This window comes from uncultured Slackia sp. (assembly GCF_934630525.1).
Taxonomy (GTDB): Bacteria; Actinomycetota; Coriobacteriia; order Coriobacteriales; family Eggerthellaceae; genus Slackia.
Window position 1 is genome coordinate 57,672 of sequence record NZ_CAKTVX010000005.1, and the last position, 57,671, is coordinate 115,342.

The window sequence follows — 57,671 nt, forward strand, 5'->3', positions numbered from 1 at the left end:
GCCCTGCAGGACAAATTCGCCACCGGGGTGCTGTTTGCCATCGTGGCTGCGATTTGCGTGCTGCTGTTTTCTCTTATCGCATACATTTTGGTGAGCGGCGCGGGCAAGCTGTTCGACGTGAGCTTCCTCACGGGCAAGCCCGAGCAGTTCAAGGAAGGCGGCGGCATTGGCCCCGAGCTGTTCAACTCGTTCTATTTATTGGTGCTCACGCTGCTCATTTCGGTGCCTATCGCGCTTGGCGGCGCGATTTACCTTACCGAGTATGCCCCGAAGAACCGTCTGACGCATTTCGTGAAAACTGCTATCGAGGCGCTCTCGTCGTTGCCTTCCATTGTGGTTGGCCTGTTCGGATTCCTGTTCTTCGTGCTGCAAATGGGCTGGGGTTTCAGCATTCTGTCGGGCGCTTTGGCGCTCACGATGTTCAACCTGCCCATTTTGGTGCGCGTTATTCAGCAGGCGCTCGAGGCAATTCCCAACGACCAGCGCGAAGGCGGCTTGGCGCTCGGCGCGAGCCGTTGGGAGACCACCATTCACGTGCTGCTTCCCGCGGCGTTGCCTGCTATTATCACGGGCATCATTTTGTCGGCGGGGCGTGTGTTCGGCGAGGCTGCGGCGCTCATTTACACGGCGGGCCAGTCGGCGCCGATGCTCGATTTCACGAGCCTCGATTTCTCGAGCGCGTCGTGCCCGTGGAACGTGTTCCGCCCGGCAGAAACGCTCGCGGTTCATATTTGGAAGATCAACAGCGAAGGCGTGGTGCCCGACCTTGACGCGGTTTCGAGCGGTGCTGCCGCGGTGCTCATGGTGTGCATCCTGGCATTCAACCTGCTTGCCCGATTTTTCGGTCGCTTGGCCAGCAAGAACACGCGCTAGATTGCGAAAAAACGCACGAAGTGCGTACCCTATTCGGACATGGTGGTATGCAGCAAAAAAGCGTAACCTTTTGACCAGGCGTTTTGCAGCGGGCGCAAGAGATTGCGACATGCATGGGAGAAAAGGCTACGCACATCGTGCATTTTCTTGCGATCGCATTGGCATTGGGGCGTGAAAAGCGGCCGCCCGGGGTGTTGCGCTGATTTTTGGCTCCCGCGATTCATTTCTCCCTCTTTCTCGGTTAGCTGCTAAACTACCTACTTATAACTGCATGAGCTGGTGGCGTGCTGGCTGCCGCAAGAGAAAGGGTAGGGCGTGAAGCTTCTCGAAGATCGCATTCAACGTGACGGCGTGGTGAAGGCCGAGGGCGTTTTGAAGGTTGACGGTTTTTTGAACCATCGCATCGATATCGAGCTGCTTGATGCGATGGGTGCGGAATTCAAGCGCCTGTTCGCCGATGCCCCTGTCAATAAAATCCTTACCATCGAGGCTTCTGGTATCGGAATTGCCTGCATGGCTGCCCGTCATTTCGACAATGCCCCTGTGGTATTTGCGAAAAAGGCCCAGTCTATTAACCTTGATGGCGAAATGTATCGCACGCGCATCCAGAGCTTTACGCATGGCAAGGTGTTCGACGTTATCGTGTCCAAAAAGTTCATTGGTCCTGAAGACCATGTGCTTATCATCGATGACTTTTTGGCGAACGGCTGCGCGCTCAATGGCCTGCTCGAGATCGTCGAAGCGGCTGGCGCTACGGTTGAAGGCATCGGCATTGCGGTTGAGAAGGGTTTCCAGCCCGGCGGCGCGAGCTTGCGTGAGCGCGGCTACCACCTGGAGTCGCTCGCCATTGTCGACGCAATGGACCCCACCACGGGCCAGATCACGTTCCGCCAAGCTGGCGAGCCTGCGCCGAGCCACGAGCTGACCGTGGAAACCTGCGAAGCATAAATAATTTTGAAGAGATGGGCTCGCTGCCGCATGCGGCAGCGAGCCTTTTTTATTTGTCAGAAAACCGAACGCGAATAAAGGACGCCCCATGTCGAAAGTAGAAACCGCAGCTCAAGGTTTCAATCACACCGATCTGTACCGTCTCGATGGCAAAATCCCTTGGTTGCGCGCAATTCCTTATGGCGTGCAGCATATCTTGGCGATGTTCGTTGCCAACCTCGCGCCGATTCTTATTGTCGCGGGCGCTGCCGGTCTTGATTCCGCGACAACGGGCTCGCTCGTGCAAAGCGCCATGCTCATTGCAGGCATTGGCACGCTCGTGCAGCTGTTCCCCCTCGCGGGCCGTATTGGCTCGGGGTTGCCTATTGTTATGGGCATCAGCTTTACATTCGTCACGGTGCTGTGCGGCGTTGCGGCGACGTATGGCTTCAATGCGGCAATTGGCGCCATTATGGTGGGCGGCCTGATTGAGGGCGTGCTGGGCCTGTTCGCGAAGTATTGGCGCTGGCTCATTTCCCCCATCGTGGCGGCTGTGGTGGTAACGTCCATTGGTTTTTCGCTGCTTTCGGTTGGTGCCGCATCGTTTGGCGGCGGCTCGGGCTCGCCCGATTTCGGCTCGCCGCAAAATATCGCGCTCGGCAGCATCGCGCTTATCTCGTGCCTGGTGTTCCAGATTATGGCGAAGGGTAAAACCAAACAGCTTTCGGTTTTGTTTGGCCTGGTCATTGGCTATGTTGCGGCACTCTTCATGGGTATGGTCGATTTTTCGGGGTTCGCTTCCGCAAAGCCCGTTTCTATTCCCGAATTCATGCCTTTTGCCCCCGAGTTCCACCCCTCGGCCATTCTGGCGGTTACGCTCATCTTCTTGGTTTCCGCGACCGAAACCATCGGCGACACCTCAGCGCTTGCCATGGTCGGCCTGGGGCGCGACGTGCGCGAGAAGGAGCTTTCGGGCTCTATTGCGTGCGACGGCTTCGTAAGCTCGGTCTCCGCATGTTTTGGCTGCTTGCCTATCACGAGCTTCTCGCAAAACGTGGGCTTGGTCGCCATGACGAAGGTCGTGAATCGCCGCGCAATCGCCACGGGCGCCATCATTATGATTCTTGCGGCGTTTCTGCCGGTTATCAGCGTGGTGTTTTCCTCGTTGCCCGATGCTGTGCTTGGCGGCTGCACCATTATGATGTTCGGCAATATCATCGTGAGCGGTTTCCAGATGATCGCTCGCGCCGGTTTTACGCAACGCAACATTCTTATTGCGGCGCTGTCGCTTTCCATTGGCATTGGCTTCACTCAGGTGTCCGAGATTTTCGTTCTGCTGCCTGAAATGCTGCAGAACGTATTTGCCGATAACTGCGTGGCTGTGGTGTTCTTGGTGGCGGTTATCGCGAACCTCGTGTTGCCGAAAAACATTTCCGTCGATGGAGCCGAGGCCGAAGGTGCGGCCGAGCATTATAGGGAGGCTCAAGAGGAAAACGACGCACGCGCGGAATTCGATGCTGTGCGACTGGAAGAGACCAGGGCTGTCGCAGCGAAGTCATGACGGAATGCGTGAAGGCGAGGGAAAGCGATTCCCAAGCTGGATTCATTTAATCAAAACCGTGGCTTATGACCCATAGGCTAAAACCGCTGATGAAGAAAGAGGGAGGCGTGCTTGTGCAGCGCCTCCCTCTTCTTTTGATATTGCCGGGATGCTTGTTCTATGGGCCGGATGCTTTTTATTGCAACGTGCCCAGCGCATCTTTGCCAACGATGACGAAAATATCGAATTCATCCATCGATTCGCCCGCGGTGGCTTCGTCGAAAGTCTGCACGCTGCCAAGCCCCAGTGCGGAAACGACCTTTTCCGCTTCAGCTTTAACATCGGCGGCATCGTCGCCCGTGCCCTTTACGTATACGACGGTCGTGGGGGCGAGGCCTCCTGCGATCGCGTATGAATCGAGCGCGTAGGTGTGATTGTCTTCGGTGAGGCCCGCGGCTACGAGTTTCGCCTGAGCGGCGCCCGCAAGACCGTCTGCGCCGCCTCCGTTGCGAATGGCGATGGCGTAGGCGCCTTGATGTTTGGCGGCTTTCGCGGAATCGTCCTGCTTGGCTTTCTCGTCGGCGGTCTTGTCGACGTTGCCCTCTTCCGTCGAGGTCGGGGTGGCTTCTTTGCTCGTTTCGGTTGAAGCCGCGTTGGCGCTTTGCGTTTCGGTTTGGGCGGGCGGCGTGGCCTTCTCGGGCTCATGGCCGCATGAGCTCAAAAGGGAAGCGCCGCAGGCGAGAAGGAGAATCGCAAGGGCGAAACCCGTTGCGCGTGCGGCGGGGATGCGTGCTTGGTTGTGGGTGAATCCGTTGTTCACGGAGCCTCCTAAAATGCAAGAGGGGGTACAAAGTGCATCTATTGTAGCGCAGTCGTGCGACGTGTGTGGGCCTTGGCGGGTGAGGGGCGGCGTGAAAATCGCGACAAAAAACCGCCCCGGCGCCAGCAGGGGACGTCGGGGCGGAGTTGCGCGTGGCAAGGGGCTCTTGGTGGAGCCTCGCGCCTTGCGTGGGCTTTATTTGGCCAAGGACTCGAGGTCGATTTCCATCAGGCGCTTAATCGCCAGGATGTAGGTGCGCATGGCGCGGCGCAGCGTTTCCTCGGAAATGCCCTCATCGGCGCCGTGCATGGGACCGACCCACTCGGGGTATTCGTCGTGCGGGTCTTCGGGGCCGAAGCTCGCAGCGCACGGGAATTCGCGCGCGTAGGTACCGCCGCCGATGGTGAACGGGTCGCCATCGAGGCCGGTGGCGTCGTGGTACGAGGAAGCGAGCATTTGGATTGCGGGGCTCTGCGGGTCGACGAGGAACGGGACCAGGGTCAGCGTGTTTTCGCAGGTCGCATGGTAATCGGCAGCGACGGCGGCAATCTTCGCCTGCAGCTCGTCGTTCGTGATGGACGTGGGGTAGCGAATGTCGATGGTGAGCTCCAGGTGGGCATCGACCATGTGGATGGTGCCCGCGATACAGGTCAGCGGATCGAAGTAAGCGTCGGCCGTGTCGATTCCGATGGAGCTGCCGTCGGTGGAGTCCATGATCTTCACGGCGAGGCGCAGGAATTCGGCCTCGTCCTCGCTACAGAGGTCGTGCTCAAGCGCATAGCGCGCGAGCATGCCAATGGCGTTGATCGTGCCCTCGGGCAGCGATGCGTGGCCGCCCTTGCCCGTGGCGACGATCTTCGCGCAGCCGTCGCCGGCGTCGGTTACTTCGAAGCCGGCAGGCGCGGGCAGCTCAGCAGCGTTTGCCTTCACGACGAGGGTTGCCTGGCTGGGGACGGCATTGGTGGCCGCGTCGCCCGTGGTGAAGTCGACGATATTGCCGCCTTCGAACTTCTTCGACGTGATCAGGCCGTCGAAACCGCCCTTTTCGCCGTAGCATACCGAGAATTCGGCGTCGGACGTGAACAGGAACGCGGGAGCTTTGTGGTGGGCGAGGTAATAGCCCACGTCTTTCATGGTTCCGGTTTCCTCATTGGTGCCTACAAGCATGCGAATGGTGTAGGGGAGTTTCTTGCCTTCGGCTTCGCAGCGCTCGGCGAAGAACTTCATGGCGTACAGCGAAACGACAAGCGGGCCTTTGTCGTCGAGCACGCCGCGGCCGATAAGGAAGCCGTCGCGGCGCTGCATGGTCCACGGGTCGCTCGTCCAGCCGACGCCCGGCACCACAACGTCGGCGTGGCAAATCATGCCGAGCTGGGTTTCGCTTTCGCCCTCGAGGTCGGCCCAACCAATTTCGCCCGCCTCATCGGTAGTCGGAAAGCCCAGGCGAGAAGCCAAGTCGAGCGCCGCCGTCATGCCGGCGTGCGCGTCGGGGCCGCTGGGGTGCTCGGGCGTGGCGGCGTCGAAGTCGACGACGCTTGGAACGGCGACGAGATTGCCGATTTCTTCGACGATCTCTTCCCAATGGGCGTCGATCCAGCTGTCGGCTTCGGCAAGGAATGCCGCGTCTTTCATTTCTGCCATAATCCCCTCATCCTCTCTCTTGTTCGGGGTGGATGGCTTCATTTTACCGCTTGGCGATGCCCACGCTTGGGTTATGCGGCAATTTGGGCAAGCTGTTCGAAATAAAGAGGTGCTATCTGCTATTTCGCGGCTTGTCGCCGTGCTTGGCGCCGTTCGCGTGCCAATAGGGGATACTCTCGTTTTTTTAATTGACGATGGGGGAGGGGTCTCCTATTATACGGTTCATCAATTTGCGAGAGTCATCGTTGGCGTGTGTTGCAAGATTCGTCGTCGACGCATATGAGGGAGAAGTCGCGTTTGCCTTAGATACGGCGGAAGGCGCAACTTCGGTGAAGGAGGCGGTTCCATGGCGGGCCATGGCCGTACGAGCTGGGACGACGTTGCTGTAGTTACGGTATCCATCCTGCGTCTTGTCGCGCGTTACGAAAAGCAAAACGGCGAGCCGGCTTCGCTTTCGCGCAGGGAGCTGGCGAAGGTTGTTGGTGTGAGCGAGTATCGCGTTCATGCGGCGATTGGCCGACTTGTCAAGTCGGGGCTCGTAAGCAGTGAGGCGCGTTATCGGGACGATGGCGGCCGCCTTGCCAACGCCCTTTCTGTTACGCCGGCGGGGAAGGCGTTTTTGGTTGGTATCGAATAGAACACGCGCAATTTAAATTAGCCAAATGGGGCAGCGTTCGAAAAATACGCTGCCCCATTTTTAGCTGTCTTTCGTAGGGTATTTCATAAGCTCGTCAATCGTGACGAACTTCCAGCCGTCTTGCGCGAGTTTCGGCAGGGCGATGCGCAGGCCCTCGATGGTGTTCTCGCGATTTCCGCCGCCATCATGCATGAGCACGATGTCGCCGGGCGTGACCCTCATAAGCTCTGCTGCGATGCGGCTCGCCTCTGGTCGCTTCCAGTCGGTGGTGTCGACGTCCCAACCAATGTCGGCAACCACGAGGTCTTCCACGTTGCTCCAAACTTCGGTGGGGAAGTTGCCTCCGGGCGCGCGCATCACGAAACTTGGCTTTTGTCCGGTGGCGTCTTCGATTGCCTGAAAGCCCTTCGTGATTTCTTCGCGCTGCTGTTCGGCGCTCATATAAGAAAGGTTCACGCTTTGGCCGTCGCCCGCCGCATGATCCCATGTGTGGGTGGCGACTTGGTGCCCCTCGGCGACCTCGCGTTTCACGGTGTCGACCCCATTGCCCGAAATTCGATTGCCAACGGTGAAGAACGTGGCTTTCGCGCCATTGTCGCGCAGCACGTCGAGCAGCTCGTTGGTATCGTCCCATGGGCCGTCGTCGAAGGTGAGCGCCACGACTTTTTCGCCTTGCGTGTCGGGGTAGCAGCGCTTCATAACGGTATCGACGGGGTCGCTTGTTACCTCGACGACCTGCTGTTTTCCAGAAACCTGGCCGGTTTTGATCGTGCCTGAGCCATCTTGCCCTTTTTGGGCGACGATATGCAGCGGTCCATGTCCAACGTCTTGGACGCCGTGGGCGATAGGCTGGTTTTCGGCCGTGTTGGATGGCTCTTCGACATCGACGCCGTTTGCGAAATCAATGCTCGTGTGGCCATCGAGCGGCGTGTCGGCTGCGGTGGCGGGGTCGAGTTCCTGCCCGTCGAGCGTTGCCGTATACGCCGTGCCGCTGCCCTCTTGCAGCAGCTCGCCGTCAATATCGAGCATATTGCCCGCCGTTGCGGGTGAGCCTGCCGCCTCGAATGCATCGTTTACGGTTGCGGCGCGGGGCAGCTGCAGCTCTTGGCCGTTTACCATGACGTCGATGGGCTTGGTGTTTTGCCAGTGCACGACGCCGAACAGGGCGAGCGCGAGCACAACGCATACGCCCGCAATGGCGAATGCGGTTTTTGGGGGCTTCGACATTGACGCTCGGGAAACGGGCGCTTGGTTACGGGACGGGCGCGGCTCAGCGGGCACGTGAGCGCGGGACGGGCGCGGCTCGCCGGACGCCTGGACGCGCTGAGCGCGGGAGTCGGCGGGCTTTCTATTTGTCGGCATGTGCGGCTCGGTGGGCACGTGGGCACGCGGCGCACGTGAGTCGGTGAGCACGTGGGTGTGCGTCGCGCGCAAATCGGTGGGAATTTGGGTGCGCGGCGCGCGCGGCTCGGTCGAACGGCTGGGCGCTTCGACCGGGTATGCGCGCTCATCGGCGCGACGCGCGGGAATGCGCTGCCCCTCTTGCGCCGAAAGCGGCTTTTTGGCCGGGCGAGGGCGAGCATGCGTACGCGTGCGCAGTGCGTCGTGATTTTCGGGAAAGTCGTTATCGTGCGACACTCTCGCTCCTCGGTTGGTCAATAAAGAAACAGTCTGGTTTCAGGTTTGCTTGAACTCTAGTGTAGCGCGCCGCGCGCTGATAATGCTACGAGTCGACAATTAACGCTATGAGCCGACAATCTCGAGGGTTTCGGGCGAAACGGGCTCCGGGGAATTTCGGACGGTTTGTTTCGCTGTCACCTTGTGTTAAGGTATGGGGCTCTTGCGTGGTGTCTTTACAATTTTCCCCGCTTCAAGAGATAATGGCCCCATGAATAATAAAAACAAACACAAATATGGCGTCAGCAAAATGGGCTACAACCTTCCGGCTGGCGGCCAAAACCAAGTTGGATATAATAGCTATTCGCGTGATTCCTACGCGATTCCCAAGAAGCGGCGAAAGTGGCCGTTCGTTGTGCTCGCTGTTGTGCTGGTACTTCTTCTTGCGGCTGGCGGCGTGGCGTTTGCGGGCGTCGTGTACATGAATTCCCTGAATGACAAGCTGCAAAACAATATCGACGACGAGTTGAAAGCTACGCTTTCGTCCGAAGCGGTTCAGCCAGGCGACCCGTTTTACTGTCTCATCATGGGCACCGACTCTTCTGAAGAGCGCAGGGAATCGGGGGCTTACGGCGATACCTTCCGAAGCGATTCGATGATTCTTGCGCGAATCGATCCTCAACAGAAAACGGTTGCGCTTGTCTCGATCGAGCGCGACACGTATGTGAACATCGAAGGCTACGGACCGAATAAGCTCAACGCTTCCGCCGCGTTTGGCGGTGCTCCTCTTGTTGTGAGCACGGTATCGACGTTTGCCGGCGTGCCTATTTCCCACTATGCATCTATCGATTTCGATGGCTTCAAGGACGTTGTTGATGCCCTTGGCGGCATTGAAGTCGACGTTCCTATGGAAATCGACGACGCCGATGCCGGCGGTCACGTGGACGCTGGCCTTCAAACGCTCAATGGCGAGCAGGCGTTGATTCTTTGCCGAGCGCGCAACGCGTATGAAGAAGCCGGCTACAGCGGTGGCGACTTTTATCGTGCCGCGAACCAAAGAATGGTAATTGGCGCGATTGCCAAGAAGCTCATGGAGAGCGATCCTGCGACGATGGCTACGTCGATTGCGACGCTGTGCGATTACGTTACGACCGATATGAGCGTTACCGATATCGTGTCTGTTGCGAACAGCATGCGTGGCATCGATACTGAGAATAATATCTGGTCCGCGATGAATCCGACCATTTCCGCCTACGAAAACGGAATGTATATCGAATACAGCGACAACGAGGCGTGGCGAAAGATGATGACCCGCGTCGATGATGGCCTGCCTCCATATGAAGACGAAAAGCGCAATGTCAACGATGGCGGAACGCTTGATGGAACGGTAAGGGACAATAGCTAAAATCGTTCAATAAGGGAGGCTGCATGGTGTCTCGTCGACGAGATTCTTTAGACAATCGTTCGGGGAGCGAAAATGCTCGCTTCTCAAGCACTCCGCGCGTTCAGGGGTCGGGCCAAGAAGATGGCGCTTCTACGGTTCGTTCTTATTCCAGAAGGGCATACGGGTCTGGCGACTCTTCTCGCACTTCGGTTCCCTATTCTCGAGAGAGCGCGGGTTCGGAATACTCCCGAATGCGCTCGCGCAAAAAGCGGAAGAAGGTCATTGTCGGGGTTATTGCTGCAGTGGTGGCTCTTGCGGTCGTTGGCGTTGGCGCGGCTTTCGCGTATATGGGCGTTCTGAATGGCAAGCTGTCGAAGGGTATCGATGAAGATACGCAACTTGCCCTGACCGATAAATCGCTCGCCGAGCCATTCTATATGCTCCTTATGGGTACCGATAAATCCCAAGAGCGCGATGCAAGTGGCGAATATGGGGACAGTTATCGAAGCGACTCGACGATGCTGGCGCGCATTGACCCTGTTCAGAAGAAAGTGACGCTTGTTTCGATTGAGCGCGACACGCTTGTGAACATTGAAGGGTATGGCGTTGGAAAAATCAATTCGGCCTATACCTATGGCGGTCCGGCTCTTATGGTGAAAACCGTCTCACAATTTGCCGGCGTGCCTATTTCCCATTATGCCGAAATCAACTTCGATGGCTTCAAATCTGTGGTCGATGCGCTTGGCGGGGTCGATGTGAACGTTCCCATCACCATCGACGATGCCGATGCGGGCGGCCATGTTGATGCGGGTGAACAAACGATCAATGGCGATCAGGCGCTTATTTTGTGCCGCTCGCGCAATGCGTATGAAGCGGCCGGCTACGGTGGCGGCGACTACTACCGCGCGGCGAACCAGCGCATGGTGCTTGGCGCGATTGCGAAAAAACTGCTGGCCAGCGATCCGGCAACCATGGCGAATACGGTTACGGCGTTGTGCGACTATGTCACCACCGATATGTCGGTGACCGACATCGCCGCTGTTGCCAATTCGATGCGAGGCATGGACCCGTCTACCGATATCTATTCGACCATGAACCCGACCACTTCATCGTATGAAGACGGCGGTTGGTACGAATACAGCAATAACGAGGCTTGGGCAGCCATGATGAAGCGCATTGATCAGGGCCTTTCTCCTACGCCCGACGAGTCCGCTTCGATGAATAACGGCGGCGTGACCGACGGCAGCATCGGCGGAGAAGCGGTGGCTCAAGCCGTTTTGAACGGCGAGGAATCGAGCCTTTCCGACTACGGCCACGGTGAACAGGTCGAAGTTCAAAACGGAAGCGGCGTGTCGGGCGTTGCCGCCACGGCTGCAAGCACGCTTACGAATAAGGGCTACGACGTGACGAATACGCTCGATGCCGATTCGTACAACTACAGCAAGACGCTCGTCATTTACGACAAAGGAACCGACGAAAGCGTCGCGAAGAGCATCGCCAAGCTGCTTGGCTGTGGCACTCCTACGGTAAACGATGGCAGCTACACCTACGAGGGCTCCTATTTGATCATCGTGGGCAAAGACTACAAGGGCTAAGCCTTTCCCTGTGGCTGCTCTGTGCGCGGTGGGGCGCCGCGGTTGCTGAAACGGCCGCATTGTCTCTTTGCGGGTCATTTGCGCGGGGGCGTCACGGTTCCCAGCGTAACCGAGACGCTTTCTTTCGGCGACATTTCTAAAAGAACGAAAAAACGCGGCCGGGGCATGGTGCCTCGGCCGCGTTGCATATGCGGAGGTTTTCCGCGTGCGGCGTTTTGCCGCTATCCCAGATTGTCCCAGCGCTCATCGAATTCAACGCGCTCGTCCCAAGCGGCAACCCAGGTTCGAACAGTTTCGACGAACGCCTTCGCTGCCATGGATGCGCGATCCCATGAACGCATGGCGATTCCGAGTTCGCGGTGGGTGGGAATCTCCAGCTCGATGCGCGCAAGCTGGAAGGGCGCCTTGCGCAAAATGAGTTTTGGGAAAAGGCTGTAGCCGAGACCTTTATTCACCATGCCCATAACGGCGAAGTCGTTATCCATGACGAAACGCGTGCGCGGCACAACTTCATGTCGGTCGAATACGGCGTCGAATTCGGTGTAGCCTGGGTTTCGAATCTTGATGTACGGCTCGCTTGCAAGCGCCTCGCGGGGGAAGAAGTCTTCTTGGGCGAGGGGGTGGTGCGGAGCCAGCGCGACATAAATCGGGTCTTGGACCAGGGGTATGACGAAAAACTTTTCCTGAGGCGGCAAAACGATGAACCCGCAGTCGAGCTCTCCGTGCAGTACGCCTTCCTCGATCGTTCTTTGGTCTTCGAAACATGCGAATTCGAGTTCGACTTTTGGGTGGGCGTTCGTGAATTCATCCACGATGCCCGGCAGCCAGCGAATGGCGGTCGATGCGAACGCGGCGACGCGCACCGTGCCGCTTTCCAAATGCCTCACTTCGCCCAAACGCGCTTGAAGCGCTCGCTCGCTCGTGCACACGTCTTGAATCCAAGGTAAAAGGTTGCGGCCGTCCTCGGTAAGGCGAACGCCCGAATGGTCGCGCGTGAAAAGCGCCGTGCCCATTTCGGATTCGAGCGAGCTCATCATGTAGCTGATGCCCGCTTGGGTGTAGCCAAGCTGCTCGGCGGTGCTTTTGAAGCTTCCCGTCTCGGCCGCCAACACAAAGGCTTCATACTTCGACGTCATGAAAACCTGCCGTTTCTCCTGCGATTCCCTTCTTTACGTGTGAAATCAACGGGGTATAAGAAACTCTTTACCTATTACAAAATACTCTAGTTTTACTTTATTTCAACAACCTCGTAGTATACGCATCATCGGGAAGTCGAAATAGGCAATGGCGACCGCCGAAACGATGATGAAGCTCCCGTAAACACCCAAAACAAGCAAGTGGTTTCAAGGCTCTTCGATAAGGCCTTGGAGCTTCTTGCGCTTATTGAAGAAAGAGGACGGCTCAAAGTGACACAGGGTAAGAACATGGTATTTGCGGCATTCGTTGTGCTGCAGGCGATTTTCTACGGCGCAGACAACGTCGTTATGAAGGTTGCTTATGGCGAGATTTCTCCGCTGTGGTGCCAGACCCTTCGTTTTGGCCTTGCCTTCGCTTTGTTTATGGTTCTGTTTGGCAAACAGATTGTCAAAGGCCTGCGCGGCTCCCGCGTGAGCGCGTGGCTCCCTGTCGGCATCGTGTACGCGGTCGCGTTTGTCGCGAGCTCGCTGGCCGTCGATATGACGAGCGCCACCAACGCGGGCTTCTTCATTTCGCTGCCGATGCTGTTTACTCCGGTGATTGCGCTCGCGCTTATGCGCCGCACGTATCGCCTGAGCACGCTGGTTCTGCAAATCGCGGTACTCGCCGGTCTCTACCTTCTGTGCTGCAACGGCGGAGCGCTGTCATTCGGCATGGGTGAGTTCGTGGGCTTGGGCTCTTCCGCGTTGTTCGCGCTGGGCATCGTGCTTTCCGAGCGCGGCCTTTCCGAAATCGGCCCTGCCGCCATGTCGGCCGTGCAGACCGGCGGAGCTTTCTTGTTCTCTCTGGGCGGCGCGGTTGCGACCGAGCCCGCGCCTGTTTTCGGCGCCGTTTCGGTGGGCACGTGGGCTGCGGTGGCCTTCCTTGCCATCGCCGGCACGTGCTTGGCGTTCTGGCTGCAGAATAAGGCGCTCGCGCACATTCCCGCCGCGACCGTTTCTGTCATTCTGTGCTCCGAACCCGTTGTCACGGCAATCATTTCCTTCTTCGCGCTCGGCGAGGTGCTCTCGATGATGGGCGTTCTGGGCGCCGCGATTATCGTGGGCTGCACCGTTGCCGCCACGCTGCTCGATTCTCGCGCCGAAAAAGACCAGGTCGAAGAGCTTCCCGCATTCGACCCCGCCTTCGAGGTTGCGCAGGCTCGTACGAGCATGAATCACTCGCTGTAAGCATTCGCGCCGTCTTCTCTCTCCGAGGGCCGCGATCTTCCCCAAAGCGCGCCCTCAGGGTTGCGGATGTTTCTTGAAAGCCGTTCGAAAGAACGGCTTTTTTTCTTGCCCAATCCCGTCCTTGTGGGTCCCGCTTTTTGAATCCGCCACCTGCAAAATGCTCGTAGCGTTTAGCAGGTGGCGGGCGATTGATGGGGAAGCGGCGATAGCGAGGTTGTCAAACCTGCAAAATGCTCGTAGCTTTTAACAGGTACAAGACCTACTATCAAAGAGAAACCAAGTAACTAAAAGATTGTCGCATGCCGTTTTGCCTGTTCCAGCCCTTGAAGGAAATCTCTAAAACCAGAAACTCAACACAGTTCGTGAAAAAAAGTCTTGACTTAATTTCTCAATGTGTTTAAATTTTACGTTTGCGTAATTAGCCGTGAAAGTATGCCCAAAGGGCTGCCGAAACGGTAAGAATATCGTCTTTTTACCCCAAAGGAAGGAAGACCTGTGGCCAAGGCAGAAAAGACCGGCGCCGGCGTATACAGGGAGCGTCATTCGTTCGCGAAGATCCCTGGCATCGTCGATGTCCCCAACCTCATCGCCATCCAGACCGACAGTTTCAAGTGGTTCATGGAAGAAGGCATCACCGAAGCCTTCAACGACGTGTGCCCCATCGAGAACTCGACCAAAGATATGTGCGTCGAGCTCGGCGAGCATCACTTCGGCGAGCCGAAGTACACCGTCGACGAGTGCAAAGAGAAAGACGTCTCGTATCAGGCGCCCCTCTATGCCAAGATTCGCTTCATCAACCGTGAGACCGGCGAAATCAAAGATCAGAACGACCTGTTCATGGGCGATTTCCCGCTCATGACCCCTCGTGGCACGTTCATTATCAACGGCACCGAGCGCGTTGTGGTTTCCCAGCTCGTTCGCTCGCCCGGCATCTATTTCAGCGCCGAGCGCGACAAGACGTCCGACAAGACCATCTACGGCGCGAAGGTCATTCCTTCCCGCGGCGCATGGCTCGAGTTCGAGACCGACAAGCGCGACATTCTGTCGGTTCGCATCGACCGCAAGCGTAAGCAGCCGGCCACGCTGCTTCTGCGCGCCCTCGGCATCGCCGACACCCGCGAAGAAATCATCGATATCCTCGGCAGCTCCGAGATGGTGCTGCGCACGCTCGACCGCGACCCCGCGACCACCAAGGAAGAGGCGCTCATCGAGCTGTACAAGCGCTTCCGTCCGGGCGAGCCGCCTACGATCGATTCTGCGCGCACGCTGCTCGACGGCCTGTTCTTCAACCCGCAGCGTTATGACCTCGCCAAGGTCGGCCGCTACAAGGCGAACAAGAAGCTCGGCTTCGATCCCGAATTCGACGCTTCCACGCTCACCATTGAAGACATCGTCGCAACCATGCGCTACATCGTCGCTCTCCACGAGGGCGAAGAGGGCTACCAGGTCGACGACATCGACCATTTCGGCAACCGTCGTATCCGCACGGTCGGCGAGCTCATCCAGAACCAGTTCCGCATCGGCCTTTCGCGCATGGAGCGCGTTGTACGCGAGCGCATGAGCATGCAGGAGCCTGACGAAATCACTCCGCAGAGCCTCGTGAACATTCGCCCCATCGTGGCTGCCATCAAGGAATTCTTCGGCTCTTCGCAGCTGTCGCAGTTCATGGACCAGGCAAATCCCGCCGCAGGCATCACGCACAAGCGTCGTCTGTCTGCTCTGGGCCCTGGCGGTCTGTCGCGTGAGCGCGCAGGCTTCGAGGTTCGCGACGTTCACAATTCGCACTACGGCCGCATGTGCCCCATCGAGACGCCTGAAGGCCCGAACATCGGCCTTATCGGCTCGCTGGCGACCTTCGCCCGCGTGAACAGCTATGGCTTCATCGAGACCCCGTACCGTCGCGTTATCGACGGCAAGGTGACCGACGAGGTCGACTACCTCACCGCCGACGAGGAAGAGAACTACGCCATCGCTCAGGCAATGGAGAAGTTCGACCCCGAGACGCGCGTGTTCGGCGAGACCATCGATGGCGTGTTCGTGCCGTCTGAAAAGATTCTTTGCCGCACCCGTGACGCCGACGGCGTCTTCGGCGAGCCTGAGGAAGTCGCTCCCGAGCGCGTTGGTTACATGGACGTGTCTCCTCGCCAGATGACTTCTGTCGCTACCTCGCTCATTCCGTTCTTGGAGCACGACGACGCAAACCGCGCCCTCATGGGTTCGAACATGCAGCGTCAGGCTGTGCCTTTGCTGCAACCCCACGCGCCGTACGTCGGCACCGGCATCGAGCACCGCATCGCGGTTGACTCGGGCGAAGTGCTCGTTGCCCAGAACCCCGGCGTGGTCGACTACGTCGACGGCTCCACCATCATCATCAAGAACGATGAAGGCGAGTTCGACGAGTACCTGGTTCCGAAGTTCCAGCGTTCCAACCAGAGCGGCTGCATCAACAACAAGCCTATCGTGCGCAAGGGCGACGAAGTCCATGCGGGCGACGTTTTGGCCGACGGCCCCAGCTGCGACCACGCAGAGCTGGCGCTTGGTCAGAACCTCATGGTCGCTTACATGACCTGGGAAGGCTACAACTACGAGGACGCTATCATCGTGTCCGAGCGCGTTGTTGCTGAAGACCTGCTCACGTCTATCCATATTTCTGAATACGAAGTCGACGCTCGCGACACGAAGCTCGGCCCCGAGGAAATCACTCGCGAGATTCCGAACATCTCCGACGACATGATTGCCGACCTCGATGCCGACGGCATCATTCGCGTTGGCGCCGAGGTGTTCCCTGGCGACGTTCTGGTCGGCAAGGTCACCCCGAAGGGCGAAACCGAGCTCACCGCTGAGGAGCGCTTGCTGCGCGCCATCTTCGGCGACAAGGCTCGTGAGGTTCGCGACACGTCCCTCAAGGTTCCTCATGGCGCCGGTGGCCGCGTTGTGGGCATCTATCGCTTCAGCCGTGAAAACGGCGACGACATGGCTCCGGGCGTCAACGAGCTCGTGCGCGTGTACATCGCCCAGAAGCGTAAGGTGCAGCAGGGCGATAAGTTGTCCGGCCGCCACGGCAACAAGGGTGTTATCTCTCGCGTTCTGCCTGTTGAGGACATGCCTTACCTCGCCGACGGCACGCCGATCGACGTCATGCTGAACCCCCTGGGCGTTCCTTCCCGTATGAACGTCGGCCAGCTGCTCGAATGCCACCTTGGCTGGGCTGCTAAGTGGGGTTGGTCCGATGAGGCCGAAACCACCGAGGCCGTCGAAGGTCCGAAGTACGTCGCAACCCCCGTGTTCGACGGCGCGACCGAGGAAGAAATCGTCGACGTCATTGGCAAGGCGAACCGCAACCTCATCAACCTGAACCATGCGAAGTACGGCGATATGGCCCGCGACGAGTTCGTGCCGCAGCTCAACGAGTTCGGCAAAACGTGGCTCTACGACGGCCGCACGGGCGAGCGTTTCCGCGAACCCATCACGGTCGGCTTCCCGTACATCTTGAAGTTGGGCCACATGGTCGACGACAAGATCCACGCACGTTCGACCGGCCCTTACAGCCTCATCACCCAGCAGCCTCTCGGCGGCAAGGCCCAGTTCGGCGGCCAGCGCTTCGGCGAGATGGAAGTTTGGGCGCTGTATGCGTACGGCGCTTCCAACGTGCTGCAGGAGATTTTGACCATCAAGTCCGACGACACGTCGGGCCGCGTGAAGGCGTACGAGGCCATCGTCAAGGGCGAGAACATCCCGCCCGCGGAGGTGCCCGAGTCGTTCAAGGTTCTGTTGAAGGAAATCAAGTCCTTGGGCCTCAACGTCGAGATGATCGGCGAAGACCACAAGGCGATCGACTTCGACGCTGCCGAGCTCGAAGCCAAGGCGGCCATGGCGAGCCGTCATCACAACGAGGGCGACGACGACATGCTCTCGAACATGATGAACGACGCTTCCAAGACCGAGAAGGAACAGGCCGATGCCCTGAGCGACATCGCTGCCGACCTTCAGAGCATGATGAACGACGTGACCGACGCGAACCCCGATGTCGAGAGCCTGATCGGCTCCGATGAGCCGAAGTTCACCTTCGGCGAAGGAGAGGAAGAGTAAATGAGCGATTACGACGTGAGCAACTTCAGCGCCCTGCGCATCTCTCTCGCGAGCGCCGAGGATATTCGCAGCTGGTCGCATGGCGAGGTCAAGAAGGCCGAAACCATCAACTACCGCACGCTCAAGCCCGAAAAGGACGGCTTGTTCTGCGAGAAAATTTTTGGCCCTACCAAAGACTGGGAATGCGCCTGCGGCAAGTACAAGCGCGTTCGCTTCAAGGGCATCGTGTGCGAGCGCTGCGGCGTTGAAGTTACCCGCAGCAAGGTTCGTCGCGAGCGTATGGGCCACATCGAGCTCGCGGCTCCCGTGAGCCACATTTGGTACTTCAAGGGCTCCCCGAGCCGCTTGGGCTACCTGCTCGACATTGCCCCGAAAGAGCTCGAGAAGGTTCTGTACTTCGCCAGCTCCATTGTGACCTGGGTCGATACCGAGGCTCGCGATGAGGATGTCGAAGAGTTGCGCGACGAGCTCGCCGCCGACCTTGAAGAACTCGATGCCGAGCGCGATCGCCTGATTGAGGCCACCCGCCGCCTGTCCACGGAATACGTTCCGGAAGACGACGAGTTCGCCGACGAGATCGACGACGACGAGCGCATGGAGCCCGAAGAGGTCGAGGCTGAAATCGCCGACATCTATGACGAATACAACGAGCGCAAGGCTCTGCGCACCGAGGCGTTCGACGCGTTCTTGAAGATCGTGCCGAAGCAGCTCGTGCCCGACGAGGCCCTGTATCGCGAGATGCGCATGAACTACAGCGACTACTTCCATGGTGGAATGGGCGCCGAGGCCGTGCGCGACCTGCTCGACGACATGGACCTGGAAGCCGTTGCTGAAGAGCTCAAAGATACCATCGAGAATGGCAAGGGCCAGAAGCGCGCCAAGGCTATTAAGCGCCTGAAGGTCGTTGACGCTTTCATGAAGAGCGACAACAAGCCTTCCGACATGATTCTTGACGTCATTCCGGTTATCCCGCCCGATTTGCGCCCCATGGTGCAGCTCGACGGTGGCCGCTTCGCAACGAGCGACCTCAACGACCTGTATCGTCGCGTGATCAACCGCAACAACCGCTTGAAGCGCCTGCTCGACCTCGGTGCTCCCGAGATCATCGTGAACAACGAGAAGCGCATGCTTCAGGAAGCTGTCGACTCGCTGTTCGACAACGGCCGTCGTGGCCGCCCCGTCACGGGTCCGGGCAACCGTCCGCTGAAGTCGCTCTCTGACATGCTCAAGGGCAAGCAGGGCCGCTTCCGCCAGAACCTGCTCGGCAAGCGCGTCGACTACTCTGGCCGTTCGGTTATCGTCGTTGGTCCTCAGCTGAAGATTCACCAGTGCGGCCTGCCGCAGCAGATGGCTCTGGAGCTGTTCAAGCCCTTCGTTATGAAGCGCCTGGTCGAGCTCGAGTACGCCGCCAACATCAAGGCTGCTAAGCGCGCTGTCGACCGTGGCGCAAGCTACGTGTGGGATGTCCTCGAAGAGGTCATCGTCGACCACCCCGTGCTGCTGAACCGCGCACCTACCCTGCACCGTCTGGGCATTCAGGCCTTCGAGCCCGTGCTCGTCGAGGGTAAGGCCATCAAGCTGCACCCGCTGGTCTGCACCGCGTTCAACGCCGACTTCGACGGCGACCAGATGGCTGTGCACGTGCCGCTGGGCAACGAAGCCCAGGCTGAGGCTCGCGTGCTCATGCTGTCTGCCAACAACATCAAGTCGCCGGCTCATGGACGCCCGCTGACCATTCCTACTCAGGACATGATCATCGGTATGTACTTCCTCACCACGGTTCGCGATGGCTTCCCGGGCGAGGGCCGCGTCTTCGCGAGCGTCAAGGACGCTTTCGACGAGTTTGAGGCTGGTACGGGCGTTGACATTCAGGCTCGCATTTCGGTGCGCGCTACGCGCGACATGCAGATCGCGAAGTCGTTCAGCGATTTCGAGACCGTGAAGGCTGGCGAGCGTTTCGAAACGAGCATCGGCCGCATCATCTTCAACAATGTGCTGCCTGAGGACCATCAGTTCGTCAACTATGTTGTGAACAAGAAGGAAATCGGCCGCCTCATCGAAGAGTGCTCGAACCGCTACGACGTTTCCGATATGCCGGGCATTTTGGACGGCTTGAAGAACGCTGGCTACCACTACGCCACCAAGGCTGGCATCACGGTGTCCGTTTTCGATGCCACCATGCCGCCGAACAAGGCTGAGCTGCTCGCCGCCGCCGACGCCAAGGTCGACGCGATCGATGAAGACTACGAGATGGGCCTCATGAGCCCTGAAGAGCGCCATAAGCAGGTCGTTGACATTTGGAACGACACCACCGAGGAAATCGGCGAAGCCATGGCTGCCAACTTCGACCAGTACAACCCCATCTACATGATGGCCGACTCTGGTGCTCGTGGTAACATCAAGCAGATTCGCCAGCTGGCTGGTATGCGCGGCCTCATGGGCAACACCAAGGGTGGCACCATCGACCGCCCGGTTAAGTCGAACTTCCGCGAGGGCCTTTCGGTTCTGGAGTACTTCATCTCCACGCACGGTACTCGTAAGGGTATGACCGACACCGCTCTGCGTACGGCTGACTCGGGTTACCTGACTCGTCGTCTGGTCGACGTCGCGCAGGACGTTATCGTTCGCGAGATCGACTGCGGCACGCCTGAGGGCGTTCCCTACCCGCTGCACAACGAGAAGGGCGAGATCGACGAGAACCTCATCGGTCGCTGCCTGCTCGAGGACACGGGCGATCTGCTCGCTGGCGATTACATCACCAGCATGGATCAGCTCAAGGCGTTTGAGGCTGCCGGCATTGACACAGTCGTCATTCGCACGGTCATGACCTGCCACGCTGAGCATGGCGTATGCCAGAAGTGCTACGGTTGGGACTTGGCCACGGGCCGTCCGGTGAACATTGGCACTGCGGTCGGCATTATCGCCGCTCAGTCCATTGGCGAGCCGGGCACGCAGCTCACCATGCGTACGTTCCACGCCGGCGGCGTTGCTGGCGACGACATTACGCACGGTCTGCCTCGTGTTACCGAGCTTTTCGAGGCTCGCAAGCCTAAGGGCCAGGCTGTGCTCGCCGAAATCGCAGGTACCCTGCAGATTACCGGCGACAAGACCACCAAGACGCTCACCGTGCATGACACCGAGGGCAACTTCCGCGAGTACGTCGTTTCGGCGCGCGCGCAGATGCTGCCTGGCATCATCAACGGCTGCGCTGTGAAGGTTGGCCAGCAGCTCACCAAGGGTTCTGTGAACCCGCACGACTTGCTGCGTTTGACCGACCCGAACACCACGCTGCGCTACATCGTTGCTCAGGTCCAGGACGTGTACGTGTCCCAGGGCGTAGACATCAACGACAAGCACATCGAGGTCATCGCACGTCAGATGCTGCGCAAGGTCGTTGTCATGGAGGCTGGCGATTCCGAGCTTCTGCCCGGCCGCCAGGTGAACCGCCACGAGTTCGAGCGCGTTGCCAACGAACTCATTGCAGAAGGCAAGCAGCCTCCCGTGGGCCAGCCCCTGCTGCTCGGCATCACCAAGGCTTCGTTGGCCACCGACTCGTTCCTGTCGGCCGCGTCGTTCCAGGAGACCACCAAGGTTCTCACCGACGCCGCGATCGAGGGCAAGACCGACGTGCTCGCCGGTCTGAAGGAGAACGTCATCATCGGCAAGCCGATTCCTGCCGGTACGGGTCTTCCTCGCTACCACAAGGTCGGCCTCACCTACAAGGGTGCTCCCGTGCATCCCGAGGGCGAGGAGCAGCTGCCCGATTACGCGCCGCGTGAGCTTCGCGAGATCGAAGACCTGCTGCCTCAGCCTCAGGACTGGTCGCTCGACGAGAACTACATGGGTGGCTACGGCAACTACTTCGGCGGCGGCAGCTTCCGCGGTGGCCGCGCCAACCAGCTCTCCGACGAGGACGCGCGTCTGTACCTCTACGACGACCTGGGTGTTTCGCAGCGCTGGGCTAACAAGTTCAGCGAAGCGGGCATCGAGACCGTTGGCGACTTGGTCGGCTATACCGAAGATGAGCTTCTGCGCATCGAAGGCATTGGCGCCAAGGCCATCGAAGAGCTCAAGACCGGCCTTGCCGAGCATAGCCTGAGCTATCTCATCGAGGACGACCTGGCTGCGTCCAACGACGACATGAGCCAGCTGCTCGACATGGTCTTCAGCCCCGACGACACGGTGCTCATCGGCGGCGATTCGCCGGCGACGTTCAGCACCGAAGGCGAGGAAATGCTGGGCGAGGCTCTGCCGCCGCGCAGCTACCATCGCGACCTGAGCGAACTCGACGCCCTGCTGGGCGGCCTGGGCGACTTGGGCTTCGGCGAGACGAGCGAGAAGCACGAAGCCGAGTCTGACGAAGACGAAGAGTAACGTGCGATTCGCATAATCGATATTGAATGCCGCTCCGGGAAACTGGGGCGGCATTTTTGCGTTTGGAGGCGGGGCTTTCCGTGGAATCGCCCCATCGCTGGACGCTTTCTTTGTGCTGCCAGCTGGGTGGGCGGTTGCAAACTATGGCAAAGATACGAATCATGAGCGCAGCTCACGCCCTTGTGCCCGTTGCTGCAGCATGCTTGTGTTAGGGTTGAGCGAGAAATACGTGAAACGCCGGTATGGGCGAGGAAGGTACGCGAGATGTCAAGCGCCGGAAAAGCCAAGAAAAAGCAGTGTAACCAGGAATGTTGCAAAGTCAGCGAAGAAATCAAGCAGCGTGCGACAGGCATGGAGAAGGAAATCATCGCCGAGCGCCGTTATTTCCATAAGCATCCTGAGCTGTCGCTCAAAGAGACCGAGACGGCAAATGCTCTTTGCTGGCGTCTTGCCTCTATGGGCATTGAATACACCCGCGTTCCTGGAAATGGCATTATCGCGACCATCAAAGGCACGGCGTCCGATGCGTATGACGCAGAGGGAAATCCGCGCCATCGCATTGCGCTGCGAAGCGATATCGACGCGCTGCCCGTAACCGAGCTCACGGGCGCTCCCTATGCGTCGGAAAACGAAGGTGTCATGCATGCGTGCGGCCACGATTGCCACATGTCTATGCTGCTTGGCGCGGCGCGCATTCTTTTGGGCATGACCGATGAAATCCATGGGGAAGTGCGCTTGCTATTCCAGCCCGCCGAGGAATGTTCCGTTGGCTCCCGCATGATGATCAAAGCGGGGGCGCTCGATGGCGTCGACACCATTTTCGGCACGCATATTTGGAGCGAGGTTGATGCTGGAACCATTTCATGCGCGCCCGGCCAGCGCATGGCGAATACCGACTGGTTCCGCATCGACATCAAGGGCGTGAGCGCCCATGGCTCTATGCCCCACAAAGGCGTCGACGCCGTGGTGGTCGCGGCCGAAATCGTGGTGGCGCTGCAGGTTCTTGTGAGCCGCGACATTTCCCCATTCGAGCCTCTCGTGGTTACCGTGGGCGAAATCCACGGAGGCGAGGCTCGCAACATCATGGCTGGCTCGGCCTACCTTACGGGCACGATTCGTACGTGGAGCGATAAAACGCGCAAGGCCATGCCTGAGCGCCTGGAGCATCTTATCCAGCGTTCGGCGAAAGCATTCAATGCGAAGGCGAAGCTCACGTATCAAGAAGGCAATGCCGGCCTGTCGAACGATTCCGAGTGCGCCGAGCGTTGCCGCAAGTCTGTCGTGAAGCTGTTCGGCGAAGAGGCGGTAAGCGATTACGAGGGCACCCTCGCGGGCGAAGACTTCAGCGAATACCTCGATATCGTTCCCGGCGTGTTCGTCTTCCTTGGCTGCCGCAATCCCGATGTCGATGCGGTGTATCCTCAGCACAGCGGATACTATACGGTCGATGAAAGCGTTCTGAAAAATGGTGCGGCGCTTGCCGCCCAATACGCCATCGATTTTCTGGCAGAATAGCGCCGGGCGAACGCAGGCGCGAAACCCAACGAGTTACGACGATATTGATTGAGAGCCAAGGAGACCTCTATGAATGAGCAGCAGATGAACGAAGGCCTTTTATGCGACGCCGATCGCCAGCTCATCGCAAGCTCTGCTCGCTCGCAGAAATATGTTGAAGCCCCCGTTCCCGCAGAGCTTCTTAATGAGTTGTCGGACGATTTGCTGAATCTCGCTTTCATTCCGTATGCGTCGAGGTCGAAGCTTTCGAGCCTGTATGGGCCGGGCCTCGACTTCATGAGCCTTATCAGCGCCGACTGGCGCGAGGCCTTTTCCCAGGGCGCATTGCGCATGCACAACGCGAAAACGATCAGCTTCCCGACGCATATTGAGATGGCGAACGGCGAGGCTGTCGAGGTCTCTATCTCCGAGAATGCGCAGGAGGGCGGATCCGCGTGGTTTCTGTCGTACGTTCCCATCGTTGAGCATATGAAGCTGCGCCGCGACTGCATTGCCGAGGCGCAGGCCGAGTCGGAAAAGCCGCGACTTCCCAAAGAGCCGCTCCCTGCGCTTATGGAAGACGGCTTTGCGGGCATGCAGGAGTCTGAAGACTATCTCGTGAACCCCGTTCCCCTTGCCGTTTTGAACGAGCTCGATTCAATGGACGCCGTGTTTTCTTCGTTCGTTTGGGTGTCGCAGCGCCGCAACGAACAGATTGCCGAATACGAGCAGCGCGATATCGACGTGTTGGAACTGCTGAACCGCGATTGGGAGTATGCGCTGTCCCATCGCGTGCTTCGGTATTACGAAGGCAAGGTCATTTTCCCCGTGAGCATCGTGCGCGATGACGGGGAAACGCTCGTCGAGGTTTCCATCAAGCGCGATCGCGGGGCGGAAAGGCCGGGCGCGATGCCGTGGCATGTCTGCTTCGTGGATAACTTCGCGCGGCAAAAGGTGCGCGCTGGCCAGGCGCTTTTCGACTGGGCCTACCTGGGTAATTTCGACGATACGATCGAAAGCCTTGCCGAGATGGCGCTTGCTGAAAAGTGGGGATTCGAGGCCGATGACGAACCGAAGTCGAATTCGATTCTCAAAAGCTATCTCACGTATACCTTCTATAGGCTGCAGGCTGAGGGCAAAGTGCTCGAAAACCGCGAAAGGGGAATCGCCGCATTCAACACGGGCCTCGTCGACGCAACGTACGAGGCGATTTATGCGTGCTTTTCTCCGTCGAACATGGAACTGCCGTGGCGCTTCGAGGCGTTCTGCAAAGCGGGTTCGAGAATGTGGGGAAAGAAGCTGGTGGCTTCGTTTGAGCCCTTGCCGCAAAGGGCATCGTATTTTGAAAAGAAAGATGACCTGCTCTTCGACGGAAGCCGAACGCTCCAGCGCGATGTCGACCATATTCTTCTCGACAACATCGACCGATTGCCGAAGGCATTTCTTGCTGAAGAACTTCGTGGCGCAAACGATGCGATTGAGGCGCTCGATAAAACGATGCATGCCGAAGACGACACGTCGAGGCGCGCCGCATACGATGAGCTCCGCGAGGCCGTCGAGGACAACGTGAAAATTAAGCGCAGGCTTATCAACAGGCTCGATGACGCCATTGAGCTTGCCCAAAAGCGCGTCGAGTGGAATTTCAAAACGGCCGTTCCGGCGTTTTATCCCACGAAGAACACGATGAGCCTGCTCCTCCCGCTCGACCTCACCGAAAACGAGCAGCCCGATGTCGCGCTCGTCGTTGAGCTTATGGAATCGGGGGCCTACATCGGCCAAACGATTCTCACCATGAAGATGGCTTACAACAATGCGAGGCTCATTTGCCGGCCCGACAGCGATTGGCTCAACACATCGCTGCGCCTTTCCTAAAGAAATATGAAGAGCGTCCCGCTTCGCATATGGAGCGGGACGTTTTGGTTATGGAGCATGCGGTTCTTCGGTGCGCGGCAGCCATTTTGCATTGATTCGTATAGTTTTTGCCGCTTGCGCACTTTAGGCGGCGAAAGCGCACGCATACCGTTAGAATGGCTTTCGAAACATGGTGGAAACTTTTATGAAGGCACGCCACGGCCTCGTTTTCGCTGAACGAACAATCGATTTAGGAGCCCGCATGAACGCCGACCTCACGAGTCGTTATGGAACCATGGTCTTCTCCGATCACGTTATGAAGGAATATCTGCCCTCTGACGTGTACAAGAAGCTTTCTGAAACCGTGAAGGAGGGCAAGCCGCTCGATCTCGATGTGGCAAACGCCGTCGCCCACGGCATGAAGGAATGGGCCCTCAAGCATGGCGCCACGCATTTCGCGCATTGGTTCCAGCCCCTTACGGGCATCACGTCGGAAAAGCATGACGCGTTCCTCGATCCGGTGGGTGATGGCACGGCGATCGTGAAATTCTCGGGCAAAGAGCTCGTTCAGGGCGAGCCCGATGCATCGAGCTTCCCCAATGGCGGCTTGCGCGCAACGTTCGAGGCGCGCGGTTATTCCGCATGGGATCCCACGAGCCCCGCATTCATCAAAGACGAAGTGCTGTGCGTGCCCACGGCGTTTTGCTCTTATTCGGGCGAGGCGCTCGATAAGAAGACGCCGCTTCTGCGCTCTATGGCCACGCTCGACAAGCAGACGAAGCGCGTGCTTTCCCTGTTCGGCAAAAACCCTGCTCATGTCACGGTCAATGTGGGTACTGAGCAGGAATACTTCCTTATTTCTGAAAAAGATTACGAACGCCGCCAAGACCTTATCGTATGCGGCCGCACGCTGTTCGGCGCGCCTCCGTGCAAGGGCCAAGAGCTCGACGAGCATTATTTCGGCGCCATTCGCCCTACGGTGAATTCGTTCATGAAAGAGCTCGACGACGAGTTGTGGGGCTTTGCGGTTGCCGCGAAAACCAAGCACAACGAGGTCGCGCCTTGCCAGCATGAGCTCGCTCCGGTGTTCTGCAACGCGAACCGCGCGGTTGACGAGAACCTCCTCACCATGGAAATGATGAAGCTGCTTGCGAGCCACCATGGCCTCGTGTGCCTGCAGCATGAAAAGCCGTTTGAAGGCATTAACGGCTCGGGCAAGCATAACAACTGGAGCTTCGGCACCGAGGATGAGAACCTGCTCGACCCGGGCGACACGCCTGAGGCGAACCTGCAGTTCATCGTATTCCTCACCTGCGTTATCGAAGCGGTCGACAATTATCAAGATTTGCTGCGCATGAGCGTTGCGAGCTGCGGAAACGACCATCGCCTGGGCGCGCACGAGGCTCCGCCGGCCATTATCTCGATCTTCTTGGGCGATGAGCTTTCGAGCATCATCGATGCGCTTACTTCGGGCGAAACCGCCGCGCATACGCTGCGCGAGCAGCTCGACTTCGGCGTTGATGTGCTGCCGAACCTCGAGCGCGACACGACCGATCGTAACCGTACGAGCCCCTTCGCCTTCACGGGCAACAAGTTCGAATTCCGCATGCCGGGCTCCAGCGTGAACGTGTCCGACGCGAACACCGTGCTCGATACCGCCGTGGCGAAAACGCTCAAGGAATTCGCCGACGCCATGGAGGCGCGCGGCGACATGGAATTCGAGCATGCCGCGCTCGATTGGGTTCGCAAGAGCCTGCAGGCGCACAAGCGCATCCTGTTCTCGGGCGACGGCTATTCTGAGGAATGGCACGCCGAAGCCGAACGCCGCGGCCTGTGCAACTTCGCCACGACCGCCGATGCCCTGCCGTGCTTCGTCGCCGAGAAGAACCTCGAGCTGTTCTCCGAGATGGGCGTGCTTTCGCCCGTTGAAGCGCGCAGCCGCTACGAGGTGAAGCTCGAGAAGTACAACAAGCTCATGAACATCGAAGCGAACACCATGGAAGTCATGGCACGCCGCACGTATTTGCCCGTGATCAGCGCATATTCCACGAAGATCGCCAAGGGCATTACCACGGTGACTGCTGCGATGCCCGATGCGCCCATGTCGCATGAGCGCCGCGAGCTCAAGACGCTCACCGAAGGTGTGAATGCGATTTACGATGGCCTCGATGCGTTGCGCGATGCCCATGTCTCGGCCGAGGCGATTGCCGATTCCCAAGAGCAGGCCAACGCGTACGCCCATAAGGTGCGCCCTGCGATGGACGCCCTGCGCGCGGCCGTCGATGCCATGGAGCCCATTGTCGCAAGCGACTATTGGCCCGTCCCGACGTACGACGACATGCTGTTCTACTGCTAGCCTGGCCTTGCAGTCAGGCTCACGGGCCCGCACTCGCCGACGTTTATTCGGCCGACCTGTTAAATGCTCTGAGCGTTTAACAGGTCTGCGGGCGACGCATTGGCGCCAATGATAGAATGACACGAAGCGAAAGGGGCCGCATGCCCCTTTCTTGTTGTGGCGATATTCGCGAGGTGACATATATGGGAATTCGTGCGGCGGCTGCCGTGGCTTTGGGCAGGGCGGCCCGATGGGGCGGCGAGACGTTCATGCATCGCTCTGCGGGAAATATCCCGGGCGCTATGGCGCTTAAGGTTGATCCTACGGTTTTGGTTGACCTGGCGAAAAAGGTGAATCCCGTGGCCGTGATTTCGGGCACGAACGGCAAAACCACCACCACGAACCTCGTTGCCGACTGCTTGCAAACCGCAGGCGTGCCGCTGTATTGCAATCGCGAGGGAAACAATCTGCAATCGGGCATCGTGACGTCGCTCATGCTCGCGCCCGACACGTCGAAGGTCGTTGACGTGGCAAGCGCCGCGCAGGCGCCTGTGGGCTGCTTCGAATGCGACGAGATGTATACCAAGTATGTGCTGCCTCGCCTTCGTCCGCATTATTTCATGCTGCTGAACCTGTTCCGCGATCAGCTCGACCGCTTTGGCGAAATCGACCGCATTCAGGCCACCATCGCCGAAGCGCTCGCGAAAACGCCCGAAACCACGTTCGTGTTCAACGGCGACGATCCGCTGTGCGCGGCCATCGCCGACCGCATTCCAAACAAATCGCTCGCGTTCGGCATCGCAAGCGACATGGGCCTTTCCGCCGACCGCATTTCCGACAGCCGCTTCTGCCAAAAGTGCGGCGGGGCGTTGGAATACGACTACGTGCACTACGGCCAGCTCGGCGCCTATCGTTGCCCCGATTGCGGATGGGCGCGTCCCGAACTCGCTTTCGCGGCGACGAATGTGCGCCTTGAGGAAGACGGCTTCGTGTTCGATATCGATGGCCGCAGCGTGCACACGGGGCATACGGGCGCCTACATGGTGTACAACGTGCTTGCCGCCTATGCCATCTCGAAGCTGTCGAGCATCGTGCCTTTCGAAAACTACCAAGCCGCTGTGCGCGAATACCACCCGACGAACGGCCGCCTTCAAACGTTTGATTTGGGGGAACGCAAGGTTATGACGAACCTCGCGAAGAATCCCACGGGCTTCAACCAGAACATTCGCATCGTGCTCAACGAACGCGGCCGCGTGCTCGCGCTGTTCGTGAACGACAACGACGCCGACGGCCACGACGTGTCATGGTTTTGGGATATCGATTTCGAGCGCTGGTCGCAGATTGATGGCCTGCGCGCCTTTGTGGGCGGCACGCGCGCGAACGATATGCAGGTACGTTTGAAGTATGCGGGCATTCAGGCCGAAATCGTCGAGAACGTCACCGATGTGCTGGCTGCGACAAGCGCCGACGATGGCAAGGTGTACATTATCGCGAACTACACCGCGCTGCCGGCCGTTCGTCGCGAGCTCGAAGGCCTTGAAGCCGCCGCGAAGGGGGAGAAATAAATCATGGTCGATTCTTTGAAATGGGCCCACAGGCCCTCGGTGCGCGACGATGTGAAGTCCCTTACTATCGTGCATTTGTTCCCCGAGCTTTTGAACCTTTACGGCGATGGCGGCAACGTGATCGCCCTTACGCGCCGTTTGCAGTGGCGCGGTTTGCCCGTTGAGGTGCGCGAGATTGGCATGGGCGATGCCATGGATTTCTCGCAGGTCGATATCGTGTTCATCGGCGGCGGCGCCGATCGAGAGCAAATGATCGTGAAAGACGCCATGGTCGCGCGAAAAAGCGAGCTTTCCGCCTATGTCGCCGATGGTGGCGTGCTGCTCGCGGTATGCGGCGGCTACCAGTTCTTGGGCCATAGCTACGCCATGGACGACGTGGTGGTCGAAGGCCTTGGGGTCATCGATATGGAAACCGTGCGCGGCGAGGGGCGCCTCATCGGCAATGCCGTTATCCAAAGCGACATCTGCGACGCCCCAATCGTCGGTTTCGAAAACCATGGCGGGCGCACGACGCTCGGCCCCGACGCAAAGCCGCTCGGCCGCGTGCTCGGCAAAACGTTTGGCAACAATGGCGAAGACGGTTTTGAGGGCGTGCATCAGGGAAACCTCATTGGCACCTACTTGCATGGCCCCCTGTTGCCGAAAAACCCGCAGGTCGCCGATTATCTTATTGCGCAAGCCTACGAGCGCCGCGGCGACGTGCTGGAGCTGGCGCCGCTCGACGATGCCATCGAGCTTGAGGCAAATCGAGTGATGGTGAAACGTTTGGGCGTGTAGCGCAAGCGCTATTCGGCAAAACAACTGAAGAGAGAACGCTCGAAGCGCCCGAATTCGTTCGGGCGCTTATTCGTAGATTCGAGTTTTCTTCGTAACATTCCTTTAACAGCCGTATAAACACCCACGATGCTATTATTCCTGGTAACTGCGGCTCGCTTTTCGCCACAAGCGGGCTTTGCTCAAAACGGCCGTCAGGGGGCTTTCATGATTGATACGAAGCAATATGTCATCAAGCAAATCGAAGAGCGCAACATTCGCTTTCTGCGATTGTGGTTCACCGATATTTTCGGCAATTTGAAAAACGTCGCCATTACGCCCTCCGATATTGAAATCGCGTTTGAAGAAGGCATCGGCTTCGACGGCTCGTCCATCGACGGGCTTGCGAGCTTGCAAGATTCCGATATGCTCGTGCATCCTGACCCGTCGACCTTCCAGGTGCTGCCGTGGCGTCCGAGCGACGACGGCGTAGCGCGCATGTTCTGCGATTTGCGCACGCCAGACGGGGCGCCGGCTGCGGGCGATTCGCGCCATGTGCTCATGAATATGCTGAAGCGCGCAGGCGCGATGGGCTATTCGGTCAACATCGGCACGGCGGTCGAATATTTCTGCTTCAAGAGCGATTCTGCGCCTGAACCCATCGACAAGGGCGGCTATTTCGATTTGGCGCCGCTCGACAACGCATCCGACCTTCGCCGCGAAACCGTGCTCACGCTTGAAAAAATGGGCATTCCTGTTGAATATTCGCATCATGAAGCGGCTCCGGCGCAGCAGGAAATCGACTTGCGCTTCTGCGACGCGCTTTCTGCCGCAGATGCCGTGGTAACCGCGCGCCTTGTCATTAAGGAAACGGCCCATGCGCAGGGCGTGCATGCTTCATTCATGCCGAAGCCCATCGAGGGCCAACCAGGAAGCGCGATGCATGTGCACCAGTCGCTGTTCGACGAGCACGGCAATGCGTTCGCCGATGCGAACGACCCCGACGGCATGGGGCTTTCGTCGGTCGCCAAGAGCTATATCGCCGGCCTTTTGAAGTATGCGCCCGAATATATGCTGATCACCAACCAGTACGTGAATTCCTACAAGCGTTTGGTGCCGGGCTTCGACGCCCCCGTGCTCGTGTCGTGGGGAAGCCGAAACCGTTCGGCCATGGTGCGCGTGCCTCGATACAAGCCGGGCAAACCCTCATCGACGCGCATTGCAGTGCGCAGCGTCGATTCGGCGGCGAATCCGTATTTGGCGTATGCCGCCATGCTCGGCGCAGGCCTCAAGGGCATCGAGGAAGGCCTCGAGCTGTGCGCGCCGGTCGAGGAGAACTTGTTCAACCTTTCGCAGGCTGAAATCGCCGAACGCGGCTTGAAATACTTGCCGCGCGACCTTTCCCAGGCGGTTGACGAGTTCGAGAAATCGGAGCTCATGCACGAGATTCTTGGCGATGTGATCTGCGAGAACCTCATTTCGGCCAAGCGTGCCGAATGGGAAGAATATCGCGCGCACGTGAGCTCGTGGGAAATCGACCGTTATCTGGCAAGGCTGTAGGGAGGCGCGTTATGCATTCCAAGACGATTCTTGTTTCGTGCGGCCGCACCATCACGCTCGAGCGTGCGTCCGCGTTATTCTCTTCCATGGATGCCGACGTGCGCGCGCTGAAAGTGCCGCCCGCGCAGGCGCTTTCTTCCGGCCATGGCCTGGGCGTCGATTTGCTCGTGATTGACGACACCGATGGCGGGTGCGACATTTCGGCCATCGAGGCCGAGCTTGCCAGCGGCGGCGATTCCACGCTGTTTTTGATGCTCGACGAATCGCGCATGAAATCGGTGCGCCTGCCTGTGCGCGTGACGAGCGATTTCGCATGCAGCGGCGCGAGCGACGACGAGATCAAGCTTCGCTGCCGTCGCCTTTTGTGGCCGGGTGAAATGACGAGCGATGCCGACTTCATCCATATGGGCGCGCTCACGGTGAACCTGGCGACGTACCAGGTCAAGGTCAATGGCGAGCCTATCGACCTCACGTTCATGGAATATGCCCTGCTGTCGTTTTTGGTTACGCATCCGGGTCGAATTTATTCGCGCGAGGTGCTGCTCTCCCAGGTGTGGGGCTTCGACTATTACGGCGGCAGCCGTACGGTCGATGTGCATGTGCGTCGCCTGCGCGCCAAGCTCGGCCCCGAGGTTGCCCAACATATCGAAACTGTGCGCGGTGCTGGCTATTTGTGGCAGAGCTAGAGCATCAATCATGATAGTAAGCATGAAAGAGGGGCCTTCGGGCCCTTTTTTCATGGGGTTGTTTCTTGCTCGCAGCAAGCGCCTCGCGACTATTTATTTCGTCCTCATTACTTGAATATTTCCTGTTCGTAACGCCAGTTTCGCCTATGTTACGGCTTGGTTTTTCAGCCGTTAACTCACCTTTGCGCGCTCTTTGTGCGCGCCGAAGCTCCCCATAATGAAATGCGTCATATCCATGGGCGCACAAAACGCCGGGTGTGGAGAGGCCATTTTCGAATATTCGGTTTCGCGAGCCTTATTTCGGAAACACATGGGGAACGGCCGCTCCACAAACGGCAATCAATGCGCCCGCCGGAAGAAGGGAGCAATCATGTTTGATCCAGGCAGCACCGGATTCATGATTCTGGGCGCGATGTTGGTGTTCTTGATGACGCCGGCACTTGCATTTTTCTATGGCGGCCTTTCTCGCCGCAAAAACGTGTTGAACACCATGTTCATGTCAATCGCCGTAATCGGTTTCGTCGGCGTGTTGTGGATTGTGGCCGGCTGGTCGTTCGCCTACGGCGGCGACGGCAGCTGCCCGTTCTTCGGCGGCTTCGACCAGATTTTCTGCATGGGCCTGCTCGATAACATGCTGGGTGGCAGCGATTTGGCGCTTTCCCACGACACGTACCCCGTGCTCGTTGATGTCGCTTTCCAGGCTGCGTTCGCCATTATCACCATCGCCATCATCACAGGTTCCTTGGCTGGCCGCATGAAGTTTGGCGCGGTGCTCGCGTTCATCTCCATTTGGCTGCTGCTCGTGTATGCCCCCTTGGCCCACATGGTGTGGGGCGGCGACGGCTCGCTCATCGGCGACACCATTGGCGCGCTCGACTTCGCTGGTGGCGACGTCGTGCATATCTCTTCTGGTCTCACGGGTCTCATCCTGTGCGTGCTGCTCGGCAAGCGTCGCGGCTACGGCATGATGAGCTATCGTCCGCACAACATCCCCTTTGTTGCTCTGGGCGCTTCGCTTCTGTGGTTTGGCTGGTTCGGCTTCAACGGCGCTTCTGCATTCGCTGCCGATGGCGTTGCCGCGCTCGCGTTCCTCAACACCATGGTTGCTCCTGCGGCCGCTATGATTTCCTGGATGCTCGTTGAGCGTCTGCGCTCTGGCAAGGCGACGCTCGTTGGCGCATGCACGGGCATTGTCGCCGGCCTGGTCGTTATTACCCCGGCTGCCGGCTTCGTCGATGTATGGGCCGCGATTGTCATGGGCCTCATCGTTTCCCCGATCTGCTACTCGGCCATGGCGTTCCTCAAGCCGAAGCTCGGCTACGACGATGCCCTTGACGCATTCGGCTGCCACGGCATCGGCGGTATGGTGGGCGGCGTGCTCACCGGCATCTTCTGCGTGCCCGACCTCTCCTGGACCGACTTCGGCGGCCTGCTGTACACGGGCGACCCCACGTTGCTCATCGCTCAGATCGAGGGCATCCTTATCACCATCGCCTTCGTTGCCGTGATGTCGGTCATCATCGGCCTTGTGGTGAAGGTTCTGTTCAAGGGCAGCCTGCGCGTGTCCGCCGAGGAAGAGGCTGAAGGCCTTGACGCTCGCGAGCACGGCGAGAGCGCATACCCCGCGTTCAATGGCCTGGACTAACTGGTAGCTCGGAATTTCGAAAGGAGCCATCGATGAAAAAGATTGAAGCCATCGTTCGTCCGGCGAAGCTTGAAGCGCTCAAGGATGCGTTTCTCGAAGCCGGCATCAAGGGCATGACTATTTCCCAGGTGCAGGGTTGCGGAAATCAGCATGGCTGGAAAGAGTACTACCGCGGCAGCGAGGTCATCGTGAACATGCTGCCGAAGATCATGCTCACCGTGGTCGTCGAAGACGACAAAGTCGATTCCACCGTCGAACTTATTTGCAATACCGCCCGTACCGGCGAGGTGGGCGACGGCAAGATTTTCGTCTCGCCTGTCGAGCAGGTAGTTCGCATTCGTACTGGCGAAAGCGGAGAAGGAGCGGTGTAGGGTTGCCGTTCTGACGAACGACGCTTGTCGCCGACGTTGCATGGCAATCTGGCGGAGCGCTTCGAGTTCAAGCTGCGGCTTGCGTACCGAAGCGGCCCTCCGCCAAGTAAGGTGAAGTAGATAAGAACATCGATGTTCGCGTGATGTGCGGCCGTCCGATTCGATCGGGCGGCCGTTTTCTTGTGCGTCATGTTCGAGCGCACTGCATAAAAGTGTGCAAACAATGAACCGAATTTGTGTGTGGCGTGAGTTAAATATGGAGGGGTTTTCGCACCCCCTTGCGCGCTAGCCCCGCGCGTGCGTGTGGTAATATGGCACGGTTGTTTGCACGAATGGAAAGGTCGTCCCGTGTTTGGTATCGGTGGAACTGAGCTCTTCCTCATTCTCCTGTTCGGCTTTTTGATTTTCGGTCCCGACAAATTGCCCGCCATCGCGAAAACCGTTGGCAAGGCGATTTCGAAGTTCCGCAGCGCCCAGGATGAAATGAACAAGGTCGTTAAGACTGAAATCTACGACCCCTTGACCGATGACTCCGTCAAAAACCCGATGGAGCAAATCGACAAAGAGAACAAGCAGAAAATCGAGAAGAAGGAATCGTTCGCTTCTCGTAAGGCGAAATACGACAAAGAGCGCGCCGACAAGGTGAAGCGCGAGGCTGCGATGGAGGCCGCCAAGGAAGTGCGCGCCGAAGCCGCCGCTGAAGCCGAAGCCGCCGCTGCCGCCGCTGTGCAGGCAAAGCCCGGCGAGGCTGGTGCGGGCATCGCGGCCGCGACTGCTGCGAATGCCGCCTTGAACGCCGAGGCCGCCAAGGCCCTGAGCGGCGATGCCGCCAAGGCAAAGGCGAAGGCCGAAGAGCTTGCCGCCGCGACCAAGCCCGCCACGGTGCACGAGAAGGTCATGGCCGCCCGTATGGAGGCAACTGAGAAGGCCCAGGCCGAAGTCAACGCCGAGCGCGCCGCCGAATCCGAACTCGCGAGCGAGATCCTCGGCACGGCCAAGCCTGCCAAAAAGAAGAAGCGTCCCGCAGCGGCCGACGCTGCCAACGAGTCCGCCGCGACCCAGAAGGAGGAGTAGCCCATGCCTATCGGTCCGGCGCGAATGCCGCTTTTTGATCATTTGGGCGAGCTGCGCATGCGTTTGGTTCGCATCGTGGTTTCCCTGTTTATCGCCATGTGCGTGTTCTACCTGGCAACGCCTACCATCATCCAGTTCATGTGCCTGCCCGTGGCCGACTATCTGCCCAAGGGCGACGACGGCATGGTAGTTTTGAACGTGCTCGACGTGTTCGGCTCGTTCACCATTCGCTTCAAGGTCGCGCTGTGGGCATCGGTCGTGGCGTGCATGCCCATTATCCTGTGGCAGATCCTCGCGTTCTTCCTGCCCGCTTTGAAGCCCAACGAGCGCAAGTGGTTCATTCCCACGTTTGCCGTGGGCGTGTTCCTGTTCATGTTCGGCACGGTGTTCTGCTACCTGTTCATTCTGAACCCCGCCGTGCAGTGGCTCACCGACCAGGCTGGCGGTTTCGCGCAAATCCTGCCCGACGCCAAGGCGTGGGTCGATGTCATCATCAACTTCGAGCTGTGCTTCGGTGTCGCGTTCGAGTTGCCGCTCGTTGTGTTCTACCTGGTCATTTTCGACATCGTGCCCTATAAGAAGCTCCGCAGCTCTTGGCGTACGGTTTACATCGTGCTCATGGTCATTTCCGCTATGGCCACGCCCGACGCTTCGCCTGTCACCATGCTGCTCATGTTCGGCGCCATGATCGTGCTGTATGAGCTCAGCTTGCTGGTTGCGCGCATCGTTCTGGGCAACCGTTTGAAGAAGCGCCAGGAAGAAGAGGCTCGCGAAGCGGCCGAAGACGCCGAGATTGCCGCCGAATGGGACGAAACCAAGAAGAAGGCCAAGAAGAAGTTCAAAGAACACATGGACCTGGACGACTAACCGAAAGCGCCATCTGCGAAGGTGGTGCTTTTGGTATTCTTACTTGATAGGAAAAGTCAGCGAAAAGCTGTCCGGTGCGGCAGGTTGGCCTGAAGGCAAGCCGCCGCGTAGCAGCGCTACGCAAGGTGAAGTCTGAGGGCCAAGATGCCGTGCTGGGCAGCTTTGTAGCGTCAATTCGTTCCGCCGTTCGGCAGAACGGCGGAAAGGGTAATCATGCACGAGCTTGGAATGGTGACGGGCGTCGTTGAGAGCGTGCGCCAGGCGGCCGAGGCGAACCATGCCGACAAGGTATTGAAGGTGTCGCTTTCTGTGGGCGAGATGACCGAGGCCATCGAGGACGCCCTCACGTTCGCGTACGAAGCTATTACCGACGGCGATCCGCTGTTCTCGGGCTCGAAGCTCGACATCACCATGGTGCCGCCGAAGAGCCGCTGCGTGGAGTGTGGGCACGAATTCACGCACGATCGCTTCCATGTGATGTGTCCCGAATGCGGCGGCTTTGCCGACCTTATCGAAGGCAAGGAACTGCGAATCGATTCAATCGAAGTCGATATTCCCGACGAAAACGAAGAATAAAAAGAAACCGCCCCGAGTCTTCCTCGGGGCGGTTTTGTATGGGGCGCATGAATGGCGGCCATGATGGAAGCGAAAGAACTACCAGCTCAAAAGCTCGTATCCGGTTTCGGTGATCAAAACCTGAACTTCCCATTGGGCCGTGTCGCTGCCATCGGCGGTGCGCACGGTCCAGCCGTTCGGATCGCTCGAATCAATGTCGGGCGCGCCCGCGTTCACCATGGGCTCGATGGTGAACGTCATGCCCGGCACGAGCACCATGCCTTCGCCCGGCTCGCTCACGAAGCTCACGAATGGGTCTTCATGGAATTCGAACCCGCAGCCGTGTCCGCCGTATTCGCGCACGACCGAATAGCCCTGTGCTTTGGCGTATTCGTGCACGGCGGCGCCCACGTCGCCCAGTAGTCCCCAAGGCTTAATGGCGGCGAGGCCCGCTTCCACGGCCTTTTTGGTTTCTTCGACCAGGCGCCGGCGTTCGGGCGAGACTTCGCCAATGCAGAACATGCGCGACGAATCGCTGTAATAGCCGTCAAGAATGGTGGAGCAGTCGATGTTGACGATGTCTCCCTCTTTCAGCACGTCCTCTTTGCAGGGAATGCCATGGCAAATAACGTCGTTGATGGACGTGCACACGCTCTTCGGGAATCCGCCGTAACCCAAATCGGCCGGCGTGCCGCCGTGCTCGATGGTGTAATCGTAAATCCACTGGTCGATTTCCTCGGTGGACACGCCCGGCGCAATGCGCTCGGCCACCATGTCGAGCACGCCCACGTTGATGGCGGCGCTCGCTTTGATGGCCTCGATATCGGCGGGGCCCTTCAGAATGTCGCGCGTGGGAACCTCGTAGCCCTTGTCGTAGAGCTCCTGCAGGCGCTCATCGGTCTGCCAATGGCACTTCTTGTACTTTTTGCCGCTGCCGCACCAGCATTCGTCGTTGCGTCCCGGCTGGCCTTCGCCGTCGTACATTGCGATCCTCGTTTCGCTCGGGCGGCCGCGATCGGCCGCAAAATTGGTTTGCGATATTGTAGCGCTCATTTCAGGCATGGTCATCGCAGAAAGAAAGCCAAGGGAAACACTCGACGAATCATTCATCTCGCCTTCAATGCCGCTTCCGCGCGATACGTGCCATTGGTGTGCTGCGGCGCTTCCGTGCGTCGCATCGTGCGTGAAATGCACTACACTGGGCGCAGCGTAAGAAGAGGAGGAATCCCATGCAAATAGATATGAAGCAACCCATTCTCGACAAGAACGACCGCCTTGCGCAGGAGAACCGCGCACTGTTCGCCGAGAAGCGCGTGTTCGTGCTCGATCTGCTCGCAAGCCCCGGTTCGGGCAAAACGTCCACCATTCTGGCCACCATTGAAGCGCTACGCGACGAGTTCAACATCGCCGTTATCGAAGGCGACATCGCGAGCGACGTCGACGCGAAGCGCATTGGCGCCCAGGGCATTGCTGCGGTGCAAATCAACACGGGTGGCGCGTGCCATCTTGAAAGCGACATGATTCGTCGTGCGGTCGATGCGCTCGATTTGGACAACCTCGACCTCATCATCGTCGAAAACGTGGGCAATCTTGTGTGCCCCACCGATTTCGACTTGGGCGAAGGCGCTAAGGTCATGATTCTGTCTGTGCCCGAAGGCGACGACAAGCCGCTGAAGTACCCGGGCGTTTTCCAGGCGAGCGAGGCCATCATCCTGAATAAGGTCGACACCATGAGCGTGTTCAATTTCGACGAAAAGGCTTTCCGCGACGAAGTCACCCAGCTCAACCCGAAGGCGCCCATTTTCCCCATCGCGGCGACGAAGGGCGAGGGCGTTGACGCCTGGGCCAATTGGCTGCGCGACCGCATTCATGCGCTCCAGCAGGCTTAAGCCTGTCATGTGGGAATCATTCGGGACGAGGCTCGGTTAGAGCGGTTCTTTCCGAATCGCGCGAAGCGTCTCTTGCGGCATTTGAGGGACTGCCATTGACCTCTCGATCTTGAGCGGCTGCGCAAAGGTGCGCGGCCGCTTTTTCTTTATTTTTGTTGCCAGGCGTTGTTCGAAATACCTCCGAAACAGCCTTGGGCTAGACTTTCAGAAACGTGAAAGGAAGTGCGTGCTATGAACGCTGAACAGCAATACGCGGCCTGCGTTGCGGGCCTGAAGGAATTCGTAGAGGGCATCGGGGGCCACGGCGTTGTTCTTGGCCTTTCGGGCGGAATCGATTCGAGCCTGGTCGCATGCATGTGTGTGGATGCATTCGGTGCCGAAAACGTGCACGGCTACATGCTGCCCGGCCCCTATTCCACCGAACATTCCTTGGTTGACGCCCAGGAGCTTGCCCGCAACCTGGGCATTCGCGCCGAGCGTGTGAGCATCGCGGAGGCATACCGGGTGTTCGAGGGCCAGCTGTCGAACCTGTGCCCGAGTTTCGACCGTTCTACGGCAGGGGAAAACACCCAGGCCCGATGCCGTATGATCGTGCTCATGGCGCTTGCGAACTTCTACGGGTGGACCATGGTGAATACCGGCAACAAGAGCGAGGCCATGATGGGCTATTCCACGCTCTACGGCGATACGGCCGGCGCATATGCCCCTATTGGCGGCTTGTATAAAACCGACGTGTATGCGGTTTCGCGCTGGGTGAATGCTCGCGCTGAAGCGGCGGGGCAGGTGGCTCCCATTCCCGAACACGTGCTCGTGAAGCCGCCGAGCGCCGAGCTCGCTCCCGGCCAGCAAGACGAGGCCTCGCTCGGCACTACCTATGCCGAGCTCGACAAGCTGCTCATCGATTACAAAGAACGCGGCAAAAGCGTCGAGCAGCTCATCGCCGACGGCTATGATGCGGCAGAGGTTGAACGCGTTACCAAGCGTGTGGAATCGTATGCGTTCAAGCGCGCCCTTGAGCCGCAGTTTCCCGTTATTCCGTACGCGGAATAACGACGCGCGCGGGCATGGTGACGCCCGCCTTCAAAATCGCGCCGTCCGCGGCGGTGTCACTGCCGTTTCTGTGAAAGCGCCTTGAAGCCGTGCGGCATCGGCTAAACTTGGTTGGTCATGCGCGAAGAGGCTAACGAGCCGATTGCTGCGATGACGTTCACAAACCGTATCTTCACAAGGAGGAACGAAATGCCCGAAATCACCCGTGATCAGGTGAAGGTTCCCGCCGACGTGAGCGCCGACGCTCGCGAGACTTACATTGACAATTACATGGCCGCTACGCGCGGTACCGGCCGTCTGATGCTGTTCGCATGCGACCAGAAGGTCGAGCACCTCAACGGCGACTTCTATGGCGAAGGCATCGACCCCGCCGACCTCGACCCCGAGCATCTGTTCAAAATCGCCAGCGAAGGCGTGTGCGGCGTGTGCGCCGGCCAGCGTGGCCTCGTTGCCCGCTATGCCGCCGATTATCCCGAGGTCAACTACCTGGTCAAGATGAATTCGAAGACCAACCTCGTGAAAACCGCTCAGGACGATCCCTATAGCCCGCAGCTGCACGACCTCGAGGCCGTGCTCGACATGCGCGCGAACGGTGTGAACGTGGTGGGCTTGGGCTACACCATCTACCTGGGCTCTGAATACGAAAGCACCATGCTCGCCGAGGCTGGCCAGCTCATCGCTGAGGCCCACGCCGCCGGCCTGCTCGTGGTTCTGTGGATTTACCCTCGCGGCAAGGCTGTTGCCGACGAAAAGGCTCCCGCCCTCATCGCTGGCGCCGCTGGCGTCGCGCTGTGCCTGGGCGCCGACTTCGTGAAGGTGAACCCGCCGAAGGCCACCGACGAAGCCACCTCCGCCGAGAGCCTCGCGATCGCTTCCGCTGCCGCTGGCCGTACGGGCCTTGTGTGCGCTGGCGGTTCCACCGTCGACGCCGAAACCTTCCTCACGCAGCTGCATGACCAGATCCATATTGGCCATGCCTGCGGCAACGCGACCGGCCGCAACATCCACCAGCGCTCACTCGACGAGGCGGTTCGTCTGACCAAGGCGATTTCCGCCATCACCCTCGCTGATTACAGCGTTGTCGACGCTCTTGCCGTCTTCAAGGGCGAGAAGGACTTCACGCTGTAAGTCGAATTCGCGTACAATCGAAGAGCTTGTTCGGAAGGTCCCGGCAACGGGACCTTCTTTTTATTGCCTGACGCCTCGATTCCGACGCTCGGGATAGTATTCAGAAAGGGGCTCGTATGCCATTCGAAAGCCATAGCGTTGAAGAGACCCAGCAACTTGCTCGCGCGATTTCCGATCGCGTGCAGCCAGGCGACGTGATTTTGCTCGTGGGCGATTTGGGCGCGGGCAAAACCCACTTCACACAGGGCTTCGCCGCGGGGCTCGGCATTGCTGAAGTCCCCACAAGCCCTACGTTCAATTTGGTGTGCGAATACCACGATGGCCGCTTGCCGCTGTATCACTTCGATTTGTATCGCTTGGAAGAGTCCGAAGAACTCGAAGATATCGATTATTACGGCATCACCGAAGGCGACGGCGTGTCGCTTGTGGAATGGGGCGATAAATTCGAAGAGGCCGCGCCCGACGATTGCCTCGTGCTCGATTTCAAGGTGTCCGAAGACGGCACGCGCACCATTGATGCATGTGCCACGGGCGAACGTGCGCGCGAGCTTTCCGACGGTCTGTTTTAGCTCTTTGCAGTAGCAAATATCCTAAATATTTTATGGCAGCTAAGTAATAAAAAGACGCCAGATGAAGAATAGTGGCCTAGTACCATAAAACTACTAGGTCACTAAAAGAAACCACTATTCATGAACAGGTGATACGGGTATTTCAAGTCGGCTCACGTATTCGCTTTGAGCATTCCAGCGATTCTGCGCCTGCCTTCATTGGATTAAGGGTTGCGCCTGCAATCGCGGTGTAGAGCGAAGCGGGCAAGGGCCAAAAATAAATGCCCTCTTATGGCGCAGAGGGCATTAAATGAAACGAAGTAATTGTGCTAGAAAAATACGAGCATATAGAAAGAGAGAAGAGTATAAAGAAATACCTGGTATTGAAAAGATACTAAGATATCTAAAAGAAACGGGAGCCTCAGGGGCTCCCGTTGTTCGCGCTGAACTAGTCCTGCTTCACGACAAGAACGTCGCAGCGCAAATTGCGGATGAGGTACGTTGAAACGCTGCCGACGAACACATATTTGATGTTGCTCAGGCCGCGCTCGCCGCAAATGACCAAATCGGGATCGAACGGCTGGATGAGCTCCTCGTTCAGGGTTTCGGTAATGCGGCCGGCTTTCACGACGACGCCAACGGAGGGGATGTCGGGGTTGTTGCGAGCGGCTTCCAAAATATCGCCGAGCGACTCTTCGAGCTTTTCCTTCATGTCCATTGCCAGTGCGGCGAAATCGGTGCCGGCTGCCTCGTAGGGCACGGAGTCGACCACGTGGCCAAATACCAAATCGGCGTGCTCGCTGGCAGCGAGCTCAATTGCGCGTTCAGCGACTATTTCCTGAGTTTTCGCACCATCGAGAGCAGCGAAAATACGCTTGTATTGCATTGACATAAACGGCTCCAATCCCTTGAGTTTGCCGTGCATTGGTATGCGCGCCTTCGATGGTTCTATTGTAACACTGGGGTATTGGGCGAGGCTTTTAAAGTCCTTCAACGCCCCCGCGCGTCTCCGTTTCGGTCTCATGGCAACCATTCCAAAAAGGGGATAGGTTCCTTTAGGAAACTAACATCCAAAACCGTATGCAGTTCCTTAAAATAAAGTTTCACAAAAAGACGAAAAACGCAGGTGAACGTTCTAAGGAGACGGAAAAAACGTGGTAATATGCACGACGTGCGACGCGAAGGCGCCATGGGTTGTGGTGTCCTCGTGAAAGCTTGCTCAATATACGCGCGATTCTGCCTTACCTCTGGTAAAGTATTCGGTCGCTGCGTTTGCAGTGCGCACAGCGTAATCGACAGAATTTGGGAAGAGGAAGATTCTTGGCTAAAGAAGACGTCATCGAACTTGAGGGCACCGTTCTGGAGGCTCTCCCGAACGCAATGTTCAAAGTCGAGCTCGAGAACGGCCATGAGATTCTCGCTCATATCTCTGGCAAGATGCGCATGCATTACATCAAGATTCTGCCCGGCGACAAAGTCACGGTCGAGCTTTCGATCTACGACCTGAGCCGCGGCCGTATCACCTATCGCTTTAAATAAGCGGTATGCTGCACCCGCCATATCGCGTAACGTGAGCCGGCAGGGTGCTTTAGTGCGCTCTCGAGCGCATGCCCTTCGGGGCGCAAGAAGTGAAAACATCGCCTGCGGCTGGGCGTGTTTCATAGAGTGAAGAGTAAATGGTTCCCCAGAGGCAAATCCGTCAGCCGAAGGGAAGCCGCACATTCAAAGGAGACAAGCATGAAGGTCCGTCCTTCGGTCAAGAAGATGTGCGACAAGTGCAAGATCATTAGGCGTCATGGCAAGGTCCTCGTCATTTGCGAGAACCCTCGTCACAAGCAGCGCCAGGGCTAAAAAGAGAGAGGAAGATATACCATGGCTCGTCTTTTCGGCGTCGACCTCCCTCGCGAGAAGCGCATCGAGATCGGTTTGACCTACATTTACGGCATCGGCAACACGACCGCCAAGAAGATCATTGCAGAGACCGGCGTTAACCCTGACATCCGTGTCAAGGATATCTCCGAAGACGATCTGCAGAAGATCCGCGAATACATCGACAAGAACCTCACCGTCGAAGGTGACCTGCACCGCGAGGTTTCGCAGAACATCAAGCGCCTGATGGAGATTGGCTGCTACCGTGGCCTCCGTCACCGCAAGGGTCTGCCCGTTCGTGGCCAGCGCACCCACACCAATGCTCGCACCCGCAAGGGCCCGCGTAAGCAAATCGGCGGCAAGAAGAAGTAGGGGTTTGACACATGGCTAAAAAGAACGTTCGCACCCGCATCAAGCGCTCCGAGCGCAAGAACATTGCGGTGGGACAGGCTCACATCAAGAGCACTTTCAACAACACCATCGTTTCCATCACCGACCCTCAGGGCAACGTGATTTCCTGGAATTCTGCTGGCACCGTGGGCTTCAAGGGCTCTCGTAAGTCCACCCCGTTTGCTGCGCAGATGGCTGCCGAGCAGGCCGCCAAGACCGCTATGGAGCATGGCCTGAAAAAGGTCGCCGTCTTCGTGAAGGGCCCCGGCTCTGGTCGCGAGACTGCTATCCGCTCCCTGCAGGCTGCTGGCCTTGAGGTCTCTAGCATTCAGGATTGCACGCCCATCCCGCACAACGGCTGCCGCCCCTGCAAGCGTCGCCGCTGCTAATTAAGAGAGGATCGAATCACTATGGCAATCAACAGAACTCCGGTTCTTAAGCGCTGCCGCCAGCTCGGTATTGATCCGGTCGTGCTCGGCTACAGCTCTAAGAAGGAATCCATTCGCCAGCCCAAGCGTCGCCGTAAGGAATCTGAGTACGGCATGCAGCTGCGCGAGAAGCAGAAGGCCAAGTTCATCTATGGCGTTCTGGAGAAGCAGTTCCGCGGCTACTTCAACAAGGCTAAGCGTCAGCCCGGCATCACCGGCGAGAACCTGATGCGCATCCTTGAGTCGCGTCTCGACAACGTCGTGTTCCGTCTGGGCTTTGCTCGCACCCGCAAGGAAGCCCGTCAGACCGTTTCCCATGGTCACATCACCGTTAACGGCAAGCGCGTCGACATTCCGTCTTACCGCGTTCGCCCCGGCGATGTCGTTGCTGTGGCCGACAAGGCCAAGGAGATGCTCGTTATCAAGAGCGCTCTCGTCTCCAACGAGCGTATGCAGGTTCCTGCATGGCTCGAGGTTGACATCGAGAAGCTTCAGGGCAACGTGCTGTCTCTCCCCAACCGCGACCAGATCGATTTGGACATCAACGAGCAGCTTATCGTCGAGCTCTACTCGAAGTAATTAACCGCGGCTTAAGGAGGCTTACAAACTATGGCAGAGTTCATGAGGCCAACCGTTACTACCGAAGAAGTGAACGACACTGTCGCCCGCTTCATCGTCGAGCCGCTTGAGCGTGGTTTCGGATACACGCTGGGTAACTGCATGCGTCGCGTTCTGCTGTCGTCGCTGGACGGAGCCAAAGCCACGGCTATCCAGATCGAAGGCGTTCAGCATGAGTTCACGACTGCTGAAGGCGTCATCGAAGACGTCACCGATATCGTCCTCAACGTGAAGGGTCTTGTTTTCTCGGCCCTCTCCGAGGACTACACGGAAGCCACGGCCACCATTTCGGTCGAGGGCCCGTGCACGGTGACTGGCGCCGATGTGAAGGTTCCCGCCGAGTTCACGCTCATTAACCCCGAGCACGTCATTTGCACCGTTGCCGATGGCGGCACGCTGAACATGAGCATCCGCATCGGCGTGGGCCGTGGGTACGTCTCGGCTGAGCGCAACAAGCGCACCGAGGATCCCATTGGCATCATCCACGTCGACAGCCTGTTCTCTCCCGTGCGTCGTTGCACTCTCGCAGTCAGCGACACGCGTGTGGGTCAGCGCACCGACTTCGACAAGCTGGTTCTCGAAGTTGAGACCGACGGCTCCATCGCTCCTAACGAAGCGGTGTGCCGTGCGTCGAACATCATCGACCAGTACATGGGTGCCTTCCTTTCGCTGGCCGATATCGTCGACGAGGAAGAGGGCGAGATTCCGTCCATCTTCGCGCCGGAGGGCCAGGAGGCCAACGCCGAGCTCGACAAGCAGATTGAGGACCTGGACCTTTCCGTCCGTTCTTACAACTGCTTGAAGCGCGCAGGCATCCACTCGGTGCGTCAGCTGGTCGAGTTCTCCGAGAACGACCTGCTCAACATCCGCAACTTTGGCGCGAAGTCCATCGAAGAGGTCAAGGACAAGCTGATCTCTATGGACCTCAACTTGAAGCAATAACTAGGAGACTACACGATGAGGCATTACAAGAAGGGCCGCAAGCTGGGCACCGATGCCAGCCATACTAAGGCCATGAAGAAGTCCCTGGTGCAGGCGCTGTTCACCAATGATCGCATTAAGACCATTGAAGCCCGCGCTAAGGAGATTCGTCCCGACGTCGACCGCATCATCACCTGGGCCAAGCGTGGCGACCTGCATTCTCGCCGTCTCGCTATCGCCGCTCTCGGTGACAAAGAGCTCGTTCGCGAGATCTTTGAGAAGGTTCAGCAGGGCATGTGGGCCGACCGTCAGGGTGGCTACACTCGCATCATGAAGCTTGGCACCCGCAAGGGCGACAACGCTAGCATGGTTATCATGGAGCTCGTGACCGAGCCCGTGAAGAAGGCCGAGAAGAAGGCTGAAGCTGTTAAGGCTGCTCCGAAGAAGGTTGAAGAGGCTCAGGCCGAAGAGACCGTCGAAGAGCCCAAGGCTGAAGAGGCCGTCGAGGCTGAAGCTGCTACCGAGGAAAAAGCCGAGTAACTCGCTTTTCAACGGGAATTTAGCAAAACAAACGCCGTCCTTCGGGGCGGCGTTTTTGCGTTACCATATAAAGACGAGGGGAACCTATTGCAAGGAGGCATCTCATGTCTGAGTTTGGAAAAATCCTCAATAGCGCAATCGACGCCGCGCAGGAATTCGCGGGCGATATGAAAGCCGCGACCGACAAAATGATTGATACCGCTCAGGAACAGGCTCCGAGTGTCGTCGCAAGCGCTCGTGAAAAACGTCAGGCGTTGACCGATCAGGCGCGCGAAAATATTCCGGGCCTTATCGACGAAGCGAAGAATGCGACCGAAAAGGCGATGGATGACGCGAAGGCTGTAAGCGATAAGCTCATGGACACCGCGAAAGAGGTTGGCGACAAAGCGGCTGAAATGGCCAAGGAAGTGTCGCAGCGCAATGCCGATAAGGCGGGGGAGTAGTTTCTCTCTATTCTTGCTCCGGCTTTCTCGGAGCGAAAACAATGGAATACGCACTTCAAGAGGAAGGCTTTGGCCTTCCTCTTTTATACTTGCGGCATGTTCACATCCGCACAACATAGTTCGACTGCGTTCGATGCGCGCTTCGCCCTTGTGGGTTTGCTCGCGTATTCCGTTTCGCTTCTATTCGTGTCAACGTGGCTGGGATTGGGCGCGTTTGGCGTGCTCTTGGCCATGGCGCTTTTATACTTTCGAATTTCGCTGCGCAGTATGGCCGCATGCATTGCTCCGCTTGCGTTCATTCTCGCGTGTACCGTCATCGCCCAAATTCCCCACGGCATAGGTGCCGGCCTTTTCTATGCAGCACGCATCGTGGTTCTTGCGCTGTCCGCGCTTTCGGTTGCGCTCGCGTACGACAGTGCGCAATTTACCCGTGCGTTTTCGAGCTTGATGCGCCCCCTCCGAAATCTCGGGGTTCCTGTGGACGATATCTCGACGACGTTCTCGCTTGCCCTCCGCTTCATTCCGGCATGTTTTGATGAATATGCGATTGTGTGCCAGGCGCAACGTTCGCGGTGCGCGAATTTCGATGACGGTGGCTTTGTGGGCAGGATAATGCAGCGAGGCAGGGCTTTTGTTCCAATGCTCGTGGGGTTGTTTCGCCATGCGAGCGTATTGGCTTGCGCGATGGAGGCCCGATGCTATGGCGCGCCTGGCGCTCGTACGAGCTTGCGCGGCGAACAGCATGTGGAGCCGTGTTCGGTGATTATGGTCATGGCATTTTCTGTCTTCTGCATCGTTGTAGGCGTTCTCTTCTAAAGAAGCCTGTGCGTAAAGCGACCAATGCGCCTTCGAACGACGCTTCGTATGCCAGTCTCCGTTGCTCGAGCCCCTTTGCCGGCTAAGTTACGCCGTTTGCCGCATCGCCCTTTCGCGTGTGGTATACAATTTCGCTGTTAGGGCGGGGCTTGTAGGTCCCGGTTCGTTCATCATAGGAGGAAACTTCATGAGCATCATCTTCGACGTCTACGGCCGAGAGGTTCTCGATTCCCGCGGCAACCCCACGGTTGAGGTCGAGGTTACCCTCGACGACGGTTCGTTCGCCCGCGCGATCGTTCCGTCTGGCGCATCTACGGGCGCATTCGAGGCTGTTGAACTGCGTGACGGCGATAAGGGCCGCTACCTTGGCAAGGGCGTTCAGAAGGCCGTCGACCATGTGAATGAGGAAATTGCCGAAGCCATTATCGGCATGGACGCTCGCGACCAGCGCGCTATCGACGCCGAAATGATCGACGTCGACGGTACTCCGAACAAGGGCAACCTGGGTGCGAACGCCGTTCTGGGCGCTTCTCTCGCTTGCGCACGTGCTGCTGCCCAGTCGAGCGAGCTGCCGCTGTATCGCTACGTTGGCGGTGCGAATGCCCATGTGCTGCCGACGCCCATGATGAACATTCTCAACGGCGGCGTGCATGCCGACAACAACGTTGACTTCCAGGAATTCATGATTATGCCTGTTGGCGCCGAGTCGTTCGCCGAGGGCCTGCGTTGGTGCGCCGAGATTTATCACACGCTGAAGAAGGTTCTGCATGAAGCTGGCCTCGGTGGCGGCGTGGGCGACGAGGGCGGTTTCGCTCCCAACCTGAAGACCAACGAAGAGCCCCTGAAGTACATCGTTCAGGCGTGCGAGGCCGCGGGCTACAAGCCGGGCAGCGACATCATGTTCGCCATGGACCCCGCTTCCACGGAATACTACGACGCCGAGCGCGGCATGTATTGCCTCGCGGGCGAAGGCGTTGAGTACACGAGCGAGCAAATGGTCGATTACTGGGAGAAGCTCGTCGACAAGTACCCCATCATCTCCATCGAAGACGGCATGGCCGAGGAAGACTGGGATGGCTGGAAGCTTCTTACCGATCGCATTGGCGATCGCGTGCAGCTCGTCGGCGACGATCTGTTCGTCACGAACACCGAGCGTCTGAAGAAGGGCATTGAGATGGGCGTCGCCAACGCCATTTTGGTGAAGGTGAACCAGATCGGCAGCCTCACCGAGGCGCTCGAGGCTATCGAGATGGCCAAGGAAGCCGGCTATGCGTGCGTCATGAGCCATCGTTCTGGCGAGAGCGAAGACACCACGATCGCCGACCTGGCTGTTGCCATGAATACCGGCCAGATTAAGACGGGTGCTCCATGCCGCAGCGACCGCATCGCCAAGTACAACCAGCTCATCCGCATCGAGGAAGAGCTCGGCATGTCCGGCGCATATGCTGGCAAGGATGCGTTCTACAACATCAAGTAGTTTTGCGTCGAATCGATTTTGTGCAAGAGTGAATCGCGAAAGCCCCAGCAGTTGCTGGGGCTTTCTTGTTGCCGCGAGAAAACTTGGAGCGAATTCGTCCGAAAACCCTGCAGTATGTGGGGTATAGTGAATGAGTTGTGTTGAAACGCTGTTCAGGGGTGTTCGGTGTTTCAACGAGTCGCTAAAGAAAGCAGGAATACTATGGCAAAGTCCAACGGGGGCTCGTCATCTCAGGTGAACGATCCCAATGGCTTGTCGCTGCCGCATCTTATTGCGGCCGTGATTACCGCCGTCATCGGCGGTGGCGTCTTCACCATGGCCGGCGATATGGCCGCGGCGGGCGCGAATACGGGTGCCGTGCTCATCGGCTGGGTTGTATGCGGCATCGGCGTTTTCTCGCTCATGATGTGCTTCTACGCGCTGAGCAAATATAAATCCGAATTGGTGGGCGGCATCTATTCGTATGCTCGCGCCGGTTGGGGCGAGTTCATGGGCTTCATTTCGGCCTATGGCTACTGGATTTCGGCGCTGCTCGCCACGGTTTCTTACACCACGCTTCTGTTCGCGTCCATCTCATACTTCGTGCCCCTGTTCGGTGAGGGCAATAACCTTCCTTCGGTCATTGGCGCATCCATCGTGGTTTGGATTTGCTGGCTTTTGGTGAGCCGCGGCGTGAAAGAGGCTGCGAGCGTCAACATCATCACGACTATCGCCAAGCTGGTTCCGCTGTTCGTCGCGATTGTCGCCATTCTGTTCAGCATGCATTTCGACCCGGAAATCTTCATGGACAACTTCTGGGGCGAGCCCGATGGACCGAGCTTGTGGGATCAGGTTGTTGGCACCGTGGGCGTAAGCATCTGGATCTTCTTGGGCATCGAGGGTGCTGTCGCCATTTCCGGTCGTGCGAAATATAGCAAGGACGTAGGCCGCGCAACCGTTACCGCGTTCATTGGCATCCTGTGCATCTATCTGCTGGTTTCCATTCTGTCCATGGGCGTTATGCCTCGCGCTGAACTCGCGGAGCTTCCCAACCCGTCGATGGCAGGCGTGCTCGAGGCCGTTGTTGGTCCGTGGGGCGCTGCGCTCGTGAACCTGGGCGTCGCCCTGTCGCTTCTGGGCGCTATGCTGGGCTACACCATCATCTCTTCTGAATGCCCTCACGAGGCCGCGAAGCAGGGCGTGTTCCCGAAAGTCTTCGCGAAGGAAAACCGCAAGGGCGCTCCTATCGTCACCCTTACGGTGACCTGCCTCATCGTTCAGGTGTTCCTCGTCATCATCTTGTTCTCCGAGCAAACGTACCAGTTCTTCTACGGCGTGTCGGTTTCGATGATCCTGATCCCGTACTTCTTCAGCTCGATGTTCTTGCTCGTGTGCGCATTTAAGAAGGATGGGTTTGAGGGCGTCACGGGCGGCAAGCTGGCGTTCTATCGCGGCATCGGCATCGTTGGCTTCTTCTACTCGATCTTCTTGATTTACGCGGGTGGTCTTACGGGCCTCATGATCACGACCATTCTGTTCGCGCCGGGCATCGTTTTGTACTGGTATGGCCAGAAAGAGCGCAACGAGGCATTCCTGCCGAAGACGCTCGACAAGGTGGTTGCCGCTGCTATTGTCGCGTTCTTCGTGATTAGTATCGTGTGCATTGCGACGGGTGTGATTTCGGTTATCTAACTCTGCCGAGAACGCTTTCGTTGCGAAAAAGCGATGTGTCGGGCCAGGGAATTGTTCCCTGGCCCTTTTGCGTTGGGGAAGGATGCGGCGCGATTACCTGGGCTTGTTTTCTGTTCGTGAAAATAAGCGCGCGCGTGGGCGATTGAATGCCGCGCCTGTCGTCTCCGTGGTATGATAATCAGACACAAGCTCACAGCATTACATCCACTTTAAACACACCACGATGCAAGGGGCCTCATCTTTTATGTCGCGCAACAGCAGCAATATCATTTCATTCGACGGCTCGAGCCGCGCATCTTCGCGTGCGTCGCGAGATGTTGTTGAGTCGCGCGCTGCTCGATATGACGAAAGCGCATCTATGCGCGGTCGCGACGTCTATGCCGCATCGGGCCGTGTAAGTTCCCATGCTGTTGGCGAAACATCTTCCGCTCGCGGGCTCGACTACTCCCAATCGCTCGATTCGCTTTCAAGCGACCGTTTCGCCCGTGGCGAACGCGCTCGATTCTCGAAAGTCACGCGCTCTGGGCGTATTCAGCCCATCGTCGAGCCGGCTCCCTACGACGACCGCGAGGCATCATTCGCGGCGAATTCGCGCGTGAGTTCGCGTCCGGCTCGTTCGTCGCGTTCGGCTTCGGGCCGAGTGGCAACGAGGTCGTCCGGCTTCGATTTGGATGCATTCTCGGCATTCGACGATCTTGATGAGCAGCTCTTTGGCGGCGCTTCGGCTCGCTCGAATTCACGCCGTTCTTCTCGTTCCGGGGAGTCGCGCGCTTCGCGTGGCGCATCCGCGCAGCCTCGTGCCGCGGTCGAGGTATTCGACCCCGACGATATCGAAAATGACGAGGACGAGGCGTCGTATGGCTCGCGCCTTTCGAAAAAGGAGCGCCGTCAGAAGTCGAAGGCCAAGGCCAAAGCCGAGAAGCTTTTCAATCGTCAATTTGGAGGCGACGCTGGCGCTCCTGCGCAAGCGGGCAGTCGGGCGGCGGTCTACAAGGGCGAGATGGGTCGCAATCATAAGCGAGCTTTCAACGACCTTGGCGGTTCGAGCGAGGGACGCAGTGCCCGTGGCGGCCGAGGCGCGGCTGCCACAAGTCGCGCGTCGCAGACAAAAGCCCATTTGAGCGCACCGATTTGGGTCTATGCGCTCGGCATTTTGATTTGCATCGCCGCGGCTCTTTGGTTCTTGTATCCTATGGCGCAGCAGTATTACGTGGGTTTGCGCACGCAAGACAAGCTTGAGGCGGAATACGCCCTGCTCAGCGAGCGCAACGCAGCTATCCAAAGCGACATCGATCGGCTTTCGACCGACGAGGGCATCGAAGATGTCGCGCGCGAGCAGCTTGGTTGGGTGTCGAAGGGTGAGACCGCTGGCGTTGTGGTTGGCCTTTCTGAAGATGAATCGTCATCGACGCCCGATACGGTGCATGCTCAAATCGATTCTGCGAGCGTGAAAACGCCCGACACATGGTATTCGGGTGTGCTCGACCCTGTTTTTGGATATAGCGACGCTCAATAAAGCACGATTCGAGCCGGGGAAATTCCCCGGCTCTTTCTTTACAATGAAGGCAAGACGGAAGGGCGAGCAGAAAGGTGCATCGCATGAGGGTTGCTGCAATCGATATTGGAACAGTAACGAGCCGTTTGCTCGTTGCGGATGTGGACGCTTCGGGCGTTCGGCAGGTGGCCCGCCAAAGCGCCATCACGAATTTGGGCGAAGGGGTCGATGCGTCGGGTGTGCTTTTGCCCGAGGCAATTGATCGCACGGTTGCCCAGGTCGCTGAGTACCGCAAGGTTATTGATGCATGTGCGGCCGATTGCTCGGTCGACCGCGTGGTCGCGCTTGCCACGAGCGCGAGCCGCGATGCGCGCAATTCGGACGTATTCGTGTCGCGCCTGCGTGAAGTCGGCGTTGAGCTTTCGGTGATTCCGGGCGAGCGTGAGGCGGCGCTGTCGTTTTTGGGCGCGTCGAATGATTTTCGCAACGAGGATTTGCTGTTTGCCGATATTGGCGGCGGTTCGACCGAGATGGTATTTGGTCGAGCGAGCGGTTCGGCGGGCGACCTCGTGCCTGATGTTGCGGTGCGAGCATCGCATTCTTTCAATATCGGCTGCCGTCGTATGACGGAGCGATTCCTGGCTGGCGATCCGCCGACGAAAGACGAGCTTGCCGCGGCTTCAGCGTGGGCGCACGAGACGCTCGCCCCGTTTTTCGAAACGGGCAATTCGTGTGACCGCCTTGTTGCGGTTGCGGGGACGCCTACGAGTGTGGTGGCCGTGCGAGATGCTTTGGTTCCCTATGACTCGTCGAAGGTTCATGGTGCTCGCGTGACGCGCGCTGAATTCGACGAAGTGGCTGAGCGCATGTGGGCGTTGCCGCTCGCCGAGCGCATGAAGGTTGCGGGCATTCAACCCAAGCGCGCGGGTATTTTTCCGGCGGGCCTCGTGATTCTGGGTGCGGTCATGGACCTTGCGAATCTTGACGGCTTCACGGTGAGCGAGAGCGATATTCTTATCGGCATTGTGCTCGATGCGGCAAGAAGCGCGCTCTAGGAAACGCCGGTTAATTGCAAGGGCCCCATGCGCTCAATGCTCGGAGCATAGAGCATGTTAACGAGGGTGCCGGCTTGAACGCTGTTTTTGGTTTTATGGAAGGACGTCCTGGGGCGTGAGCATGGGGCCGATTGCCGCGAATCGGGCCCTTGTGCGTCGTTTGGCGATTCTCAAAACGCTTTGATCGCCCAGGGGTCGGCGTGCGCGGCGACTGGCGCAAAACGATGATATTAGCGTGTCTTTCGTGGGCTTTTGCGGCGATTGTTGCTCATTTGCTATCATAGAAAACCGTGCAAATAAGCACGATAAGCATCGTGGGAGCGTGGCGGAATTGGCATACGCAGCGGACTTAAAATCCGCCGCCGCAAGGCTTGTGGGTTCGAGTCCCACCGCTCCTACCAAGGAAGAGCGTGGCTTCCAGATGCTTTTTTGCATGAACCCATTGCGGTGAACCTACGATCGGAAAGTCCGGTATGAATTCAGCTGAAGTGAGAAACGAAAGCATGAACGAACTCCTTACGGCAGCGGCGAATCCGCCCGCGTCGTTCGAGGAGTACCTCATTCAGAATGCCAAGGTCGTAGGCGATTTAGTGAACTCGTATATCCCGTCGGGCGACCATCCCGATATGGATACGTATCTCTATGGGCCCCTTATGAAATACAGCGAGAACGGCGGTAAGCGTCATCGCCCGCTGATTTGCTTTGCGGCGTGCGTTGCTGTGGGCGGCGATATTCGCCATGCTGCATCCGCCGCTTCTGCCATCGAGCACTTCCATACGGCGGCTCTTATTCACGACGATATCGCCGACGAGGCGACTACACGTCGCGGCGTGCCCTGCATGCACCTCACCGAAGGCTTGGGCATCGCCATTAACACGGGCGACCTTGCGCTTTCCATGGTGAATGGTGCCGTTATGAGGGATCCGTATCTTACCGATGCCCAAAAAGTGCGCGTGGTTACCGAGCTTATCGAAATGACCCGTCGCACCATCGAGGGCCAGGCCCTCGATTTGGGCTGGGCGCGCGACAAGCGTTACGACATCACTCCCGACGATTATCTGTGCATGGCAATTCATAAAACCGCGCATTATTCTGGTGCGGTTCCGTTGGCTGTCGGTGCCATCGTTGGTGGCGGCACCGAAGAACAGATTGCCGCGCTGCGCGAATATGGCTTGGCTACGGGTTTGGCTTTCCAAATTCAAGACGACCTGCTCAATATCGAGGGCGACCCCGAAATCGTGGGCAAAGATTACGCGAGCGATATTACCGAGGGCAAACGTACGCTCATGGTTGTGCATGCGCTGAAGCACTCCGACAAGCGCGATCGCCTCGTTGAGATTCTCTCTTCGAAAACGACCGATGTCGCTGAGCTTGCCGAGGCTGTCTCGATTATGCGCGAGGCTGGTTCTCTCGATTATGCGCGCGATTACGCGAGCTCGCTTACCGATAAGGCAAAGGAAAAGCTCCTTCAGGAAATCGACGAGAGCAATGCTCGCGCGCTGCTCATTTCTATGGCCGATTATTTCATCAATCGCATGAAATAATGCGATGCTAAGGACGAAGCTATGATTCCTCAAGCAATTCATAGGGAAGGCGAAGCCGACGAGGGCTTTGAGCTGGGCGAACGCCTGCTGTATTTGCGTACGCCGTATTTTTCGGGCAAAGACGTCGAGCAGCTGCAAACGGCTCTCGGCGCGCTTGGCTTTGCATGCGGCGGCGTAAGCGGCACGTTTGGCGCCTATACCGAAGGCGCCCTGCGCAAGTTTCAGTTGAACATGGGCCTTGTGCCCGACGGCATCGCTGGCGTGAAAACATATGCGACGCTGCGTCATTTGCATAATGCATGGCAAGACAAGCCTCAAATCGAAGATCGCGCGTACATGGGCTTTGCGCGTGCCGCCGATGTGCTCGAAAACCACGCCGTGTGTCTGTTCGGTACGGAGGAATACACGCGCAGCGTGGCGTCGAACATGTCGAACTTGGCGATGGCCACGAATCCGCGCTCTAAAATGGTAAGCGCTGAAACGTTGCTCGTGCCTCCCGATGCGAATATGCTGCTTGCGCATATCGTGCGTTCGGGCCAGCCGTACGAAACGAACGTGCCGCGCGTTGTATGCGATGACCCCCAGACGCTTGGTCGCCGTATCGCGAATGCGGTTGATGCAGCCAACGAGGCTGCTGAAGCTGGTCGTCCTCGCCGTATCGTTCTTGAAATCGTTGGTCCTGGCGTTGATGAGAGCGTGGCGGCTATCGAGCGCGCCGCGCATCACGATGCGATTACGCTTTTGGATGCGTTCTGCAACGCGTTTTAAATTCAAAACCGGTTTCTTTTCAGGTTTCTGAAAGCCCGCTGTGTGCGGGCTTTTGTTTTTTGCTGTTAAGGCTGGTAAAGTATCTTTCATATGATTTCAACCAGGCGATGGGGGCCGGGCTTATGGATAATCACATGAATCTTTCGCGCCGTGCATTTGTGGGTGGCGCTGCTGCATTTGGCGTTGCCGTCGCGGCGCCGAAATTCGCTTTCGCTGAGCCAACGGCAGCTGAAAAGCAGGCAGAGGCCGATGCTGCACTTCAGAAATTGCTGAAGCTCAATTCCGATTTGGACCAAAAGGTCAAAGATTACGCCGCCGCGGTCGACGCTCACGATGCCGCTACGGCGAAGATGGACGAGTGCCAGGCGAAAATCGACGACAACAACGAGCGCATCGAAGACCTTCAGGGCAAGCTCGGCAATCGCGCGAACAATATGTACCGCGATGGCCAGACCACGTTCCTCGACGTTATTTTGGGTTCCAATTCGTTCGATGACTTCATGAAAAACTGGGACATGCTTACCAGGATGAACGAAAACGACGCGAAGATGGTTGCCGAAACCAAGGAACTGCGCGCCGATAACGAAGCGCAGCGCGACGAATACAGCAAACAGGAGCGCGAAGCGGCCCATCAAATGGAAGAAGCCGACAAGGCGGTGAAGGAAGGCACGGCGCTCGCCGAGCAATTCCAGGCATCCTATGATGCGCTTTCCTCCGAGGCGCAGGCGCTGTACGACCAGGAGCGTCAGGCTGCACTCGCCGCCGAAGCTCAGGCGGCCATCGAGCAGATTCAGCAACAGCCTGAGACTGCGCCTTCGAATGCCAACGGCGGCGGCACCGGCAATGGCGACAGCAACGGCGGCGGGAATAATGGTGGTGGCGGCACTTCGCCGAGCTACAGCACGAATAATTACATTCCGCCTTCGGGATCGGTCGTCGATTTTGCGCGTAGCCAAATTGGCGTGCCGTATGAATGGGGCGGCACCACTCCGAACGTCGGTCTCGACTGCTCTGGCCTCACGTCGTGGTGTTGGCAGCAGGCAACGGGTATCTGGATTGGCCGCACCGATAGCGCTCAGTACTCTTCCGCCCGTTGGCGTGGACCGCTTTCTGAAGCGCAGCCCGGTGATGTTTTGTGGAAGAAAGATCATGTGGGCATTTGCACGTCTGCGGGCGGCGGTTCTTACATTCACGCTCCGCAGCCGGGTCAAACGGTATGCGAGTCGAACTATCCTCAATTCGTTTGCGCGCTTCGTTGGTAGCGAGCAAATACGTATGTATATGTTTCAGGCCTGTTCGTGCGACGGGCCTTTCATTTTTTTATTCAGGATGCTGAAATTTCACGTTTTGTGATTCCGTTGTAATGGAGGCGCGCAAGCGCATTGAAGGCACGTTGCCAAAGCGCAATATGATGTGCCGCCTTTCGAATATCCCCTCATCATGCTGTCGAATTATTTTTAACGTTTACGGTGAGAAATGGAGCTAAGTATATAAAAGATACCTGGTTTCATCTGCGACATTCGATTCTAGGTTTGTGAAAGCCATGTGCCGCTTTGGTTACATGGGGTGTAATTAATGCTGCGGCTTTGCTATCCTCGTTCGTCGGAAGTCTCCATTTCGACTTCCCGATACCATATGAAGGGGTTCGTTTATGACTACTTTAAACGCACGCTTGACGAGACGAGCCTTCCTCGGTGGAGCCGCCGCCTTTGGCGCCGCGGCCATGGTTTCTCCGAAGAATGCCTTCGCCGATCCTACGTCTGCTGACGTGCAGGCTCAGGCCGACGAAGCTCGTCAAAAGCTGAATTCTATGCGCGAGCAGCTCGGTGCTGCGTCTGCGAATTACAACCAAGCCGTGCAGGAGCACGACGAGGCAGTCTCCAAGATGGACGAGTGCCAAGCTAAAATCGACGACAACAACGCGCACATCGACAAGTTGCAAGACAAGCTTTCCAAGCGCGCTCGCAACATGTACCGCGATGGGCAAACCACGTTCCTCGACGTTATTCTGGGCTCGAATTCGTTCGACGATTTCGCGAAGAACTGGGATACGCTCACCTCGTTGAATGAAAAAGATTCTGAGATGGTCGAGCAGACCAAGAACCTTCGCGCCGACAACGAGGCCCAAAAGCAGGAATATGCCAACCAGGCCGATATCGCCCAGCAGAAGGTCGAAGAGGCCGAAGCGGCGCAGAAGCAGGCTGAAGAGCTTGTGCAGCAGTATCAAAACGAGGTCGACTCGCTCGATTCTCAGGTAGCGCAGCTGCTTGCCGAGGAAGAGGCTGCGGCTCAGAAGGCGGCGGAAGAGGCTGCTGCTGCGGCTGCCACGCAGGCCGAGGCTGCGTCGTCGACCAATAACGCTTCGAATGATAATGGCGGCTCCAATAACGTTGGCTCGAGCA

The 57,671-nt window shown here is 58.1% G+C and carries 48 protein-coding genes and 1 tRNA gene (2 of these 49 cut by a window edge); 43 read left to right on the forward strand and 6 right to left on the reverse strand.

Annotated features, from left to right (window positions below; all coding sequences use genetic code 11):
* The 3 genes from pstA to Q0D41_RS05630 form a co-directional block, all read left to right on the forward strand.
* Positions 1–873 carry the 3' portion of a phosphate ABC transporter permease PstA gene (gene pstA, locus Q0D41_RS05620; RefSeq protein ID WP_294376461.1) on the forward strand. 120 nt of this gene lie to the left of the window's left edge, so the window shows 873 of its 993 coding nt (coding positions 121–993); its start codon lies beyond the left edge, outside the window; its stop codon occupies positions 871–873.
* 315 nt (positions 874–1,188) lie between these two features.
* Entirely contained in the window at positions 1,189–1,821 is a 633-nt protein-coding gene (locus Q0D41_RS05625) for a xanthine phosphoribosyltransferase (protein WP_294376464.1), read from the forward strand.
* Positions 1,822–1,909: 88 nt separating this feature from the next.
* A complete protein-coding gene (locus tag Q0D41_RS05630; RefSeq protein WP_294376467.1) occupies positions 1,910–3,361 on the forward strand; it encodes a uracil-xanthine permease family protein in 1,452 nt (483 codons plus the stop codon).
* Between the two features lie 175 nt (positions 3,362–3,536).
* On the opposite strand, the gene Q0D41_RS05635 is transcribed toward Q0D41_RS05630, so the two are convergent.
* Together Q0D41_RS05635 and Q0D41_RS05640 are read right to left on the reverse strand one after the other, a co-directional pair.
* On the reverse strand, positions 3,537–4,160 hold the full coding sequence (locus Q0D41_RS05635; protein WP_294376469.1) for a LytR C-terminal domain-containing protein: 624 nt from the start codon (positions 4,158–4,160) through the stop codon (positions 3,537–3,539).
* A 195-nt stretch (positions 4,161–4,355) separates the two neighbouring features.
* Positions 4,356–5,801 carry a Sapep family Mn(2+)-dependent dipeptidase gene (locus Q0D41_RS05640; RefSeq protein ID WP_367113812.1) on the reverse strand — a complete coding sequence of 482 codons (1,446 nt, stop codon included), beginning with the start codon at positions 5,799–5,801 and terminating at the stop codon, positions 4,356–4,358.
* Positions 5,802–6,147: 346 nt separating this feature from the next.
* Between Q0D41_RS05640 and Q0D41_RS05645 the strand changes: the two genes are divergently transcribed.
* Positions 6,148–6,438, forward strand: coding sequence for a winged helix-turn-helix domain-containing protein (locus tag Q0D41_RS05645; protein WP_294376473.1), 291 nt, complete (start codon positions 6,148–6,150; stop codon positions 6,436–6,438).
* A 60-nt stretch (positions 6,439–6,498) separates the two neighbouring features.
* On the opposite strand, the gene Q0D41_RS05650 is transcribed toward Q0D41_RS05645, so the two are convergent.
* Entirely contained in the window at positions 6,499–8,076 is a 1,578-nt protein-coding gene (locus tag Q0D41_RS05650; protein ID WP_294376476.1) for a polysaccharide deacetylase family protein, read from the reverse strand.
* 250 nt (positions 8,077–8,326) lie between these two features.
* Here Q0D41_RS05650 and Q0D41_RS05655 point away from each other — a divergent pair, with 250 nt between their 5' ends.
* Together Q0D41_RS05655 and Q0D41_RS05660 are read left to right on the forward strand one after the other, a co-directional pair.
* A complete protein-coding gene (locus tag Q0D41_RS05655) occupies positions 8,327–9,460 on the forward strand; it encodes an LCP family protein (RefSeq protein WP_294376480.1) in 1,134 nt (377 codons plus the stop codon).
* Positions 9,461–9,690: 230 nt separating this feature from the next.
* A complete protein-coding gene (locus Q0D41_RS05660; RefSeq protein ID WP_294376482.1) occupies positions 9,691–11,034 on the forward strand; it encodes an LCP family protein in 1,344 nt (447 codons plus the stop codon).
* A 221-nt stretch (positions 11,035–11,255) separates the two neighbouring features.
* Here Q0D41_RS05660 and Q0D41_RS05665 read toward each other — a convergent pair whose 3' ends face one another.
* Positions 11,256–12,170: a LysR family transcriptional regulator gene (locus tag Q0D41_RS05665; RefSeq protein WP_294376484.1), complete on the reverse strand. Its 915-nt coding sequence runs from the start codon at positions 12,168–12,170 to the stop codon at positions 11,256–11,258.
* A gap of 270 nt (positions 12,171–12,440) precedes the next feature.
* Between Q0D41_RS05665 and Q0D41_RS05670 the strand changes: the two genes are divergently transcribed.
* The 15 genes from Q0D41_RS05670 (at position 12,441) to Q0D41_RS05740 (ending at position 36,640) form a co-directional block, all read left to right on the forward strand.
* Entirely contained in the window at positions 12,441–13,400 is a 960-nt protein-coding gene (locus tag Q0D41_RS05670) for a DMT family transporter (protein WP_294376486.1), read from the forward strand.
* A gap of 495 nt (positions 13,401–13,895) precedes the next feature.
* Complete coding sequence (locus tag Q0D41_RS05675; RefSeq protein WP_294376487.1) at positions 13,896–17,489, forward strand: DNA-directed RNA polymerase subunit beta; 3,594 nt, start codon at positions 13,896–13,898, stop codon at positions 17,487–17,489.
* Positions 17,490–21,863, forward strand: coding sequence for a DNA-directed RNA polymerase subunit beta' (locus Q0D41_RS05680; RefSeq protein WP_294376488.1), 4,374 nt, complete (start codon positions 17,490–17,492; stop codon positions 21,861–21,863).
* 264 nt (positions 21,864–22,127) lie between these two features.
* A complete protein-coding gene (locus Q0D41_RS05685) occupies positions 22,128–23,378 on the forward strand; it encodes an amidohydrolase (protein WP_294376490.1) in 1,251 nt (416 codons plus the stop codon).
* A 69-nt stretch (positions 23,379–23,447) separates the two neighbouring features.
* The gene (locus tag Q0D41_RS05690; RefSeq protein WP_294376493.1) at positions 23,448–25,229 is read left to right on the forward strand and encodes a DUF3825 domain-containing protein; all 1,782 of its coding nucleotides are present in this window, start codon (positions 23,448–23,450) and stop codon (positions 25,227–25,229) included.
* Between the two features lie 241 nt (positions 25,230–25,470).
* Entirely contained in the window at positions 25,471–27,564 is a 2,094-nt protein-coding gene (locus Q0D41_RS05695; protein WP_294376685.1) for a glutamine synthetase III, read from the forward strand.
* Between the two features lie 140 nt (positions 27,565–27,704).
* Positions 27,705–29,108 carry a Mur ligase family protein gene (locus tag Q0D41_RS05700; RefSeq protein WP_294376496.1) on the forward strand — a complete coding sequence of 468 codons (1,404 nt, stop codon included), beginning with the start codon at positions 27,705–27,707 and terminating at the stop codon, positions 29,106–29,108.
* A 3-nt stretch (positions 29,109–29,111) separates the two neighbouring features.
* A complete protein-coding gene (locus Q0D41_RS05705; RefSeq protein WP_294376498.1) occupies positions 29,112–29,885 on the forward strand; it encodes a type 1 glutamine amidotransferase in 774 nt (257 codons plus the stop codon).
* A gap of 204 nt (positions 29,886–30,089) precedes the next feature.
* The gene (locus Q0D41_RS05710) at positions 30,090–31,421 is read left to right on the forward strand and encodes a glutamine synthetase family protein (RefSeq protein WP_294376500.1); all 1,332 of its coding nucleotides are present in this window, start codon (positions 30,090–30,092) and stop codon (positions 31,419–31,421) included.
* Positions 31,422–31,432: 11 nt separating this feature from the next.
* Positions 31,433–32,107 carry a winged helix family transcriptional regulator gene (locus tag Q0D41_RS05715; protein ID WP_294376504.1) on the forward strand — a complete coding sequence of 225 codons (675 nt, stop codon included), beginning with the start codon at positions 31,433–31,435 and terminating at the stop codon, positions 32,105–32,107.
* A gap of 370 nt (positions 32,108–32,477) precedes the next feature.
* Positions 32,478–33,752, forward strand: a complete 1,275-nt coding sequence (locus tag Q0D41_RS05720; protein ID WP_294376507.1) for an ammonium transporter — start codon at positions 32,478–32,480, stop codon at positions 33,750–33,752.
* A 32-nt stretch (positions 33,753–33,784) separates the two neighbouring features.
* Positions 33,785–34,123 (forward strand): P-II family nitrogen regulator, encoded by a 339-nt coding sequence (locus Q0D41_RS05725; RefSeq protein ID WP_294376510.1) that lies wholly within the window; start codon positions 33,785–33,787, stop codon positions 34,121–34,123.
* A 348-nt stretch (positions 34,124–34,471) separates the two neighbouring features.
* A complete protein-coding gene (locus tag Q0D41_RS05730) occupies positions 34,472–35,197 on the forward strand; it encodes a twin-arginine translocase TatA/TatE family subunit (protein ID WP_294376512.1) in 726 nt (241 codons plus the stop codon).
* A gap of 3 nt (positions 35,198–35,200) precedes the next feature.
* Entirely contained in the window at positions 35,201–36,064 is an 864-nt protein-coding gene (tatC, locus tag Q0D41_RS05735) for a twin-arginine translocase subunit TatC (RefSeq protein ID WP_294376515.1), read from the forward strand.
* 213 nt (positions 36,065–36,277) lie between these two features.
* On the forward strand, positions 36,278–36,640 hold the full coding sequence (locus Q0D41_RS05740; protein WP_294376518.1) for a hydrogenase maturation nickel metallochaperone HypA: 363 nt from the start codon (positions 36,278–36,280) through the stop codon (positions 36,638–36,640).
* A gap of 78 nt (positions 36,641–36,718) precedes the next feature.
* Here the strand turns inward: Q0D41_RS05740 and Q0D41_RS05745 are convergent, their stop codons facing one another.
* Positions 36,719–37,603: a methionyl aminopeptidase gene (locus Q0D41_RS05745; protein WP_114614733.1), complete on the reverse strand. Its 885-nt coding sequence runs from the start codon at positions 37,601–37,603 to the stop codon at positions 36,719–36,721.
* 245 nt (positions 37,604–37,848) lie between these two features.
* On the opposite strand from Q0D41_RS05745, the gene hypB reads away from it, so the two are divergent.
* From hypB to tsaE, 4 genes are all read left to right on the forward strand, one after another.
* Positions 37,849–38,508 (forward strand): hydrogenase nickel incorporation protein HypB, encoded by a 660-nt coding sequence (hypB, locus tag Q0D41_RS05750; RefSeq protein WP_294376528.1) that lies wholly within the window; start codon positions 37,849–37,851, stop codon positions 38,506–38,508.
* Between the two features lie 231 nt (positions 38,509–38,739).
* Entirely contained in the window at positions 38,740–39,558 is an 819-nt protein-coding gene (nadE, locus tag Q0D41_RS05755; RefSeq protein WP_294376531.1) for an NAD(+) synthase, read from the forward strand.
* Positions 39,559–39,747: 189 nt separating this feature from the next.
* On the forward strand, positions 39,748–40,686 hold the full coding sequence (locus Q0D41_RS05760; protein ID WP_294376534.1) for an aldolase: 939 nt from the start codon (positions 39,748–39,750) through the stop codon (positions 40,684–40,686).
* Between the two features lie 116 nt (positions 40,687–40,802).
* Positions 40,803–41,255, forward strand: a complete 453-nt coding sequence (gene tsaE, locus Q0D41_RS05765) for a tRNA (adenosine(37)-N6)-threonylcarbamoyltransferase complex ATPase subunit type 1 TsaE (protein ID WP_294376538.1) — start codon at positions 40,803–40,805, stop codon at positions 41,253–41,255.
* A gap of 427 nt (positions 41,256–41,682) precedes the next feature.
* Here tsaE and Q0D41_RS05770 read toward each other — a convergent pair whose 3' ends face one another.
* Positions 41,683–42,126, reverse strand: coding sequence for a universal stress protein (locus Q0D41_RS05770; RefSeq protein ID WP_294376540.1), 444 nt, complete (start codon positions 42,124–42,126; stop codon positions 41,683–41,685).
* 428 nt (positions 42,127–42,554) lie between these two features.
* Here Q0D41_RS05770 and infA point away from each other — a divergent pair, with 428 nt between their 5' ends.
* The 18 genes from infA to Q0D41_RS05855 all read left to right on the forward strand — a co-directional run.
* On the forward strand, positions 42,555–42,773 hold the full coding sequence (gene infA / locus Q0D41_RS05775) for a translation initiation factor IF-1 (RefSeq protein WP_114614659.1): 219 nt from the start codon (positions 42,555–42,557) through the stop codon (positions 42,771–42,773).
* Positions 42,774–42,971: 198 nt separating this feature from the next.
* Positions 42,972–43,085 (forward strand): 50S ribosomal protein L36, encoded by a 114-nt coding sequence (rpmJ, locus tag Q0D41_RS05780; RefSeq protein WP_006363204.1) that lies wholly within the window; start codon positions 42,972–42,974, stop codon positions 43,083–43,085.
* 21 nt (positions 43,086–43,106) lie between these two features.
* Positions 43,107–43,475 (forward strand): 30S ribosomal protein S13, encoded by a 369-nt coding sequence (gene rpsM / locus Q0D41_RS05785; protein WP_114614658.1) that lies wholly within the window; start codon positions 43,107–43,109, stop codon positions 43,473–43,475.
* Positions 43,476–43,486: 11 nt separating this feature from the next.
* The gene (rpsK, locus tag Q0D41_RS05790; RefSeq protein ID WP_114614657.1) at positions 43,487–43,882 is read left to right on the forward strand and encodes a 30S ribosomal protein S11; all 396 of its coding nucleotides are present in this window, start codon (positions 43,487–43,489) and stop codon (positions 43,880–43,882) included.
* Between the two features lie 21 nt (positions 43,883–43,903).
* The gene (rpsD, locus tag Q0D41_RS05795; protein WP_114614656.1) at positions 43,904–44,500 is read left to right on the forward strand and encodes a 30S ribosomal protein S4; all 597 of its coding nucleotides are present in this window, start codon (positions 43,904–43,906) and stop codon (positions 44,498–44,500) included.
* 30 nt (positions 44,501–44,530) lie between these two features.
* Positions 44,531–45,481: a DNA-directed RNA polymerase subunit alpha gene (locus Q0D41_RS05800; protein ID WP_114614655.1), complete on the forward strand. Its 951-nt coding sequence runs from the start codon at positions 44,531–44,533 to the stop codon at positions 45,479–45,481.
* A 15-nt stretch (positions 45,482–45,496) separates the two neighbouring features.
* Entirely contained in the window at positions 45,497–46,000 is a 504-nt protein-coding gene (gene rplQ, locus Q0D41_RS05805; protein WP_294376550.1) for a 50S ribosomal protein L17, read from the forward strand.
* A gap of 104 nt (positions 46,001–46,104) precedes the next feature.
* Positions 46,105–46,443, forward strand: a complete 339-nt coding sequence (locus tag Q0D41_RS05810; protein WP_294376554.1) for a hypothetical protein — start codon at positions 46,105–46,107, stop codon at positions 46,441–46,443.
* A gap of 96 nt (positions 46,444–46,539) precedes the next feature.
* Positions 46,540–47,259 carry an energy-coupling factor transporter transmembrane protein EcfT gene (locus tag Q0D41_RS10065; RefSeq protein WP_367113816.1) on the forward strand — a complete coding sequence of 240 codons (720 nt, stop codon included), beginning with the start codon at positions 46,540–46,542 and terminating at the stop codon, positions 47,257–47,259.
* Between the two features lie 187 nt (positions 47,260–47,446).
* Positions 47,447–48,736, forward strand: a complete 1,290-nt coding sequence (gene eno / locus Q0D41_RS05815) for a phosphopyruvate hydratase (protein ID WP_294376556.1) — start codon at positions 47,447–47,449, stop codon at positions 48,734–48,736.
* Positions 48,737–48,937: 201 nt separating this feature from the next.
* Positions 48,938–50,407 carry a basic amino acid/polyamine antiporter gene (locus Q0D41_RS05820; RefSeq protein WP_294376559.1) on the forward strand — a complete coding sequence of 490 codons (1,470 nt, stop codon included), beginning with the start codon at positions 48,938–48,940 and terminating at the stop codon, positions 50,405–50,407.
* Between the two features lie 244 nt (positions 50,408–50,651).
* Entirely contained in the window at positions 50,652–51,923 is a 1,272-nt protein-coding gene (locus Q0D41_RS05825; protein ID WP_294376561.1) for a septum formation initiator family protein, read from the forward strand.
* A gap of 83 nt (positions 51,924–52,006) precedes the next feature.
* Positions 52,007–52,957, forward strand: a complete 951-nt coding sequence (locus Q0D41_RS05830; protein ID WP_294376564.1) for a Ppx/GppA family phosphatase — start codon at positions 52,007–52,009, stop codon at positions 52,955–52,957.
* Positions 52,958–53,273: 316 nt separating this feature from the next.
* Positions 53,274–53,358, forward strand: a tRNA-Leu gene (locus tag Q0D41_RS05835).
* Between the two features lie 102 nt (positions 53,359–53,460).
* Entirely contained in the window at positions 53,461–54,501 is a 1,041-nt protein-coding gene (locus Q0D41_RS05840; protein ID WP_288483715.1) for a polyprenyl synthetase family protein, read from the forward strand.
* A gap of 21 nt (positions 54,502–54,522) precedes the next feature.
* Positions 54,523–55,269, forward strand: a complete 747-nt coding sequence (locus Q0D41_RS05845) for a peptidoglycan-binding protein (RefSeq protein WP_294376568.1) — start codon at positions 54,523–54,525, stop codon at positions 55,267–55,269.
* A gap of 122 nt (positions 55,270–55,391) precedes the next feature.
* Entirely contained in the window at positions 55,392–56,531 is a 1,140-nt protein-coding gene (locus Q0D41_RS05850; protein ID WP_294376570.1) for a C40 family peptidase, read from the forward strand.
* A gap of 389 nt (positions 56,532–56,920) precedes the next feature.
* A protein-coding gene (locus tag Q0D41_RS05855) for a C40 family peptidase (protein ID WP_294376572.1) crosses the window boundary here: on the forward strand, positions 56,921–57,671 show its 5' portion. 452 nt of this gene lie beyond the right edge of the window; 751 of the gene's 1,203 nt are visible here — the first part of the coding sequence; the start codon lies at positions 56,921–56,923; its stop codon lies off the right edge, out of view.

Excerpts from the sequence above, each read along its gene's own strand:
- Q0D41_RS05700 (WP_294376496.1), top strand. The coding sequence starts at position 27,705 with ATGCCCCTTTCTTGTTGTGGCGATATTCGCGAGGTGACATATATGGGA.
- Q0D41_RS05800 (WP_114614655.1), top strand. The coding sequence starts at position 44,531 with ATGGCAGAGTTCATGAGGCCAACCGTTACTACCGAAGAAGTGAACGAC.
- Q0D41_RS05715 (WP_294376504.1), top strand. The coding sequence starts at position 31,433 with ATGCATTCCAAGACGATTCTTGTTTCGTGCGGCCGCACCATCACGCTC.
- Q0D41_RS05640 (WP_367113812.1), bottom strand. The coding sequence starts at position 5,801 with ATGGCAGAAATGAAAGACGCGGCATTCCTTGCCGAAGCCGACAGCTGG.
- Q0D41_RS05665 (WP_294376484.1), bottom strand. The coding sequence starts at position 12,170 with ATGACGTCGAAGTATGAAGCCTTTGTGTTGGCGGCCGAGACGGGAAGC.
- eno (WP_294376556.1), top strand. The coding sequence starts at position 47,447 with ATGAGCATCATCTTCGACGTCTACGGCCGAGAGGTTCTCGATTCCCGC.
- Q0D41_RS05830 (WP_294376564.1), top strand. The coding sequence starts at position 52,007 with ATGAGGGTTGCTGCAATCGATATTGGAACAGTAACGAGCCGTTTGCTC.
- Q0D41_RS05850 (WP_294376570.1), top strand. The coding sequence starts at position 55,392 with ATGGATAATCACATGAATCTTTCGCGCCGTGCATTTGTGGGTGGCGCT.
- Q0D41_RS05825 (WP_294376561.1), top strand. The coding sequence starts at position 50,652 with ATGTCGCGCAACAGCAGCAATATCATTTCATTCGACGGCTCGAGCCGC.
- Q0D41_RS05840 (WP_288483715.1), top strand. The coding sequence starts at position 53,461 with ATGAACGAACTCCTTACGGCAGCGGCGAATCCGCCCGCGTCGTTCGAG.
- rpmJ (WP_006363204.1), top strand. The coding sequence starts at position 42,972 with ATGAAGGTCCGTCCTTCGGTCAAGAAGATGTGCGACAAGTGCAAGATC.
- nadE (WP_294376531.1), top strand. The coding sequence starts at position 38,740 with ATGAACGCTGAACAGCAATACGCGGCCTGCGTTGCGGGCCTGAAGGAA.
- Q0D41_RS05820 (WP_294376559.1), top strand. The coding sequence starts at position 48,938 with ATGGCAAAGTCCAACGGGGGCTCGTCATCTCAGGTGAACGATCCCAAT.
- Q0D41_RS10065 (WP_367113816.1), top strand. The coding sequence starts at position 46,540 with ATGTTCACATCCGCACAACATAGTTCGACTGCGTTCGATGCGCGCTTC.
- Q0D41_RS05695 (WP_294376685.1), top strand. The coding sequence starts at position 25,471 with ATGAACGCCGACCTCACGAGTCGTTATGGAACCATGGTCTTCTCCGAT.
- Q0D41_RS05760 (WP_294376534.1), top strand. The coding sequence starts at position 39,748 with ATGCCCGAAATCACCCGTGATCAGGTGAAGGTTCCCGCCGACGTGAGC.
- Q0D41_RS05660 (WP_294376482.1), top strand. The coding sequence starts at position 9,691 with ATGCGCTCGCGCAAAAAGCGGAAGAAGGTCATTGTCGGGGTTATTGCT.
- Q0D41_RS05720 (WP_294376507.1), top strand. The coding sequence starts at position 32,478 with ATGTTTGATCCAGGCAGCACCGGATTCATGATTCTGGGCGCGATGTTG.
- Q0D41_RS05770 (WP_294376540.1), bottom strand. The coding sequence starts at position 42,126 with ATGTCAATGCAATACAAGCGTATTTTCGCTGCTCTCGATGGTGCGAAA.
- rpsD (WP_114614656.1), top strand. The coding sequence starts at position 43,904 with ATGGCAATCAACAGAACTCCGGTTCTTAAGCGCTGCCGCCAGCTCGGT.
- Q0D41_RS05680 (WP_294376488.1), top strand. The coding sequence starts at position 17,490 with ATGAGCGATTACGACGTGAGCAACTTCAGCGCCCTGCGCATCTCTCTC.
- Q0D41_RS05810 (WP_294376554.1), top strand. The coding sequence starts at position 46,105 with ATGTCTGAGTTTGGAAAAATCCTCAATAGCGCAATCGACGCCGCGCAG.
- tatC (WP_294376515.1), top strand. The coding sequence starts at position 35,201 with ATGCCTATCGGTCCGGCGCGAATGCCGCTTTTTGATCATTTGGGCGAG.
- rpsK (WP_114614657.1), top strand. The coding sequence starts at position 43,487 with ATGGCTAAAAAGAACGTTCGCACCCGCATCAAGCGCTCCGAGCGCAAG.
- Q0D41_RS05710 (WP_294376500.1), top strand. The coding sequence starts at position 30,090 with ATGATTGATACGAAGCAATATGTCATCAAGCAAATCGAAGAGCGCAAC.
- Q0D41_RS05705 (WP_294376498.1), top strand. The coding sequence starts at position 29,112 with ATGGTCGATTCTTTGAAATGGGCCCACAGGCCCTCGGTGCGCGACGAT.
- hypB (WP_294376528.1), top strand. The coding sequence starts at position 37,849 with ATGCAAATAGATATGAAGCAACCCATTCTCGACAAGAACGACCGCCTT.
- Q0D41_RS05740 (WP_294376518.1), top strand. The coding sequence starts at position 36,278 with ATGCACGAGCTTGGAATGGTGACGGGCGTCGTTGAGAGCGTGCGCCAG.
- Q0D41_RS05690 (WP_294376493.1), top strand. The coding sequence starts at position 23,448 with ATGAATGAGCAGCAGATGAACGAAGGCCTTTTATGCGACGCCGATCGC.
- Q0D41_RS05725 (WP_294376510.1), top strand. The coding sequence starts at position 33,785 with ATGAAAAAGATTGAAGCCATCGTTCGTCCGGCGAAGCTTGAAGCGCTC.
- rplQ (WP_294376550.1), top strand. The coding sequence starts at position 45,497 with ATGAGGCATTACAAGAAGGGCCGCAAGCTGGGCACCGATGCCAGCCAT.
- Q0D41_RS05845 (WP_294376568.1), top strand. The coding sequence starts at position 54,523 with ATGATTCCTCAAGCAATTCATAGGGAAGGCGAAGCCGACGAGGGCTTT.
- Q0D41_RS05630 (WP_294376467.1), top strand. The coding sequence starts at position 1,910 with ATGTCGAAAGTAGAAACCGCAGCTCAAGGTTTCAATCACACCGATCTG.
- Q0D41_RS05745 (WP_114614733.1), bottom strand. The coding sequence starts at position 37,603 with ATGTACGACGGCGAAGGCCAGCCGGGACGCAACGACGAATGCTGGTGC.
- Q0D41_RS05685 (WP_294376490.1), top strand. The coding sequence starts at position 22,128 with ATGTCAAGCGCCGGAAAAGCCAAGAAAAAGCAGTGTAACCAGGAATGT.
- rpsM (WP_114614658.1), top strand. The coding sequence starts at position 43,107 with ATGGCTCGTCTTTTCGGCGTCGACCTCCCTCGCGAGAAGCGCATCGAG.
- tsaE (WP_294376538.1), top strand. The coding sequence starts at position 40,803 with ATGCCATTCGAAAGCCATAGCGTTGAAGAGACCCAGCAACTTGCTCGC.
- Q0D41_RS05655 (WP_294376480.1), top strand. The coding sequence starts at position 8,327 with ATGAATAATAAAAACAAACACAAATATGGCGTCAGCAAAATGGGCTAC.
- Q0D41_RS05645 (WP_294376473.1), top strand. The coding sequence starts at position 6,148 with ATGGCGGGCCATGGCCGTACGAGCTGGGACGACGTTGCTGTAGTTACG.